This window comes from Homoserinimonas sp. A520 (assembly GCF_054489245.1).
The window spans coordinates 1-55837 of record NZ_JBTMWX010000006.1 but is presented as its reverse complement, the minus strand read 5'-3'; the positions used below and the strand labels follow the sequence as shown (position 1 = coordinate 55837).

Sequence of the window (55837 nt, the reverse complement as noted above, 5' to 3'; positions counted from 1 at the left end):
CAGAGGACTAGTCGACGATCACGATGGCGGAGGCGAAGTTCGTTCCGCGCGTGAACTGCAGCTGCATGTGCAGCCAGGCAATGGCCTCGAGGGTGGCGGCTTGGCCGAGGGCACCGGTGTCGATGACGCGGAAGCCGGCCTTCTCGGCGAAGGCGACGAGCGCTGCCTTGGCTCCAGCATCATCCGCTGCCACCAGCAGGTCGAGCGGCTGGCCGTTCTTGTTGCCGGCGATGACGTTGGTCGCGAAGACGGTGTTGAACGCCTTGACGACGTTCGCATTCGGCGCGAGGGCGGCGATGGTCTCGGCGCCCGAAGTGTCGGGGGCGGTGGCCAGGCCGGTGAACTCCTCGTTCAGCGGGTTGGTGGCGTCGACGAGGGTCTTGCCGGCCAGGTCGCCCAGGGCCGGGACGACTTCGGAGGCGACCAGGTAGGGGATGGCGAGGAAGACAAGGTCTCCGGAGACGGAGGATCCGATGGCCGAGACGGTGACGGAACCGCCGAGTTCTGCGGCGAGGGCCTCGCCCTTGGTCTGATCGCGGACGATGAGCTGGACGTCGTCGCCTGCTGCGATGGCGCGAGTGGCGATTCCGCGGGCGACGTTTCCTGCTCCGACGATGCTGATGGTGCTCATGTTCTCCTCCAGGGTGTTTAGTTGAATGTTCAACTAATCCGACCCTAGCCTGATCTAGTTGAATGTTCAAGTAAATGACTAGAATGGTCACATGACCGAAGAGACGAAGCCTTTTCGCTGGCTGGACGACCGCGAGCAGCGGGCCTGGCGCGCCTACCTGGTGGCCAGCAGCCGCCTGCAGGAAGTACTTGATCGCGACCTCCAGGCACAGAGCGGCATGCCGCACACGTACTACATGATCCTCGCCATGCTGTCGGAGGCCCCGGGGCACGGGATCAGGATGACCGAACTCGCCCAGGTGCTGAAATCATCCGTCTCCCGACTTTCGCACGCTGTGCGGAAGCTGGAAGAAGCCGGGTGGATCCGCCGGGATGCCGACCCCGCCGACGGCCGGGTGACTTACGCCTGCCTGACGGAGGAGGGCCTGCGGGTGCTCACGGATGCTGCCCCCGCCCACGTCACAACCGTCGTTGACAACGTCTTCGACCGGCTGAGTGAAGAACAGGTCGAACAGCTCTACGAGATCTCAGCAGCGATCCTCGGCGCAGTCTCGCCCGGGACGGACCCGGGCGAGATCCTGCGGCCCCGTCACTAGTCGATCGTCAAGGCGCGGTTGATCAGGTCAACCTGCTCCTGCGCGCTGCGCTTCGTCGAACCGGTCGCCGGTGAGGCGGATGCCGGGCGTGACGCCACCTTCAGCTCCAGGTTCTTCAGGTTGCGCAACAGCTCCATGCAGATGAACGGCCAGGCGCCCTGGTTCTCCGGCTCTTCCTGTGCCCACAGCAGCTCGGCGTTCGGGTACTGCTGAACGACCGAGACCAGCTCGCGCAGCGGGAGCGGGTAGTACTGCTCCACGCGTACCAGCGCCACATCCGTCTGGCCGCGCTTGTCGCGCTCCGCCAGGAGGTCATAGTGCAGCTTGCCGGCGTGCAGCACGATCCGCTTCACTGCCGCCTTGTCGGTGATGGACGCGTCGTCGATCACCGGCTCGAACTTGCCTGAGGTGAACGCCGCAATGTCGCTGGTGGCACCGCGAAGGCGAAGCATCGCCTTCGGGGTGAACACCACGAGGGGGCGGCGCGGACGGGCGTAAGCCTGCCTGCGCAGGAGGTGGAAGTACGACGCCGGGGTCGACGGACGCGCAACCGTCATGTTGTTCTCGGCGCACAGCTGCAGGAAACGCTCGATGCGGGCGGACGAGTGGTCCGGGCCCTGGCCCTCGTAACCGTGCGGGAGCAACAGCACGACGCTGGAACGCTGGCCCCACTTCTGCTCGGCACTGGCGATGAACTCGTCAATGACGATCTGCGCACCGTTGGAGAAGTCCCCGAACTGGGCCTCCCAGAGCACCAGCGCATCCGCTCGCTCCACCGAGTAGCCGTACTCGAAGCCCATCGCCGCATACTCGCTGAGCAGCGAGTCGTAGATCCAGAAGCGGGCCTGGTTGTCGCTCAGGTTGAGCAGCGGCAGCCACTCCTGGCCGTTCTCGCGGTCGTGGAGAACAGCGTGCCGCTGCACGAACGTTCCACGACGGCTGTCCTGGCCAGCCATCCGCACCGGGGTGCCCTCCAGCAGCAGGGATCCGAGTGCCAGCAGCTCGCCGAAGCCCCAGTCGACCCCGCCGTTGCGGCTCATGTCGACCCGCTTCTTGAGCAACTGCTGCAGCTTCGAATGAACGGTGAAGCCTGCGGGCGGGTTGTCGTGGGCGTCACCGATGGTGGTGATGACGCCTTCGGCAACGCCGGTAGTCTCCGGCTCGCCTGCACTGTCATCCCTCTGGGAGTCCGGCCGTTCGAGGTCGGACATCGCGGAATCATCCTGGATGACGATTGGCGTCGAATTCGTCTGTGCCGCGTGGGTCTCCGCGAAAGCGCGCTCCAGACGATCCTGGAAGTCGGCCTGCGCCCCGGCGTACTCCGCTTCGGTGATGTCGCCGCGACCGACCAGCGCCTCACCGTACAGCGTTCGCACTGAGCGCTTCGCCTCGATCAGGTTGTACATCAGCGGCTGCGTCATCGAGGGGTCGTCACCCTCGTTGTGGCCTCGGCGGCGGTAGCAGAGCAGGTCGACCACGACATCCTTGTGGAACTCCTGGCGGAACTCGAGCGCGAGCTCGGCCACGCGCAGGACAGCTTCAGGGTCGTCGCCGTTCACATGGAAGATCGGCGACTGGATGGTCTTGGCGACATCGGTGGAGTAGACCGAGCTTCGGCCCTCCTCCGGCGGGGTGGTGAATCCGACCTGGTTGTTGACCACCAGGTGAATGGTTCCGCCGGTGCGGTAGCCGCGCAGCTGCGACATCTGCAGGATCTCGAGCACGATTCCCTGGCCGGCCATGGCGGCGTCACCATGAATCATGATCGGTACGACCTGGAAGGTGCCGATCGGCTTACGGTCCTGCTTTGCCCGCACAATGCCTTCGAGCACACCGTCGACAGCCTCGAGGTGGGACGGGTTGGCGGCAAGGTACACCGGAATCTGGTCGCCGGTCGCGCCGGTGAAGGTGCCTTCGGTGCCCAGGTGATACTTGACGTCGCCGGACCCCTGCACGGTCCTCGGGTCTTGCGTACCCTCGAACTCTCGGAAGATCTGGCCGTAGGTCTTACCGGCGATGTTCGTCAGCACGTTGAGGCGCCCGCGATGGGCCATGCCGATGGCGACCTCTTCGAGGTTGGCTTCTGCAGCGCCCTGAAGGATGCGGTCGAGCATCGCGATGATCGACTCACTACCCTCGAGGCTGAACCGCTTTTGGCCGACGTACTTGGTCTGTAGGAAGGTTTCGAACGCTTCAGCCTCGTTGAGCTTGGCCAGGATGCGCATCTGCTCGTCGTGGGTCGGCTTGGTGTACGGCCGTTCCAGGCGGTCCTGAAGCCACTTGCGTTCATCCGGATTCTGGATGTGCATGTACTCGACGCCGACGGTACGGCAGTAGGCGTCGCGCAGCATTCCGAGGATGTCGCGCAGCAGCGCAGTGCGCTTGCCGCCGAAACCACCGGTGATGAACTCCCGGTCAAGGTCCCAGAAGCTGAGCCCGTGGGTGGCGATGTCGAGGTCGGGGTGCGAGCGCTGCACATACTCGAGCGGGTCGATGTCGGCCATCAGGTGACCGCGCACCCGGAAGGAGTTGATGAGCTCCTGCACGCGCGCCGTCTTGTCGACGGCCGACGCGAGGTCGACGTGGATGTCCGCGGCCCAGCGAATCGGCTCGTACGGGATGCGCAGGGAGGCGAAGATCTCCTCGTAGAAGCCGTGCTGGCCGATCAGGCGCTCGTGCACCATCTTCAGGAACTCGCCCGAGCCCGCCCCCTGGATGACCCGGTGGTCGTAGGTGGAGGTCAGGGTGACCGTCTTGCCGATGCCCAGGTTCGCCAGCGTCCTCGGCGACGTGCCCTGGAACTCTGCCGGGTACTCGAGGGCTCCGGCGCCGATGATGCAGCCTGCCCCCTTCATCAGACGAGGCACCGAGTGCTCGGTGCCGATGCCGCCGGGGTTGGTCAGCGAGATGGTGTTGCCCTGGTAGTCCGCCATGGTGAGCTTGTTCTCACGCGCGCGCTTGACGACATCCTCGTAGGCTCCGAGGAACTCGCCGAAGCCCATGGACTCCGTGCGCTTGATGCCCGGAACCACGAGGCTGCGGGTGCCATCCGGCTTCGGCAGGTCGATTGCGATGCCGAGGTTGATGTGCGCAGGCGAGACCACCGACGGCTTGCCGTCGATCTCGTCGTAGTAGACGTTCTGGCTCGGGAACTCTTTCAGCGTCTGGATCATGGCCCAGGCGATCAGGTGCGTGAACGAGATCTTCCCACCGCGGGCCCGCTTCATGTGGTTGTTGATCACGATGCGGTTGTCGACCATCAACTTGGCCGGCATGGTGCGCACGCTGGTCGCGGTCGGCACGGTGAGGCTGACATCCATGTTGCTGGCGATGGACTTGGCGGCGCCGCGAAGCGGGGTTACCTTGTCTTGCGGCTCTTCAGGCTCGTCCGCCGCCTGCGGTGCGCTGGCGGGCGCCTCAGCCGGGATCGGCTGCGGCCTGGCCTGGATGGATGTGGTCTTCGCAACCGGCTGCGACCCGTTCGTGGAAGCCGTTTCAGCTGCGGTGCTGGTCTCGCTGGTGCCGTTCTCACCGGTGACGGCGCGAGGTGCCTGTGGCTCCTGTGCCGGGGCGTCCTTCACGGCCTCAGCGGCGGGTTCCGGTGACTCGGAGATGGGCTCCTCTGCGGTGACCTCCGCCGTCTGCGCAGCGGTCGGCTCGGCACCGGCGGTGCCGGCAGGTGCTTGCTGCTCGGCCGGTTCGCGCGGAGTCGCTGCCTCCTGCTGGGTGCCCGCCGGGGCATCCGTCGACACTTTCGACTGGTGATAGTTCTCGAGGATCGGCCACCACGACTTGTCCACAGAATTCCTGTCGACCTTGAAGCGTTCGTACATCTCGTCAACGAGCCACTCGTTGGCTCCGAACTCCGAGGTCTCGCCCTCTGGAGTCTCTAGGCTAGGCACAGCCGACCGCCCACTCTCCGTTGTCAGTGTCTATGTCATGCATGCGGCGAAAAGCTGCCAACACGCCTGTTCAAGCGTAATCGTTTTACTGTGGGCCCGCCGACCCGCCGCCGCGGGGGCTACCCTTAAAAACATGAAGTTTTACGAGGCGGCGCCGACCCACGACCTGACCTACTCCGACGTGTTCCTGGTACCCAGCCGATCGGATGTCACCAGTCGCCTCGACGTCTCACTCGCCACCGGCGACGGCACCGGCGCCACCATCCCCATCGTGTCGGCCAACATGAACTCGGTCACCGGGCCACGACTGGCGGCATCGCTGGCCCGTCGCGGCGGACTATCCGTGCTGCCCCAGGACATGCCGCTGCAGGAACTGGATGCCGCCATCCGCTGGGTGAAGGAACAGCCGGCCGCCTTCGACACACCGGTGCACCTGGCAGCCGACCAGACGGTGGCCGACGCGCTCGATCTTCTCCCCGCCGTTGCCGGGCACGGCATCGTGGTGAGCGACGGCGACGGGGAGTACCTCGGCTGCATTCCGGCCTCCAGGCTGGGTACCGCCCTCGAGGATGCCCGGCTCGGTGACCTGATCCACGGGCAGCTCGCCGCCATCGACGCCGACGACGTGACGGATGATCGCGCCGCTTTCGACCTGATGGTGGCCGCCGAACTCGAGTTCGCGCCCGTGCTCCACCACGGCAAGGTGATCGGAACCCTCAGTCGCCGCAGTGCCCTCCGCGGCACCCTGTACCAGCCGAACGTCGACGGCTCAGGGCGGCTTCGGGTCGCGGCGGCGGTCGGCATCAATGGCGACGTGGGGGTGAAGGCGAAGGCCCTCGCATCGGCCGGCGTGGACGTTCTCGTTCTCGACACCGCCCACGGCCACCAGGAGGCCATGGTCCGTGCCGTGCGGGAGGTTGCCGCGTTGGAGCTCGGGCTGCCCATTGTGGCGGGCAATGTGGTCTCGGCGGATGCGGTGGACGACCTGGTGGCCGCAGGCGCCACCATCGTCAAGGTGGGAGTCGGACCGGGTGCCATGTGCACGACGCGCATGATGACCGCCGTCGGTCGGCCACAATTCTCCGCCGTGCTGGAGACCGCTGAGGCGGCCCGCGCCACCGGAGCCCACGTCTGGGCCGACGGCGGTGTGCGGTACCCCCGCGATGTGGCGCTCGCGCTGGCAGCCGGGGCGGCATCCGTCATGATCGGGTCGTGGTTCGCCGGCACCATCGAGGCTCCGGGGAGGCTGCAGACGGATGCGCAGGGGCGCCTCTACAAGGAAAGCTGGGGCATGGCATCCACCAAGGCGGTGCAGCAGCGGTTCGAGCGGCTCGACCCGTACGAGCTCGCCCGCAAGGAACTGTTCGCCGAAGGCATCTCGAGCTCGAAAATCTACCTCGACCCGCTGCGACCGTCGGTGGAGGATCTGCTCGACATGATCACCTCCGGCCTGCGCAGCTCGTTCACCTACGCGGGCGCCCGCTCGGTGGCGGAGTTCCACGAGAACGCGCTGGTCGGCATCCAGTCTGCTGCCGGCTACGAGGAGGGCAAGGCGCTCCCCGTCTCCTGGTAGGACCGCTGGGGCGGTCCCGCGCGGCGCATCCGGATATACTCAGTCGAATAATGGACGACCCCCCCTCTAGTTACTGTGCCGGTGGCCGCGATGTATGAGTTGCTCATGCTGGGCGCGGGTCTGATCCTCACCATCGGCACCGGACTTTTCGTCGCCTCCGAGTTCGCGCTGGTCAACCTCGACCGCCACGACCTCGAAGCGCGACAGGCTCGCGGGGAGACCAGGCTGGCGATGACGATCGCCGCCCTGAAGATCACCTCGACCCACCTCTCCAGCGCGCAGCTGGGCATCACGCTCACCACGCTGCTCACCGGCTACACGCTGGAGCCCGCCTTCAGCAGCATGCTGCGGGGGCCGTTGTCCGGCCTGGGCCTGCAAGCCGGAGCGGTCTCGGTGGTGGCGTCCATCATCGCGATCGTCATCGCCACATTGCTGTCGATGATCATCGGTGAGTTGGTCCCCAAGAATTTCGCCCTCGCGCTGCCGCTGGGCACGGCAAAGCTGGTCATCCCGTTCCAGGTGGCGTTCACCTGGGTGTTCCGCCCGGCCGTTGTGCTGCTCAACGACACGGCCAACGTCATCCTGCGGTCGATCGGAATCGAGCCGAAGGAGGAGCTGTCGTCCGCTCGCACGGCGGAGGAACTCACCTCGCTCCTGAGCCGGTCGGCGAAGGAGGGCACGCTCGAACGCGACACCGCGACACTGCTGGCCAGAACGCTGATCTTCAGCGACCACACCGCGTCGGATGTGATGACCCCACGCCCGCGAGTGGCCAGCGTCGACCGCAGCGATTCGGCGCAGGTGGTCATCGACCTGGCCAAGCGCACCGGACTGTCCCGCTTCCCGGTGATCGACGACAGCATTGACGAGGTTGTCGGCCTGGTGCACGTCAAGCAGGCCGTCGCCGTGCCGAGGGAGAAGCGGGCGGAGGTGCCGGCATCCGCTTTGCAGACGGATGCCCTGCGCGTGCCCGAGACGATGAAGCTCGACACCCTGCTGGCCGAGCTGCGTCAGCGCGGCTACCAGATGTCGATCGTGGTCGACGAGTACGGCGGTACGGCTGGCGTTGCGACCCTCGAGGACCTCGTCGAAGAGCTGGTCGGCGAGGTGTCCGACGAGCACGACCGCACCAGGGCCGGGGTGGTGCGCTCCCGCAACTGGCTGACTTTCCCCGGGATTCTCCGCCCGGATGAGCTGCGCGAGCGCGCCGATGTCGTGGTTCCGGAGGACGGCCCGTATGAGACGGTCGCCGGGTTCATCATGAGTGAGTTGGGCAGGCTTCCGGTGGTCGGGGACACGGTGACAACGGATGCCGGCGAGTTCCGGGTTGAGCGTCTCGAGGGTCGGAGGATCGACCGCGTTCGGTTCACCCCGACGGTCGAACCCGATCCTGAAGCGGGTGAGGGCTGATGTCGGATTGGTGGGGTATCGCCTGGCTGGTCATCCTTCTCGTGGTGAACGCGTTCTTCGTCGGCGCTGAGTTCGCCGTGATCTCGGCCCGGCGGTCGCAGATCGAGCCGAGGGCTGAGGCTGGTAGTCGCGCAGCGAAGACCACCCTGTTCGCGATGGAGCACGCGACCCTCATGCTCGCCACCAGCCAGTTGGGCATCACGATCTGCTCGCTGTTGATCCTCAACGTGTCTGAGCCTGCCATCCACCACATCCTGGAGGCGCCGCTGGCCCTGACCGGCTGGCACGAGGATGTCATCGGTGGCGTCGCCTTCGGAATCGCTCTGGCGATCGTCTCCTTCCTGCACGTGGTGCTCGGCGAGATGGTTCCTAAGAACCTGTCCTTCTCGCTTCCCGACCGGATGGCGCTGATTCTGGCGCCGCCGCTGGTCGCCTTCGCCACCCTGTTCCGGCCGGTAATCTTCAGCCTCAACGCGACGGCGAACGGCGTGCTGAGGTTGTTCGGCGTCGAGCCCAAGAACGAGGCGACCAGCACCTACACCTTCGATGAGGTCGCCAACATCGTTGCCCACTCCACCCGCGAGGGGGTACTGACCGACAACACCGGCGCGCTGTCGGCGGCCTTCGAATTCTCCGAGAAGAAGGCGAAGGACGTCGCTGTCGGCATGGCGAACCTCGTCAGCCTGTCTGAGGCGGCGACTCCGGCCGAGGTGGAGCGGGCTGTGGCGCAGCACGGCTTCTCGCGTTACGTGCTGGTCGGCGACGACGGTGAGCCCAGCGGCTACCTCCACCTGAAGGACGTCATCGACCTGGAGGACGCCGGCGAGTTCCACGAACCGGTGCCACCGAAGCGCATCCGCCAGCTGATCACGATTTTCCGCGAGACCGACCTGGAGGACGCCCTGGCGGCCATGCGACGCTCAGGCGTGCACCTGGCGCGGGTGTTCGATGAGGACGGTGCAACGACCGGCGTGCTCTTCCTCGAGGACATCATCGAAGAGCTGGTCGGCGAGGTCCAGGACGCAACGCGTCGCATTTAGGCAGGACGCTGCGCGTCGGATCTAGCCCCGGTGCGCCCGGTGGTACTGCCGCGGTGCATAGTCGATCTCGGCTCCCAGTTCGTGCGCTGCCAGCAACGGGAAGTGTGGGTCGCGCAGCAGTTCCCGACCCATCATGACCGCGTCGGCCCGGCCTTCGGCGATGATCGCGTCGGCCTGTTTCGCCTCGGTGATCAGGCCGACGGTGCTCACCGGAACGGATGCCTGCTCCCGCACGTATTCGGCGAGTGGCACCTGGTAGCCGGGCCCGAGCGGGATGTTCGCACGGCCCAGGATCCCACCGGAGGACACGTCGAAGAGGTCGGCTCCAGCATCCGCCGCCCAACGCGCGACACGCGCCGTCTGTTCCGGGTCCCAGCCATTCTTGTCCTCTGGCGCCCAGTCGGTCGCCGACAGGCGCACGAACACGGGTACGGTCTCGCCGACTGCGGCGCGAACTGCAGAGACCACGTCGATCAGCAGCCTGGCCCGGTTCTCCAGCGTGCCACCGTAGTCATCGGTGCGGGTGTTCGACAGCGGCGAGAGGAATTGGTGGAGGAGGTAGCCGTGCGCGGCGTGCACCTCGACGACATCGAACCCGGCGGCGACGGCGCGGCGGGCGGCATCCGCGAAAGCTGTGACAATCGCGGGGAGTTCCGCGGCGTCGAGTTCCCGCGGAAGGTCGAGGGTGGCGAACGGTGCGGGGGAGGGTGCGATGGTCTGCCAGCCGCCATCGGCGACCGGCCGGGTCCCCTTGCGCGGGCCCCACTCGCGCCAGACTGACGCCTTTCGCCCGGCGTGCGCCAACTGGATGCCCGCCTGAGCGCCCTGCGAGTGGATGAAGGCGACGATGCGGGTCCAGGCGTCGCGTTGAGCATCCGTGTAGATTCCGGTGTCCTCGGCGGAGATGCGTCCCTCCGCGGTGACCGCGGTGGCCTCGGTCATGACCAGTCCGGCACCCCCGCGCGCGAATGAGCCGAGGTGCACCAGGTGCCAATCGGTGGGAACGCCGTCTTCGCGGTCGACCGAGTACTGGCACATCGGCGACACCCACAGGCGGTTTCGAAAGGTGGTCGAGCGGATGCCGTAGGGCGAGAAGAGGCCGGAAGTCACCCGATCAAACTATCGTGTCACCATGACCGGTTACCGGCAGTGGACGGATGCGGAGTCGGCGGCGCTGATCGCGGTGCCCGGCCCGGACGCAGACAAGTATTCGCGCGGCGTGCTCGGCATTGTCACCGGCTCGGAGCGGTATCCGGGTGCCGCGGTGCTCGGTGTGGAGGCGGCGATTGGCACCGGTGTCGGCATGGTCCGTTACCTGGGCGCCGCCGCCGACCTGGTGCTTCAGCGTCGTCCTGAGGCCGTCATCGTTCCCGGGCGCGTGCAGGCCTGGCTGCTCGGATCGGGGATCGACTCCGGTGACCGGGACCAGGAGACAACCGATCAACTGCTGTCCGCAATCGCGGAGGGCCTGCCGACCGTCATCGATTCCGGGGCCCTCGACCTGATCGGCCGGGTGACCGGCCCGACCGTGATCACCCCGCACTTCCGGGAGCTGGCCGGCGTGCTGGGGGCGGATGCCGGCGAGGTCGCCGCTGATCCCGCACTCTGGTGTTCGCAGGCGTCAGACCGACTCGGCGTCACCGTGCTGCTCAAGGGCACCTACACCCGGGTCGCCGGCCCGGACGGTTCCCGGCTGGTGGCCGGCCCGGCGACCGGCTGGCTGGCCAGCGCGGGGACCGGGGACGTGCTCGGCGGGGTGCTGGGCGCTCTGCTGGCGACGCACTCCGAAGCCGTGTTGGCGCGTCCGGAGCTGCTGCCCAGGCTGGCCGCATCCGCCGCCCACCTTCATGCCGCTGCGGCGGAGTTGGCGAGCGCCGGCGGACCGTTGGCTGCCTTGGACGTCGCCGACGCCCTGCCGGAGGTCGTGGCGCACCTGTTGCGGACGCATCCGCCACAGTGAGTGGCTGCTAGAAGTCCGACCGCGGGAGGTCGCTGCTCAGCAGGATGCCGTCGGTGATGGCCTGCTTGCGCAGCCCCACCTTGGTGCCGACATCGATTCCGGCAATGCGGTACTTCTCGCGGATGCGCTTCAGGTACGACTTCGCGGTCTCTTCCGAGATGCCCAGCTGGTAGGCGACGGCCTTGACCGGCTCACCGCCCCCGTACAGCGCCATGACGCGTCGCTCCTGTGCGCTGAGCTTCGGTGAGCCACCGATGTCACCAGAATTGAGCGCGAGGTCGAGCTCGGCCGAGACGAACGACTCGCCCTTGGCCGCAGCGCGGATCGCCTCGACGATCATCGTCGCATCCTCGCTCTTCACCAGGTAACCCAGTGCACCGGCCGCGAGGGCCTCCCGCACCACGTTCGGGTCTGAGTACGTGCTCATCAGCACGGTCTTGACACCGGTGGTCTTCAGGGTCGAGATCTTCAGCGAGATCGGGATGTTGTCCTTGAGGTCGAGGTCGAGAAGCACGACGTCGACCGGGAACTCCGGATGAGTGAGCAGTTCCGGCCAGCTGGAGACTGCTGCCACCATGGTGAGATCGTCCGTCGCAGTGCGGACCCACTCCGTCAAGGCGCTGAGCAGCATCTTGTGGTCGTCGACTATGGCGAGCCGGATGGGGTTGGATGCTGGGAACAAGGGATTCCTATCTCTTCACTACAGGCATGCTATTGGTCTGCCGGGTTTTCCACGATGCACTGGATGTCGACACGCAGGCTGGACGACTCGACGCCATCGTTAAAGTCGCCAACGCGGCTGAGTGCTTCCCATACTGCGGGTCCCACCCGATTCCGTGCCACCCCGGTGGTGCTGACGACGACGGGAACGCAGATCTTGCCCATCGGGATTCCGGGCACAGCCGCGTTCGCCGGGCCGAGGGTGAGCTTGATGTTCGCTGGGGACTTGCGCTTCTCGCTCACCAGCAACCAGATGGCAGCGAACAATCCGTCACGCTGACCGGGGTTCAGCAGGCCGGCGAGGCTGCCGGGATCGGTAAGCACCACCGACTTGCCGAGCGTCTCGGATTCCGTGACCGCGTGGTACAGCCAGGTCTCCCGTCGCCCCTCGATCAGGTGCAGGCGCAACTCGGTGGCGAGCGACGCCGCGGTCGAGGCGATCTTCGGCGTCAGCGGAAGCTTGGTGCGTCCCGTCGCCACAGAATCGAGCAGCTCCTCTGCTGCGAGGTCGAGCCTGGCCAGCTCTTCGGATGCGAGCATGCCCACCGCGAATCTCGGGGCAGACACGGTGCTCTGAACGAGTACCCGGTCCAGCTCCGTCTGCACCAGGTGGCGGAACATCCGTACCATGTACACCCCGATCAGCGGAGGCACGGCGGCCAGGGCGACGACGGCCAGCTGGGAGGGGAGGGTCTCGACCGATGGGGGCGAGCTGAGCGGGAACGCGACGGCGAACACGGCGACGAGCGCGACCGTCGGGATGAGAATGTCCCTGGTCGACCGCAACGTGACGGCGATCAGGAGCCCGGCCCCGGCGGCAGCGGATGCTGACGACCAGGCGGCGACATTCCCGAGCGGCCAGATGGCGATGAAGTCCAGTGCGATGACGACGGCGATCATGACCAGGATGCCCGCATACATCCAGCCCGGAAGGTTCTCGCCGCGGGCGGCGATGGTGACCGCGACGGTACCGAGTGACGAGATGAGCAACAACCAGGCGATGGAGACGAGGAGGATGTCCGGGTAGTGGTCGTAGGACCAGGCGAACCGGGCGAGGCCGATCAGCACCAGGAGTCCTGCGACGATGCCGGTCCCGATGCCGAGCCGTCCGGTGCCGAGCCTGGCTCCCATCGCCTTGGCCTGGCGCATGGCCCGCGTGGTCGTGGTGCCGCCCTGCCCGTTACGGCCGCGTCGGCGCCCGACGATCACGCCGAGGGTGTTCTCTTCTGTGTAGCTCACGCGCGTGGTACCTCCAGCACGACGGTGGTGCCGGCACCGGCGGCCGAGAACAGCCGGGCGCTGCCGCCGACTTCCTTGAGCCGCCCGACAACAGAGTCCTTCAGGCCGAGTCTCGCCTCGTCGACGTCTTTGATGTCGAACCCCACCCCGGAATCGGTGACCATGGCGCGGATCATGGTGTCGTCGTCGGTGATGGTGACATGGGCATCCGTCACCCCGGAGTGACGCCTGACGTTCTCCAGGCATTCCGCGAGAGCGAGCAGGAAGGCGTCGAGCACGTCACTCGGCAGCAACACCTGCCCGGTGCCGTGCCAGCTCACCTCGAGCCCCATCCGCCCGAAACGCTGCTTCACCGATTCGAGGGTGGTTCCGAGCGCCGTCTCCTCGACCGGTTCGAGGTTGTAGTCGCCGGATGCGGACGGCATCGGCACCGTCCCCAGTCTCAACTGGCGCAGGAGCCGTGCGTCGTCTGCCGCCTGCTGCCGCATGGCCTCCGGGGCGACCCCGACACCGGAGTGCGCGAGGAGGGTGAGCGTTGCCAGCACGGTGTCGTGGAGCAGGCGGGCCGACTGGCGGCGTTGCGCCTCAGTCTCGCTGGCACGGCGCTCGGCCCGGTGGGCGCGGCCGATGCTGTAGATGCGGCGGGCGGCCAGCGGAATACTCGAACTCAGCCAATAGGCGACTATGGCGACCATCGCCCAGCCGACCATGGTGATGAACCAGACGCGGCCCAGCGTCTCCCCGGTTGCCGTCCAGGAGACCACGGCGGCCGTCGCTGCCACCGCGACAAGGAGTGCCAGCATCCGGATCCGGGTGTCGAGAAGGACCATCGCGAACGCTGCCACGCCCCCGCCGGTGAGCGGGATGATCGCGGTCAGGGTTGCGGAGCTTGCCGGTTCGGTGAACGGGTAGAGGGTGGCGGCCACGATGCCGAGCCCGGCGGCGATACCCCCGAGCACCAGCGGCAGCGCCCTGGTCGCGGCCACGAAGTAGAGACTGGCCAGCAGGGCGATGAACAGGGGGACGATTGCGACGAGACGCCCCGGCTCGACAACGCCGGGCACGAGGAAGATCGCCAAGGAGACGATGCTGAAGCTCATGCCAACCATCCGTGAAGACCGCTGCAGGAGCCGATCCCGTTCCTTGGCAAGGGTTTCCACCGTGCAATAGTCACATACTGTGACCTCAACTGGGGGTGCAACGCCGTCCATACGGGCATTGCAAGCGCGTACAGTCAATTCGTACAAGAGGGGCAGGTCGGGTAACCGACCGTCACAGTAGGGCCAAATGGGGTGCGAAACAGCCTGCGGGTTGTTGGCGCACGTTGCGAAGAGGGTCGCGGGAAACCGCGACCCTCTTGCCGTTCCCGCGACCCTCTTGTTCAGCGATCGGTGCAGGCGTCGCCCAGGTACGAGTACAGCTCGCCCTTGCGGTCATCGGAAAGTGCGAAATAGCGGATGCCGGTGGCATCCCCGATTGCCACCCTCAAGGGGAGCAGCGTGCCCCGTTTGTCCTCGGCGACAGCGTGGGCGTCACAACGGGCAGGCACGAGCGGGACGGTGAGCCGCATTGGCGCGTCCGTTCCGTCGACCATCAGGTCGACCGGCAGCGAGTCCCGCGGCGTCGCGCTCGCCGGGTCGAAAAGCCCGAACAGCACCGTGTCGTCGACCGATTCGATGGTGAAGGAGCCTGGTGCGCCTGTCGGGGTCACCGCCAGGTCGACGAAAGCGACCAACCGGCCGTCGACCGACTCGACTCTGAGCTGGTCCGGTTCGGCCAGGGTGGCGACCTCGTCCATCGAGTGCTGGAGGCAGTCGCGCTCGGTCACGCCATCCAATTGGTCCAGCGGGTCGTCGGGCACCACCGTGATGCTTCCGGCGCGGCCAGACTCGAGTTCGAAGTCGAGGCGCACTTCAGTTGCTCCCTCGCTGCTGTCGCACACCGGCGCGGTCAGGGAGACCGGCAGGTCCAGCGTGCCGCCGGCCCTGACCGTGCTTGGTGCCTTGGCGTAGCGCGCTGGCTCGGCGAAACGGGGGGAGGAGAACGCCATCGCGGTCACGGTGAGCGGGGCATCCGTCCCGTTGACGATCCGCACCTGTAGGCGACGGTCTTCAGTATCCGGTCGGTTCTGGTGCACGCTGACCTGCACGCCGGAAGGCAGGCTCGCCTGGGCACTCGGCGAGCATCCGAACAGCGGGCACAGGGTGACGGCGAGCAGCGGCACAACGGCGGTCCGCAGCATCCGAACAGGCATGCACACATGGTAGAGCCGCGGCTTGGCCCGCAGCAGCTATTCGGGGCTCAGCCAGCCCTCAACGGTTGCCTGGCGCCGGAGGAGAATCCGGGTGCCGATATCGATTCCGGCAGCCCGGTACTTGCGGCGGCCGCGCTTGATGTACGACTTGACGGTGTCCTCAGTGGTGCCCATCGCGACGGCGACCTCCTTCACCGGCCGGCCGGCCGCGTAGAGCATGAGCGCGCGCCGCTCCTGGTTTCCGAGCCGAGGCGTCGACGCGTCGCCGACAGTGGCGAGCGCCTCCGCCATCGGCCGGTTCCCGTACTGGCGACCGGCCGCCGCGCACTCGATCGCCTTCACCAACTCGTCGGTCGACTCGCTCTTCGGGATGAAGCCCTTGGCGCCGTAGCTGATCGCGGTGGAGATCGTCGCCGCGTCGGCGTGACGGCTCATCACCACGGCGTGTGAACCCGCAGCCGTCAGCGTCTTCAGCTTGGTGCCGATCGAGAGCTGGTCGCGCAGGTGCAGGTCGAGCACGACCACGTCCACCGGGAACTCCGCATGGCACAGGAGGCCGACCCAGGTGGCCTCACTGGCGACGACGCGGATGCCGGCCTGGTTCGCCAGCCGGGCGGTGATGCCCTCAAGGACCAGCGCGTGATCGTCCACCACGGCGACGCGGATGGCGGACTCCCGGGCCGGTTCGCTACCCACGACGGTGCCCCCTCACGAGCTGGCGACCCGCTGGCAGGGTCACGACCTACTCACTGAGGGTCACTCTAATATCAACTGGCGAGAAGCCGCAGCAATTCGGTGCCGACAATGTCTTCTTCGATCAGGAACCCGTCGTGGCCGAAATCCGAGTGGATCACCACGGCATTGCCGCCGTCGATGTTGTTGCCGAGGTGCCGGGCGATCTCGGTCTGTCCTTCGACGGGGAACAGTCGGTCGCTGTCGATGCCGAGCACCAGGCTCTTCGCTGTCACGGCTGCGAGTGCGGCGGCCACCCCGCCGCGGTCCCTGCCGATATCGTGCGAGTTCATCGCATTCACCAGCACGATGTAGCTGTTGGCGTCGAACCGCCGGCTGAACTTGTTGCCGTGGAAGTCGAGGTAGCTCTCCACGGCGAATTTGCCGCCTCCGCCGAGCGGGTCGATGCCGCTCTGCCAGCTGCGCTGGAAACGGTTGTTCAGTTCGGCGGGGGAGCGGTAGTTGAGCAGGGCCATGCGCCTGGCCAGTGCGAGGCCGCGGTGCGGGCCGTCGCCGTCTGCGGCTTCGTAGTATTCGCCGCCGTGGAAGGCGGGGTCCATCTGGATCGCCTCGAGTTGCACCGAGTTGAGGGCGAGCTGGTCGGCGGATGCCAGCGGCGGTGCGGAGAGGACGGCAACCCGTTCGACTCGCTCCGGATGTCCGACGGCCCACTCGAGGACGTGCATGCCGCCCATCGAACCGCCGACCACGGCGGCCCAGCGGTCGATGCCGATGTTCGTCGAGAATCGCGCCTGCGCCTCGACCTGGTCGCGAATGGTGACGTACGGGAACCGCGAGCCCCACTCGAAGCCGTCGACGGTGTGCGATGCGGGCCCGGTGCTGCCCTGGCACCCTCCGAGGATGTTCGGTGCCACGACGAACCACTTGTCGGTGTCGAGGTACTTGCCCGGACCGATAATGCCAGACCACCAGCCGGCAGTCGGGTGCCCGGTGCCGGCTGGCCCGATCAGGTGGCTGTCGCCGGTGAGGGCGTGCAGCACGAGGACGGCGTTGGTGCCATCCTCATTGAGGTCGCCCCAGGACTCCCAGGCGATGCGCACGAACGGGAGGTGACCGCCGCGCTCCAGGTCGAGGGCGCCGATTCCGACGAACTTGCGGTCTCCGGGTGGGTCGCCGTCGCGCCAGGCTCCGGTCGCCGAGGGCTTCCCGAGCAGCGCTCGGCTGTTCGCCTCGGTGACGAAGCTGAGCGGAACGCTGTCTTCTGGGGTCTGCCAATCCATGTCTTAGCCAGTATCGCCGGTGTGCGCCGCTCGCAGGAATTTGTTACATCGCTTCCGCCGCGAGAACGCAAAAAGTCACCCAAACACAGAGTTGTGGGTGACTTTTCGCGTTCTCGTGATGTTACGCGTTGCGTGCCAGCTCCACGACGCCACGTGCTGCGGCCAGGCCGGCCTCGAGGTCGGCCTTGATGTCCGCGATGTTCTCGAGTCCCACCGACAGGCGCACCAGCCCAGGCGTGACACCGGCGGTGAGTTGCTGCTCCGGCGTGAGCTGCGAGTGGGTGGTCGATGCCGGGTGGATGATGAGGCTGCGAACATCCCCGATGTTGGCGACGTGGCTGAACAGGCTGACGCCATCGACGAGCGCGCGCCCGGCATCCACACCGCCCTTCAGCTCGAACGACAGCACGGCCCCAACGCCCTTCGGCGCGTACTCGTTCGCCTGCTTGTACCAGGGGCTCGACGGCAGGCCGGCGTAGTACACGGTGTCGACGTCATCACGAGCATCCAGCCACTCGGCAATCTCCTGGGCGTTCTGCACGTGACGCTCGACCCGCAGGCTCAGGGTCTCCAAACCCTGGATGAGCTGCCAGGCGCTTGCCGGTGCGATCGACGGCCCCAGGTCGCGGAGCAGCTGCACGCGAGCCTTGATGATGTAGGCGATCGCGTCGCCGAGCACGGTGGTGTAGCTGGCGCCGTGGTACGACGGGTCCGGTTCGGTCAGGCCGGGGAACTTCTCGACATTCTTCGACCACTCGAACTTTCCGCCATCGACGATCACGCCGCCCATGACGGTTCCGTGGCCGCCGAGGAACTTGGTGGCGGAGTGCACGACGATGTCCGCCCCGTGCTCCAGCGGGCGGATCAGGAACGGTGTCGCAATCGTGTTGTCGGCGATCAGCGGGACCCCGCTGGCGTGGGCGACATCCGCAACCGCACGGATGTCGAGCACGTTGATCCGCGGGTTGCCGATCGTCTCGGCGAAGAACAGCTTGGTGTTCGGGCGAACGGCACGGCGCCACTCTTCCGGGTCGTCCTGGTTCTCCACGAACGTGGTCTCGATGCCGAGCTTGGCCAGCGTGTACTTGAACAGGTTGTAAGTGCCGCCGTAGATGGAGGACGACGAGACGATGTGGTCGCCGGCCTGGGCGATATTGAGCACGGCGAGGGTCGTCGCCGATTGGCCGGAGGCGAGCAGGAGTGCCGCGGTGCCTCCCTCGAGCGCCGCGACGCGCTGCTCGACGACGTCCTGCGTCGGATTCTGGATGCGCGTGTAGATGTTGCCGAACTCGGCCAGTGCGAACAGGTTCTTCGCGTGCTCGGCGTTGTTGAAGACGTAGGCGGTGGTCTGGTAGATCGGTGTCGCCCGCGAGTTGGTCGTCGGGTCCGGCTGCGCACCGGAATGGATTTGCTTGGTCTCGAACTGCCAGTTCGCTGAGGTGTCGCTCATCGGGTGCTCCTTAGATTGTCTGCAAGTCTCGTGCAGCGAGCCTAAGAACCGCCGAGTGCCGGGTCAACGCCGGGCGAAACATGACGTAACCATTGCCTTAGCGGTCGCGGCGGGATCCGGTGGGGTCGACCCGGGACGCGGCGGGCTGGCGGTCGTCGGGCGCCAGGAAGAGCCAATGCGGCTTCGGTTCGATCAGCGGACGGAACAGCCTGCGTACCGGCCTGGAGGCGAGCGCGAAACTGATCAGGATGCAGACGACGATCATGCCGCCGAGCCAGGGGAAGGTGGGGTGGTCGCCGCGCAGCACGCCGGTCTCCCTCAGCGGGTAGAGCACGAAGCTGTGCAGCAGGTAGATGTACATGGTCGCCTGGCCGAACTGGGTCAGCCAGGTCTTGTTGCGGGGAACCAGCACGAAGAATGCGGCGCTGAGGAGCGTGGCGAGCACGATCAGGCCAAGGCGGATGAGGCCGGCATACCAACTGTCCTCGCCGAGTCCGACATAGGAGTCGTCGTAGAAGAACCAGAACCGGAGGTCGATGGTGCGCCACGTGTCGATGAAGACCCAGACGACGACGAGCCAGGCGGCGAACACCACCAGGGCGCCCGTCCGCACCCACCACGTTGGCCGTTCGGCGAACCGCCACTTGTCGACCAGCCCCCACTCCTTGAGCTTCCAGCCGAGCACGAAGAACGGAAGGATCCCGATCGCGCGGGAGAGGGAGAAGGTGCTGTCGACGTTGGTCAGGTAGCCGACCCCGACTGAGAACACCAGGGCCCAGACCAGTGGCAGGCGGAGCAGGGCGAGGTAGGGCAGGATGAGCCGGAAAATTCCGAGCGCGAGCAGGAACCACAGCGTCCACGACGGTTGCGACGGGTTGAACTCGCGCTTGCCTTCGACCAGGAACTGCACGAGCGTCCAGATCGTCTCCATGATGAAGTAGGGCAGCAGGATGTCGGTGAGCACCTTCTTCATCTGGCGCGCGCTGGGCGGTCCCGGCCGGGAGAAGTAGCCGCTGATCATCGCAAACGCCGGCATGTGGAACGCGTAGATGAACAGGTACAGAATGAGGGCATAGTCATCGTCGTAGGTGATCCGCTGGATGCCGTGGCCGACGACGACGAGGGTCACGCAGAGGAACCGGGCGTTATCCCACACCGGGACACGCTTCTTTCTCGCCGCTACCTGACCGGTCCCCGTATCCGTCACCTGCCCACCGTAACCCGCTTCGTTGTGGAAGGCTGGGAGTCCGGACTCTGAGGGGATGCGATGAGCAACAGGCGTGTGGTGGTGACCGGAGCGAGTTCCGGAATTGGTGCGGCGACGGTCCGCCTGTTCCGTGAGCGCGGCTGGCAGGTCGTCGGGGTCGCCCGCCGAACCGAGCGGCTGAAGGAGCTTGCCGCCCAGACCGGTGCAGACGTTTTCACCGCAGATCTGACCGATCAGTCCCAGGTGGATGCCCTGCGGGGTTACCTGGAATCACTGGGCCCGGTTCACGCGCTCGTCAACAACGCGGGCGGCGCCCTCGGTGTCGCATCCGTCGAACACAGCGATCCGGAGGACTGGACTCGCATGTTCGACGTCAACGTGGTCGCGGTCAAGCGGGTGACGAGTGCCCTGCTTCCGCTTCTGAGGCGCGCCGCGGCTGAACCGGATGCTGACGGCGTCGCTCACGCCGACATCGTAACCGTCACCTCGATCGCCGGGCACGTGGCCTACGAGGGTGGCGGCGGGTACAACGCCGCCAAGTTCGCCTCCCACTCGCTGATGGGCGTGCTGCGTCTCGAGCTGGCGGGCGAGCCGATCCGAGTGATCGAGATCGCTCCGGGAATGGTGAAGACGGAGGAGTTCTCCCTGGTGCGACTCGGCGGTGATCGTGCCAAGGCCGACGCCGTCTACGACAACGTGCCGAATCCCCTCTATGCCGAGGACGTCGCATCCGCCATCGTGCACGCGGTCGAACTGCCAGGGCATGTCAACCTCGATGTGGTGACCATCAAGCCGGTGGCGCAGGCGGCCCCCCACAAGGTCATCCGTGGTGAGTTGTCCCCCCGCCTCTGACCGCTAGACCGCGGCCGGCTCATCCTCCAGCTCGTCAGCCACATCGGCGAACGCCAGTTTCGGCACCACGAAGAGCAGCAGCGCTGCGACGAGGGCCCCGCTGCCGCAGATGATCCAGACGAGCATGTACCCGAACAGGCTGGATGCTGTGCTTCCGGCGACCTGGACGGCCCCGATCACCAGCACAATGGCGAACACGGATGAGGCGAACGAGCCTCCGATGGTCTTGGTCGTGTTGGTGAGCGCAGCCGAGATGCCGGTCTGGCCGCGCGGTGCCGCAGCGGCCGCGGCGGCGGGCATGGCGCCGACCAGCACCCCGGAGCCGAGGCCGGCGATGAACATGTTGGTGAAGACCTGCCAGGTTTCGAGGTGGAACGGGATGAAGAGGAAGTATCCGGCTGCAACGAGGAACGCCGCGATGATCAACGCCACCCGTGGCGAGGTCTTCCTGGACAGCCAGGGGAAGAGCAGCGCGCCGATGATCATCGAGATCAGGTAGACACCGATCAGGATGGAGCGCTGGCTGGTGCTGAGCCCGAGGCCGTAGCCGTTGAACTCCGGGTCGGTCCCGGCGTAGGCGGCGAGCGGGGCCTGGGCTCCGAGCAGGCTGATGCCGATGAGTCCGGCGGTCAGCTGCACCGGCCACATGGTGGGCTGCGCGAGGACGCGCAGGTCGATGGCCGGGTCTTTCTGCCGCAGTTCGTAGCGGGTGAACGGGATGAACGCGAGTACGCCGGCGATGATCAACACCCACACCCACCAGGTGTCGATCGGGTTGATCTTCAGCAGGCTGAGGCCTGAGGTGATCATCAGCAGTCCGACGGTGAGGATGCTGAATCCGACCCAGTCGAGGCTGCGGTCCGGCAGCGGGGTGGACTCCGGTACCCCGAACAGGATGACGAAGAACACCAGGGTGACGGCGATGGCCGGGACGACCATGGTGGGCACGATGGCCGTGGACAGGGCATCCGCACCACCGAAGAGGTCGAAAACCATGCCGCCGCCGAGGGCGCCCAGAATGGCACCGGTTTCCAGGCCCACGACGAGGAGTCCTGCCGCCTTTCTGGTCTGGGATGCGCCGGTTCCGGTGGTGCGCCCGCGGTCGAAGATGAGCGCCACTTCGAGGGGGAGCCAGACGGTGTAGAACCCCTGGAGGGTCCACGCGATGAGGAAGCTGGTGAAGTCGCCGGAGAATGCGAGCCACCAGGTCGCTCCCGCGGTGAGGGCGGTGGAGACCAGCAGGATGCGCTTGTGCCCGTACATGTCGCCGAGCTTTGCGAGCACCGGCACGACGATCGCCGAGAGCAGCAGTTGTGTGCCTTCGAAGATGTTGAAGTCGGCGTCGTTGTCGAGGTCCAGGTGGTTCACCAGGTCCGGGATGAGGGGCACGTAGTACCCCTGCAGCATTCCGCTGACGATCTCAACGAAGAAGAGGTAGCCGATGAGCGCTGCAGTGACTGCTCCGGCTTTTCCACGGAACGCCCTGGCGACGAGTGACTCGCCCTTCACCTGTGAAGTCATGTACGGATGCTAGTGGTTCTGCACCGTACAACCGGTTAGGCGGCGTTGTCTTGCGGTTGCTCGGGCTCGTCGCGCTTGGGTGGGTCGGGCTCTGACTGCGCTTGTTGTTCGCATTCACTCTTCACGCGCTGTTGTTGTTCTCGTTTGCTGTCGCGCTCTCGTTGTTCTTGTTTGAGTCGTTCGACGTGCCGGGTGGGTGATCGGCTGGCGGGGTGCCAGAGTCCGTCGCCGCGCAGCCAGGCGGGTGCTTTCAGGTGGGGTGTCTTGTTGATCATCTTGATGTGCCAGCCGGAGGTGGTGATGGTGCGGTGGTGGTACCAGCAGAGCAGGACACCATTATCGGTGTGGGTGGGTCCGTTTTCGCTGTCGGGGGTGACGTGGTGAATTTCGGTGGCGGCGGCGGGGATGGTGCAGCCGGGGATGATGCAGCCGCCATCGCGCAGGGTTATGGCGCGGCGTTGGTTCGGGGTGAAGCAGCGTTGTTCGGAGCCGAGGTCGATGATGGCGCCGTTCCGGTCGAGGGTGACCTGTTGGCTGCCGCCGGTGCAGATCATCTGGTGGACGGCCCGCAGGGAGAGGGGCACGGTTTGACCGCCGAGTCCGCCGAGGGAGACGAAGCCGGCGCCGTGCCCGGAGTGCAGGGTCGTCGGCGGTGACCTGGACCAGGACGGTGGGTGAGGCTCCGCCGATGGTGGGCGCCTGGCCGGAGCGGGCGAATCCGTCGATCATCGCAGCGAACACGTCGTGGCGTTGCTGATCCGGGGTGCGGGTATCCACCGGCCCGGGCGCCGGCTCGGTGGAGACATCTCCGGTGGTGATGCCCCCAGTCGAGGCACCCTCTTCCACAGGCTGGTGCCCTTCGGGCAGGAAGGCGGGTGCGGTTTTGGGGGTGAGGCAGGCGTCGAAGACTTTCCCGAGCCGGCCGTGCACTTCCGGCATCAGCGCGTACCGGCCGTGGACCAGGCCATCGGCGCTGTTATAGCTGCCCGGGCTGAACGCTCGCCTGCCCATGGCCTTCTCTTCGGTGGGGAGGGTGCCGTCCTGGTCGAGGAACACCCGCCACACGCTTGCCTGGCCGCGGATCTCTTCGGCCGTGCACGGCACCGGGGAGTCCGGGCCGGTGCCGGTGGCCGCGGCGACCAGTTCGGCTTCGGCCCGCTGCACCTCGGCAACATCGGCCCGGACCAGGGTCGGGGATAGTTCGGTGACGATCGCGCTGGCCGCGTCGACCCCGAGGGTGCCGTCGTGGAGGGCGGTGGCGATGTGCGGGAACCGGGGCGGGAAGAGGTCTCCGGATAGGGCCACCTGCACCCGGGTTTCGGCGCCGAGTTTCACCCGGCGCCGCACCGTGCCGGTGGAGGTGAGGGTGACCCGGCGGAGCAACTCGACCGCATCTCGGCAGCCTTTGCGCACGGCGAGGGAAGCGGAACCGAGGGTGGGGCGGGACCGGTGCTGGAGTTCCCCGGCGGCTTCCACCCGGCGGGCATCCACCACCCGGCCGAGGCGTTCCAAATGCCCGGTGGTGACCAGCAACGTGTCATCCGAGACCGGGCGCAGCGCCCCGGTCGGCAGCACCGTCTCCAACGAGGTGACGAGAGTGTCGATCAGCTGATCGACCTCGTCTTCGAAGATAGCAACGGAACTGGACATGCATCAATTCTCCTACATTCGTACCTGTATCTGAAGGAGATTCAGCAATCTGTGGAGAACAAATCCACCGACAACTGGGGAGGAGAAGACGGTGAGTCGCGTCTCAATGCAGCATCGACCGTGCGTCGCGCAGGGCGGCCTCCACGCGCTCACGGTCATCAGTAGCCAGCAAATCCAGCAATAGGCCCCGCACGATAGCAATCGCGAGAGTCGCTCGTGATCTAGCCATGCCCTCTGGCAGGTTCGCACGCCGGTAAGCGTCTTCGAGGGGTGGAAGCCAATCAGACACCACTGAATCAAGGAACAATGTGTAGTCCTGCGGCCTTCGGAGGGCTGTCCCATACACCTCGAAGAACAAGACGTAGAGAGCCCGGTGCGCAGGGTCCGTAGCCCATCGCCACACTCGATCCAGCATCTCGCCCGGTGTCGCGGGGGTCGCTGGCACACCGCCCTCGTCCGCGATACTCCTCAATCGGTCGCGGACGCGGTTCATCACCAGGGAGAGCAACTGCTGCTTCCCACCGAAATGATGGGTCAGCAGCGATGGGTCGACCCCGACTGCCCGAGCGATTGCTCGCAGACTGAGATCGCCCAGACCCACTGACACGGCGTGGTCCACCGCGCCATTAAGCAACTCGTCGCGCCGCTGCCAGTCGACAGAGCGAGCCATGGTGCCCTCCTTGACCGATTCATTGAACGCGTGTTGAATGAATGATCCCACATCAACACCTCAGCTGCGACAAAGGAAATGCAATGATCGAACGAGAGAGCGTGCGCATTTCGCGCCCGGATGGCTCAAGATTTTCTTTCCAGTGGTGGCCGCCACCAACACCGCGAGCACCGGTCTACCTCGTGGTACCGGCCATGGGAGTCGGAGCGCGTTTCTATCGACCGTTCGCAACTGCGCTTGCTGGCAGCGGTTGCGGTGTTGCCGTCACGGAGCAGCGGGGGCACGAAGAGGTTCACCCGTCGATCCCGGGACGTCGGCGTGACTTCGGCTATGCGGATCTGGCGGATGACCTCGACGCCGCGATAGATGAGGTGCGTGTACGCGCACCCGATTCTCCTATCGTGGTCACGGGTCATAGCCTGGGTGCCCATGTGGCGTGCGTGAGCGTGGCACGCGGGCATAGTGCGGTTGACGCACTGGCATTCGTCGCTGCTGGGTCGGTGTACTGGCGACTGTGGCCGCGCCGCTATCTCCTCATCACTCAGCTGTTCGTTGTCCTCTCCACGATCGTCGGATATTTCCCTGGGCAGCTTCTTGGCTTCGCTGGTCGGGAGGCGGGCGGTGTGATGCGAGACTGGGCTCGCTTGGCGCGTTCCGGCCGCCTCAGCTATGGCAGCCCTCCCGCTGACGCCGGTCATGCGCTAGCCGGCCTGGAGCTCCCGGTGCTGCTTCTCTCCCTTGAGGACGACACCCTTGCCCCCCAGCGGGCCGCCGACGGACTGGCGGCGCTCCTGCCGAGCGCTCAGGTTACCCGCCGCCACGTGGCGGTGCACACGGAGAAGTCGCCCCACTTCGGCTGGGCGCGTCAGCCCGACGTCGTGGTCTCCGAGTTACGTGACTGGACATCCCAGTGGGTGCGGTCGGCATGATCACTCCCTCGACATTAGGCTCGACGCATGGTGCCAGCTAGCCCATTGCGGGAGCTTGTCGACCCGCAGTGGGCCGAGGCGCTTGAACCCGTTGCCGACGATGTGGCGCGGCTGGGCGACTTCCTCCGCGCCGAGGTTGCGGAAGGTCGCGGCTACCTTCCCGCCGGGCCCAACGTGCTGCGCGCGTTCACCTATCCGATGGCGGATGCCCGGCTCCTGATCGTCGGACAGGATCCGTACCCGACCCCCGGCCACGCCGTGGGGCTCGCGTTCTCCGTCGACCGGGCAGTGCGACCCGTTCCGCGGAGCCTGCAGAACATCTACCGCGAGTTGTACGACGATCTGGGCATCGAGGTTCCGCAGCACGGTGACCTCAGCCGCTGGGCCGAGAACGGCGTGGTGCTGCTCAACCGGGTGCTGACGGTGCAGCCCGGTGCTTCGGGCTCGCACCGGGGCATGGGCTGGGAGGCTGTCACGGAGGCAGCCATCCGCGCCCTCGTCGAACGAGACGCCCCGCTGGTCGCCATCCTGTGGGGCAACGACGCGGCACGCATGCAGCCCCTGCTCGGCAGCACGCCTGTCGTCGCGTCCGCCCATCCCAGCCCGCTGTCAGCCTCCCGGGGATTCTTCGGTTCCCGTCCGTTCAGCCGGGCCAATAGGCTTTTGGTGGAACAGGGTGCCAACCCGATCGACTGGAGACTCGAGTGAGCGCGACGCTCGCAGAATGGTTATAGTTGTTATATGCCAACTAGAACAACAATAGAGATCAACCGACTGTCGAAACGGTTCGGTGCTGTGGAGGCCGTCTCCGACCTCACCTTCAGGGTGGAACCCGGCACCGTCACCGGCTTCCTCGGCCCCAACGGTGCAGGCAAGACGACCACGCTGCGGATGCTGCTCGGGCTGGTGCGACCCACCGAGGGAACCGCCACGATCGGCGGCACCAGTTACCGCGACCTGGATCGGCCCATCGCCACGGTGGGCACCGCCCTGGAGGCGGCAAGCTTCCACCCCGGCCGCACAGCGCGCAACCACCTCGCGGTGTACGCGGCTGCCGCAGGCATCCCGCGTGCCCGGGTCGGAACCGTGCTCGAGACGGTCGGCCTCGGCGCCTACGGCGACCGTCGCGTCGGCGGATACTCGCTGGGGATGAGGCAGCGCCTCGGCCTGGCGATGGCACTGCTCGGCGACCCGCAGGTGCTGGTGCTCGACGAGCCGGTCAACGGACTCGACCCTGAGGGCATCCGCTGGATCCGGACCTTCCTGCGCGAACTGGCGGCAGAAGGGCGCACCGTGCTGGTCTCGTCCCACCTGCTCAGCGAAGTACAGCAAAGCGTCGACCGCCTGGTCGTCATCTCGAAGGGCAAGCTCGTCTACGAGGGCGGCCTGGCCGGCCTCGACACCGAGACCCGCGTGATCGCAGACTCGCCAGACCGCGGCATGCTCGACGCCGCGCTGCTGGCAGCCGGCGCCGAGATCGAATCATCAGCGAGCGGAGTCATGGTTTCTGCCCTCACTGCACTCGAGGTCGGGGCCATCGCGCACCGTGCCGGCGTGCAACTGAGCCTGCTTCACACCCAGCAGGGCGGGCTTGAGAAGGCCTTCCTCGATCTCGTCGGAGAAGGGAGCCAGCCATGAACGCCATCCGCGCAGAATTCGTGAAACTGGTGACCACCAAGATGTGGTGGATACTGCTCGTCGTGCTGCTGGCCTACGTCGCGTTCACCGCCACCATCCTGGCCTTCGCCTTCAGCTCCGGCACGACCTCCGCAGACGCCGGTGGAATGCCCAGCCAGGGCGCACCGCAACTGCCGGCGGATGCCCTCCCACCGATCATCTACAGCATCGCCCATTCGATCGGCTACGTCTTCCCGCTGCTGCTGGGGACGCTCGCCGTGACCGGTGAATTCCGGCACCAGACCCTCACGCCGACCTTCCTGGCCACGCCAAGGCGGGGGAGGGTGCTAGCCGCGAAACTCGTGGTGATGGCGCTCTTCGGCGCGCTGTACGGGGTGGTCGCCGTAATCGCGGCAGTCGGTCCCGGCGCCGCAATCCTCTCGATCGATGATGGGGTCACCGGGCTCGATGATGGTGACCTCTGGTCGATGTTCGCAAGGATCGTGCTCGCCATGGCGCTGTGGGCGATCATCGGTGTCGGTGTCGGCGCGTTGATCCCCAACCAGGTCGCCGCCATCGTGGTGGTGCTCGCGTTCACACAGTTCATCGAGCCGATTCTCCGCACGGTGGCAGCCGTCGTCGACTGGGCGGCAACCATCGGCAACTACCTTCCGGGAGCGGCCGGCGACACGCTGGCCGGCGCGAGCATCTTCACGGCGCTCGGGATGAGTACCGGAGAGACACCGGCGCTGGAGTGGTGGCATGGCGGACTGCTCCTGTTGGCGTACGCCCTCGTCACCACCGTCGTCGGCTACCTGGTCGCCTGGCGCCGGGACGTCACCTGATGCCGTACGCCCGGCGATGACTGGCGAATCGCCCCGCCTGCGGGAGCTCCGTGATGAGGATCTCCCGCAGGTGCTCGCGATCTACAACCACTACGTGGCCACGTCGACGGTGACCTTCGACGAGCATCCGCTGTCACCCACCGCCTTCCAGGCCAAGGTGGACCAGGTGCTGGAGCGTCGCCTTCCCTTCATCGTGGCGACGGATGCCCGTGGCGACGTTCTCGGGTACGCCTACGCGTCCGGGTGGAGGCCCAAGGCGGCGTACCGGCACACGGCGGAATGCTCGATCTACCTGGCGGCCGACTCCACCGGTCGTGGCCTCGGACGTGCGCTGCTCACGGAGCTGATCGAGCGGAGCCGGACGGCGGGCATCCGGGAGCTCATCGCCGTGATTGCCGACGAAGGCGCTGAGGCGTCGGTCGCCCTCCACCGGAAGCTCGGGTTCCGCGAGATCGGGCATCTCACGACGGTCGGCTACAAGTTCGAGCGCTGGCTGGGAACCATCCTCATGCAGAAATCGCTGCACGCCGACTGACCCGAGTCGGGCGGCGCGGGACGTGGCTACCATCGGTGTATGCCCGAAGCACCCCGGGAGCGCCCCGAGAATTACACCCTGCTCCACTCGTTCAGCGGCCACGTGAAAGCGCGGCCGCGCGACGTGTTCGACGCGATCGCCCGGCGGCTCGACCCCGGAAGTGGTTCGGGCAGCTACTTCACCGCCGATCCGCGGGCCTACCTGGTAATCGCGCAGGGCGGCTGGTGGTATCGCGGCGAGTACCGGGTGGTGCCGGATGACCATGGCTCCCACGTCGAGCACGTCATCCTCAACGTCGCCCAGAGGGGTCACAAACTGGGCGCCTGGACCGGACGGAAGGTCATCGCGGACGCACCGGTCGAGTTCGCCAAGCTGTTGCGGCAACTGCGTCTCGAGCTGGAATGAGCGCAGAGGCGCAGTTCAGTTCTTCGGCGTCGCCTTCCGCAACAACCTGAATCCGGTGAGCGCCGCGAGCGCGGTCGGGATCAGGCTCCACAGGGCGACCCCCATGGCGCCGTTGGCAAGGAACCACTCACCGACCAGCGGCCAGCTCTCGGTGAACGTGGTCAGCGCGACCAGCCCGACCAGGATGATGGTCAGCGCCGCGAAGAAAACGTACATCCCATTGGCCCGCCATCTCACGTAGACGGATGCTGTTGCGGCCCCCACGAAGAAGAAGAAGAGGAACACCAGTAGGAACAACACGAACTGCTGCAGTGGATTCTCGGCGCTGAAGTAGATCACGTCGAACATGGCTCCGCCGAAGCCCCAGCCGTCCGTCGCCCGCTCGATGGTCGCCATGATGGTCATGATGGCGGCGTAGTACACGCTCAGCAGCACGAACATCAGGGACGAGCCGAGATAGAAGTCCCGCCTGGTGACGCTGTAGCCGAGCGCGAACGGGAACGTGAGGTTCACCGCCTGCACAGCCACCACCATCATGTACACGAAGATGAAGGTGGATGCCCCGCTGAACTGCATTCCCTGCGATGCGTCGGCGGCATCGTCGGTGCCGACCGCCGAGAAGATCAGCCACCAGATCGTCAGGTTCACCAGGAAGATGAACCCCAGGATCAGCAGGGGGAGCACCATCATCGGGAACTTATTGGTCAGGTGGAGGCGGGTGACGTTCAGGATTCGCTGAAGCTCTCCGCCGGAGCGTTGTGCCTCGGTTCCTGGTGTGGTTGTCGTTGTCATGCGCTCTGCTCGAATTCTGTGTTCGACGTGTTCGTCTTGCGGACAATGAGTTGCTGGAGGGACACCGGCGACAGTTCCAGCCCTGCGGCTGAAGCATCCTGTCGCTCGGCGGGGCTCAGTGAGCCGATGGTGACGGATGCCAGGCCGCCGATGCCTTCGCGGTGCAGCACTTCGCGGCGCCCGACGAAGGCATCGACGGCAGTACGCGTGCCGACCACCGTGGTGGCTGACCCGCGAACATCCTCGGCATCTTCATCGATGATGATGCGGCCATCGTCGATGACCAGCACGTGCTCCAGCAGGTTGCTGACCTCGTCGATCAGGTGGGTGGACAGCACGACGGTGCGCGGATGCTCGGCGTAGTCCTCGAGGAGGCGGTCGTAGAAGATCTGGCGTGCAACCGCATCCAGCCCCAGGTACGGCTCGTCGAAGAAGGTGAGTGGCGCGCGCGAGGCCAGACCGACGATGACACCGACCGCCGACAACTGTCCGCGGGAAAGCTTCTTGATCCGGTGCTTCACTGGCAGGCGGAAGTCTGCCACCAGGCGGTCGGCGTAGTCGGCGTCCCAATTGCGGAAGAACCAGGGGGCGCTCTTCAGCACGTGCTTCACCTGGAAGTCGTCCGGGTACTTCTGGCTCTCCTTGATGAATGAGACGTTCTGCAGCACTCTGGCTGTCTCAACCGGATTCTCGCCGAAGACCTTGATGCTGCCGCTGGTCGGGAAGTCCTGCCCGGTGAGCAACTGCATGAGCGTGGTCTTCCCGGCGCCGTTGCGGCCGAGGAGCCCGTAGATCTTGTTCTCCTCGATCGAAAAGCTGACATTGTCGACAGCGTTCAGCGTGCCGAAGGTTTTGGTGAGGCCGGTGACCTCGACTATTGCGGTCATTGCGTTCCTTCTGTCTTGATCATGTCGGCGAGCTGCGTGTGGGTGATGCCGAGCTTGGCGGCCTCCGCGACGAGTGGTTGCACGTACTCGCGCTGAAACTGGTCGCGGCGCGTGGCAATGATGGTGGATCGTGCGCCTTCAGCGACGAACATGCCGATTCCTCTTTTCTTGTACAGGATTCCCGCGTCGACGAGCAGGTTCACGCCCTTCCCGGCCGTGGCGGGGTTGATGCGGTAGAACGCGGCGAACTCGTTGGTCGACGGCACCTGGGTTTCCTCCGGAAGGGCACCGCCGATGATGTCGTTCTCGATCTGCTCAGCGATTTGAAGGAAGATCGGCCTGGTTTCATCCACTGCGCCTTCCTCCTTCCTTTGTTTATTGGTTAGCTACTGAACTAACTAACCACCTAACCGGCCGCAGGTCAAGTGGTGGGCTGGCATAGGCTCGGAGGGTGTTCGAACTTCACCACCTCACGGCCCAGGAGCAATGGGATTGGCTGCAGCGCGGCGAGATTACGCCCGCCGAGCTGACCGACCACTACCTCGCCAGGATTGAGCGGCTGGACTCGGAGTTGGGGGCGTTCGTCACGGTGACGGCGGATGCTGCCAGGGACCGTGCCCGCAGTCTGGCGGATGGTGACGACCGGACTGCCATGCTCTGGGGACTCCCGTTCGCCGACAAGGACCTGTATCAGCGCGCCGGAGTGCCCACCCGGTACGGGTCACGACTCATGGCGGACTTCGTTCCGGACGTGACGGATGAACTGCCAGCCGCCCTCGACGCCGCCGGGGGAATCAGCCTCGGCAAGACGAACACGCCGGAGTTCGGGCTTCCGTCGTACACCGAGACGATGGTCGGCCCGCCGGCCCGCACCCCATGGGACACCAGCCGCGGAGCTGGAGGCTCCAGCGGTGGCGCTGCGGTCGCCGTGGCGGCCGGGCTGCTGCCGTTCGCACCTGGCTCAGACGGTGGAGGTTCCATCCGCATACCGGCAGCAGCCACCGGGCTCGTTGGGCTGAAGCCGTCCCGCGGCCTGGTGCCCGGTGGATCGGGGAACGCCGGCCTGGGCGGCCTGTCGGTTGCCGGTCCGATCGCCCGCACGGTGGCAGACGCCGCAATGCTGCTCGATGCAATGATCGGCGATGACGATTTCCCGTACACCCTGCGGGCGCCCCGGTGGGATGGCGGACGGTTGCTGAACGCAGCAATCCGCGGCGAGGGACGCTTCCAGGTGGGAGTCATGACGACCTCGCCCTGGGACGACGCGTATGACATCCGTATCGCTCCTGAAGCCACCGCGGCGCTGGAGATTGCATTGCGTGAACTGGATGGCCTGGGTCACGGCATCGAGCAATTCGCCCTGGAGCCGGACGAGAACTACGCACCCAACTTCCGTACCATCTGGCAGGCCGGGGCGGCCGGTATCGCCGCCGAGGGTGACCAGGTGGAGCTGCTCGAACCGCTCACACAGTGGCTGGTGGCGAGGGGCCGCGAGCTGAGTGCCAGGACGCTGGCCGAGGCGCTGGGCGGCCTCACGCTGTTCGAGCGTTCGGTCATCCGCCAATTCTCCCGAATGGATGTCGTGCTCACCCCGGCGCTCGCGATGACCCCCCGGCCGCTCGGCTGGTACGACGCAGCGGATGGTGAACGCAACTTCGCCCAGCAGGTCCAGTACACGCCGTTCACCTCGTTCGTGAACGTGAGCGGGCTTCCGGCAATCACGCTCCCGGTTCACCAAACCGAGGAGGGATTGCCGATGGGCGTGCAGTTGATCGGCCGGCCGGGCGGCGAGGCGACGCTGTTGTCGCTCGGTGCGCAGCTGGAGCGGAAGCTCGCCTGGCAGCACCGCCATCCGCCGCAGTGGTGAAAGCGAGCAGTTAGCGCGCGACCTCTTCGATGTTCAGGCGGATCTGGTCGACCGCCTCACGCGTTGTCGAGTGAAACCACTCGCTGGCGGTGAAGAGGAAGACATCCCCGACTCCCATCGGTCCCGTTTCCGGGTCGACGCTGAGGATGACGTCAGCGCCCTCTTCGGTGCGGAGATAACCGTCTGCGGCCAGTCTGTCCTGCGCGATAGCGGCGTCAGCTGGTGAGATCTCGGAGTATCCGAACGCGACCAGGCTGTCTCCACCACCGGCGATACCCCACAGGCAGTCGACGCCTCCATTGTCGAAGAACATGGTCTCGACCCGCTGTTCCACCGCGAGCTTGTGCTCGTGCTCCTCGATCAGCACGAATCCCTCGGCCTGCAGCGTTGCCAGGGTGTCCTCACTGATGATGGTCAGGCAGTCGGGAACGAAGGGCGTCGGCGTTGGCGTGGGTGTCGGGGTTTCGGAGGACGGCGCCTTGGTGGCCTCTGGTGCTTCCGCTTCCAGTTCTGGCGAGGCCGCGCAGCCGGTGATGACCATGGACACCAATGCCAGGGCGGTCACGGCCCCGGCGAACCTCTTGCTCATCCTTCTCCTTGGTGTCATCGCTGATCGGCAGCGAAGGCAGACCATCGCGAACGATCGGTCTACCGTGAGGGTATTACACGCGCTCGCGCCGTCAGCGTTTGCCGTCAGACCCGTTACGAGATTGTGGTCTCGTGTAGCCCGCCCTGGCCAGGCCGGCCTCGATTTCGAAGCGGTTGCCGAAGGGGTCCTGCCCTGCCGCAACGTAGAGCAGGATGAACGCCAGCCCGTAGCGACGCCACTGCGCTCGATGCACCTCTTCGTGCTCCAGCACACCCGGCGTGAGGCGATCGTGCGTCAGGTAGACCGCGCCGATCGTCGTGCCGCCCCGGCCGAAGGCCCACCGCGGGCACTTTCGCGCAACGATGAGCCCGTCATGCCTGCTGAGCCGCCCCAGGCTCAGGATGCTTCCCCACACCACGGCGGCACAAGTCGCGAACCAGTACCCTGGCCGGACAACGACCGGATGCAGCAGCACGGCTCGCAGCCACCGGACGCGGGCGACAGCGACCGTCACCCGGCGAACGCCGGATTCGAGCCGGGAGAACGCTGGAGCCATAACACGTTTGTAGCACGCGAAATCGGCGATCAGCGTTGCACCTGGATCACCGCGCGGCAGCATACAGTTGGCTGCATGGCCGGGAGCGTGAAGCGAGTTGCCCTCGTCTCAATGCACACGTCACCAGCGGAACAGGCTGGCACGGGGGACTCCGGCGGCCTGAACGTGTCGCTGATGTCGACCGCGACGGAACTTGCCGCCCGAGGGGTCGAAGTCGACCTGCTCACCAGGGCAACCTCCGTTCCGCAAACCACGCAACTCAGCGATGGGGTGGTTCTCCGGGAACTGGCGGCCGGGCCGCCGACCGTGCTCGACAAGTCCGAACTACCGGGGGTGGCTGATGAGTTCGGTGAGGCCGTGGCCAGGGTGGCAGGTCGCCCCGGATCCCGGTACGACCTCATACACGCGCACTATTGGCTCAGCGGCCTGGCAACACTGCCGGTGGCCATCGAGCTCGGCACCCCGCTGGTGCAGAGCTTCCACACCCTGGGCGCCATGAAGAACAGCCACCTGGCTCCCGGGCAGGAGCCGGAGCCGGCCGGCCGTTTGCTGGCCGAACGCTATCTGGCCAACCAGGCGAACGCGGTCGTGGCATCCTCGGCGTCTGAAGTGACGAGCCTGATCGATCAGGTCGGGGCGCCGGCCGATCGAATCTGGGTGATCCCACCCGGGGTGGACGTCGACCTGTTCCGGCCGAACCGCGGCGGAGCTGCCGAACGGATTCGCGAGCGGTTCAGCATCGAACCGGGCCGCCCGATCGTTGCGGTCGTCGGCCGCGTACAGCCGCTGAAGGACCAGGAGCTGGGCGTGCGGGCGCTGGGGGCACTCAACGCGTTACGTGGCTGGGCGCCCGTTCTGGTCATCGCGGGGGAGTCGACCCCGGGGGACGAGGGTTATCTCGCATCGCTGCACACCCTTGCGGCGCAGCTGGGAGTGGGCGACGAGGTGCGGTTCGCCGGCGCCCTGGGACGTGACGAACTGGCTGACCTGCTCGCCGTCGCCTCCATCACCCTGGTGCCCTCCCACTCTGAGACGTTCGGGCTGGTGGCGCTCGAGTCCGCGGCGAGCGGCACCGCTGTCATCGGTTACCGCGGCACCGGGCTGGTCGAGTCGATCGCGGAAGGCCGGAGCGGGGTGCTCATCGACTCGCGGGAACCGGACGCCTGGGCGCGCGCCATGGTCGCACTGCTCGACGACCCGACAGCGCGCTCGCGCCTGGCCGAGACGGCACGCGAACACGCGCTCGGCTACACCTGGGCCGCGACGGCCACCGCACTGCTCGGGGTCTACACCAGCCTCGTCGGCTGACAACCCTCCTCACAGTGCCCGTTCCGGACGGATGTGCCCCGCGGAACGGTCACAATCCGCCGGAACGGGCACTATTGCGCAGCGGTTTGTCGCGGGTTGCTAGCGTCCGACGAACTCTGCAGGCGTGCGGGTCGCGAAGGACTCCATTCCGATGCGCGCGTCTTCGCTCCGAGCGAGGCGCACGAGCTCCGGCTGTAGCGCAGCAGCGGCAGCGGCCTGATCCGAGATCGCCGTCCTGGCGTTCGCCAGAGTCGCCTGCACGGCGAGCGGTGCCTGCGCTGCAACGCGGCGGGCCAGTTCCAGGCCGCGAGCGTATTGCTCGCCATCCGCCACAACCTCCTGCACCAGCCCGATGCGGTGCGCCTCCTGTGCGTCGAAGGTGTCACCGGTGAGGATCCAGCGCATGGCGTTACCCCAGCCGACCGCCCGGGGGAACCGCAGCGTCGCGCCACCGAACGGCAGGATTCCCCGGGCCACCTCGATCTGCCCGAACGTCGTCCCGGCCGCGGCGACTGCGATGTCGCTGGCCAGTATGAGCTCGATCCCGAGGGTCAGGCAGGTGCCTTGCACCGCGATGACGACGGGCTTGGTTCGCGGTGAGCCCGACACCTGCCACGGGTCGATTCCGCCATCCGGCACGATGTTCAGGCCGTCAGCACCGATGCGCGGTGCGACATCGGCCAGGTCCAGTCCGCCGGTGAAGTGGTCGCCGTGCGCGAACACCAGCCCGGCACGCAGCTCCGGGTTCCGCTCGAGTTCGCCGTACGCGAGGGAGAGCTCCTGGAGCAGCTGGAAGTCTGCGGCATTGCGTTTCTCGGGGCGGTTGAAACCGATCAGCAGCAGGTGGCCGTCACGCTCGACGGTGATTCGTGGTGTCATGCCCCGATGCTAGACGGTGTTGTTGGACCGACCGTTGTTGGACGAGCCCGCCGAGGCAGAGGTCAGCGCCCCGATGATGCGGAGGATCGTCGGCAGCTCGTCATCCGCCTGCGCAGGTGATCGCGGTGAGAACTCGGTGAGTCCGGCCCCGGCGAGCGGGAGGGTCGCCTTCGCTGTGCGGATGAGTTCGATGAGTTCGGTGACCGAGACGCCGAACGGTTCTGGGAAATCGAGCGCCCCGAACTCGCCGGGGTCGAGCACGTCAAGGTCGATGTGCAGGTACACCGCGTCGGCGCCGGATTCGCGCAGGGCTTCGGCCAGGGCTGCCGGGGTCAGCTCGCCCGGTGGCAATGAGCGGATGCCGCTGTCGGCTATGAAGTCCAGCTCTCCGCTATCGAGCGCGCGGGTCCCGGCGAGGACGACCCGCGCCGGATCCAGCGCGGTCTCCGGCACCAGGGTGGCCGGGCCATCTCCCAGGAGGGTGCGCAACACCATGCCGTGGAACGCGCCGGACGGCGAGGTCTGCGGGTTGTTCAGATCGGCGTGGGCGTCGAACCACACGACCGCGAGCTTGTGCGTACCCGCCGCATGGGCGATGGCTGCGAGCTCGACCCCGCAGTCGCCGCCGATGACGATCGGGGTGCCGTTCGCCTTAGCCAACGCCGTGCGAAGTTCGTCGCGCACGGTCTCGACGGAGGACAGGCGCCTCACGCCACTGCCCTGGTCGCTGCCCGCTCCGGGAGGAATGGGAACAACGACCGTGCGCGACAACGGAAGGTCGCCGCCGATCGCTGTTGCGCCTTCGACGAGCTGCATCGCCCGGGAGGAGCTGGAACCCTGCCATTGGGGGACGACAAAGAAGCTGGAGGCCATCCGACCAGTATGACGCGTCGATCAGGGCCGCCGGATGTTCGTCCTCGGCCCTCTGCGCTCTGGGACCCGGTCGAACCCGGCCAGGCGGCGAAGCATCCGCTCGAGCGGTCCTGCCCCCAGGAACCGGCGCCACACCAGGCTGAAGACGATGGAGGCGATGATCAGGCCGAACATCAGCGGCAGGCTCGGGTACTCGGGGATCCAGGCGGCGCTGTCGGCGAAGGCGACCAGGCCGGCCAGCAGCAGGATCTGCAGGGTATAGATGGTGAGCGGCATCGACCCTGTCGCCGCGATCGGCTGAAGTACGAGACGGCTCGCCCGAAAGCGGTCGAGCCAGAGCAGCACGCCGATGAGGGCGATCGCGAAGCCTCGGGAACCGACGATCTCGGCGGTGCTGCCGGAGTGGGCCTCGGCGGAGACGGCAGGCAGCGCCAGAGCGCTGCCGTACCCGACCACCATGGCAGTGACACCGCCCAGCACCATCCAGCGCTGTGTCACCGGACTGGTCAGGCCGGAGCGGGTGCACAACAACCCGATGAGCAGGAAGGGCAACCACACCAGCGCCGGGTAGTTGCCGACCAGGAAGTACTCCGCCCCGACACCCGCCCAGCCGGTCTGCTGGCCGGCATCCGTCACCGCGGCCGCCGCGAGCGGCGCGGCCACGGCCAGGAGCGCCGCAAGTACTGCGAGGGCGATCCGCGGCAGGAAGAGGGCCGGGATCATCAGCGCGAACATGACGCCGTAGTAGTCCAGGATGATCGCGATGTGGCTGGGGAGCATCGTGAGTGCTATCCCCAGCAGGAAGAGGAAGAGTGCCCGGATGGTGACGCCGCGGCGGGCGGCCCTGCGCCAGGAGCGGTCGGGGTTCTCCCCGCCGGTCAGTAGCCCGAGCGACACCCCGGCCAGCGTGGCGAACAGGATGGCCGAGCGGCCATCGACGATCAGCTCCTGGTCGGTCTCCTGCGGGAAGGTGTGAGCCACGAACATGCCGAGAACGGCAAGGCCCCGCGCAACGTCGATGCCGACAATGCGCGGGGCCCGAACTCTCATCCGATTACTGGCCAGAGGGGAGCGCCCTGGGCCCGCCGGAGCCGGCCTTCAACGCGGCCAGCCGCGCCTCCAGCTCGACCGACTCATCCGAGGCATCCAGCTGCTCGAACTGTGCGTCAAGGCTCGATGCCGCCAGCTCCTGGGCCCCCACCACCCTGGCTTCCTCGCGGCGCACCTTCTCCTCGAACCGGCTGATCTCGCTGGTCGGGTCGAGCAGGTCGATGCTCTTCATGGCATCCATCACCTGCGCCTGCGTCTCGGCCGTCTTCGCGCGCGCGATGAGCTGGTCGCGCTTGGCAGACAGCTCCCCGAGCTTGCCGCGCATGGCGTCGAGGCCGCGCTTGAGCTGGTCGACGACGGCGGTCTGCGACGAGATGGTCGGCTCAGCGTCCTTGGCCTCCTTTTCGGCTGCCAGCTGGCGTCCGAGCGCAACCTTGGCGAGGTTGTCGAACTTGTCGGCGTCTGCCGAGTTGCCTGCCGCGCGGAGTTCGTCACCCTTGCGGCTGGCTGCGATGGCCTTGCGGCCCCAGTCCTCGGCGTTGGCCACGTCTTCGGCGTGGTCCTGCTCGAGCAGGCGCAGGTTGCCGATGGTCTGCGCGATCGCGCTCTCGGCCTCGGCGATGCTGTTCGAGTAGTCGCGAACCATCTGGTCGAGCATCTTGGCAGGATCCTCCGCGGAATCCAGGAGCGCGTTGATGTTGGCTTTCGCCAATTGGGCGATACGTCCAAAGATCGATTGCTTAGCCATGCGTCGTCCTTTCGGTGAGTTCTGTTGCCGGAACCGACTGTACTGGACTGGCCTGTGGCTGCGAAGGGAGTCGGCTAGCGCAAGGTGATGGCGGATGCCGGTCCGCTGACCAATCTGGACGGTCCGGCATCCGGACGCAACTCGACCTCAGCCGACAGCGTGTAGGCGCCCGCTTCGAGCGCCGCACCGGTCGCGCCGCCCTGCGCATCGCACTGGAAGGCGTCGAACGAGAAGGAGAGGGAGATCGACTCCCCAGGAGCCAGGTCGACACGGGTTTCAGTTGCCCCACGGTCGCTGTACAGGATGCGCTCGCCGTGCCGCACCAGCGTCACTGTCGGGTTGGCGGCAACGCCCACAATCCGCAGAGAACCGGTGTTTGTCAGGTTGAGGGTGCCGACAACCGCCTCCCCGGTTGGCGCGACCGTCGAAAACACCGGCGTGATCTCGAGGGCCTCATCGACCCGACCGTCGGCGACCGGTACGTCGCACGAGGTCTGGCGGAGTGACGTCCCGCTGTCCATCCATGGAACCGCACCGTCTGCCCCCTGCCCGGATTCTTCCGAGGACTCACTCGCCGGGGCATCCGCCATCGTCTGGGAGGCGCCCATCGGTGCCAGCCCCTGCAGGCCATTGATGCTCGCCACCCCGATACCCGCGACGGCCAGCGTCAGCACGCTGCCAGCACCCACCTGCTGGGGGAGCCGGCGGCGCTTGCTGCGGCGGATGATCGCGGCAGCATCGAGGGACGCGACCGGTGCCGCAGCGTTATGGAAGGCTGCGTCGTGGAACAGGCTGCGCAGTGCGGCGTCAGTGGGCATGGTGTGCTCCTTCGGAAAGCTCGGGAACGGCATCCTTCTGGTCGGCCATCGAGTTCGACAGCTTGGCGAGACCATCACTGAGGTAACGCTTCACGGCACCGTCGCTGATGTCGAGCGTCTGGGCGATGTCGGCCACCTTGAGGTCTTCGTAGTAGCGGAGCACCAGGCAGGCACGTTCGCGTGGGGCCAGCTTCATCAGCTCGCCGCTGAGGTCGATGCGGCTCTCCGTGGCCGGCGCGGTCGACTCGACCGTTTCGGGAACCGCCGTGAGGTGCGAGATCTTGCGCCACCGGCTGGTGCGCCGGCCGCCGTCCAGGTACGTGTTGAGGATCGCCCGGCGCACGTACGCCTCGGCACTGCGCACCGTGAAGCCGTTGCGGAGGCGTCCGAACGTCTTCACCAGGGCATCCTGAACCAGGTCGGCCGCATCGTCTCGGCTCCCGCTGATCAGGTAGGCGTAACGGGTCAGCGCGTCACCACGCTCAGCCACCAGCGTGGTGACGACGTTCTCCCAGTCGGCCCCTGCCAAGAATCAGTCCTCTTCGTTTCACGCGTGCAGGTCATCGGTATGTGACCAGAGTCGCACGTCTACTGGGTTAGACGAACGACATGCCGAAAACGTTGTGAAATGGACCCGGCGAGGGCTACGCGCCAGCTTCCTTCGCCTTCTCCAGGCGCTGGCGGATGTCCGCGAGCTGCCTGGTCAGGGTCTCCGGGAGGCGGTCGCCGAACTTGGCGTAGAAGCCTTCCGTGTCATCGAGCTCCGCGAGCCAGGCATCCGGGTCGACAGCGAACAGTTGGTCCCAATCGCCCTCGTCCAGGTCCAGGCCGTCGACGTTGATGCCGCCGGCGATCGGGGAGAGACCAAGGGGGGTCTCCGCTGCCGGGGTCTGGCCGTCAACGCGGTTCAGGATCCACTCCAGAACGCGGGCGTTCTCGGCGAAGCCGGGCCAGAGGAACTTGCCGTCCTCGCCCTTGCGGAACCAGTTCACCTGGAAGATCCGCGGCATGCTGCCCGACTTGCGCAGGTTCTCGCCCACGCTCAGCCAGTGCGACCAGTGGTCGGCCATGTTGTAACCGCAGAACGGCATCATCGCGAACGGGTCCCGGCGCAGCTCGCCGACCTTTCCTTCCGCAGCAGCGGTGCGCTCAGACGACACGGTCGAACCGAGGAAGACGCCGTGCTCCCAGTCGCGCGCCTCAACCACGAGCGGCACGTTGTGGGCGCGACGGCCACCGAAGATGATGGCATCGAGCACGACGCCTTCCGGGTCGTCCCAACTGTCGGCGATTGACGGGGCCTGGTGGGCGGCCACTGTGAAGCGGGAGTTCGGGTGGGCGGCCGGCTCACCGGAGTTCGGGTCCCAGAGGTTGCCCTTCCAGTCGGTGAGGTTGTCCGGAGCGCGGTCGGTCAGGCCCTCCCACCACACGTCGCCGTCCTCGCGCAGGGCGACGTTGGTGAAGATGGTGTTGCCCCACAGCGTTTCGACAGCGGTGGCGTTGGTCTTGGGGCTGGTGCCGGGCGCGACGCCGAAGAAGCCGGCCTCCGGGTTGATGGCGCGCAGGCGGCCATCCGCACCGGGACGCAGCCAGGCGATGTCGTCGCCGATTGTCTCCACCTTCCATCCGGGAAGGGTCGGGCGGAGCATGGCGAGGTTGGTCTTGCCGCAGGCGGAGGGGAACGCCGCGGCCAGGTGGAAGACCCGTCCGGCCTCGTTGGTCATTTTCAGGATGAGCATGTGCTCGGCGAGCCAGCCCTCCTCCCTGGCGATGACGGATGCGATCCGCAGGGCGAAGGACTTCTTCGCCAGCAGGGCGTTGCCACCGTAGGCGGAGCCGAACGACCAGATCTCGCGGGTCTCCGGGAAGTGGGTGATGTATTTGTGCTTCGAGTTGCACGGCCAGGAGACGTCATTCTCGTCCAGGTGATTGCCTTCAGCGTCGAACAAGGGGGCGCCAACGCTGTGGACGGCCGGAACCCAGTCTTCACCGGCGTTGATCAGGGATAGGGCGGCACTGCCCATGCGGGTCATAATGCCCATGCTGGCGACCACGTAAGGCGAATCGGTCACCTGGATGCCCAGCTTCGCCAGTGGGCTGCCGAGCGGACCCATCGAGAACGGGATGACGTACATGGTGCGCCCGCGCATGCTGCCCTCGAAAAGCCCGTTCAACGTGGTGCGCATCTCGGCGGGGTCGGCCCAGTTGTTGGTGGGGCCGGCATCCGCCTCGTTCTCGGAGCAGATGAAGGTACGCGATTCGACCCGTGCGACGTCTTCCGGGTTGCTGCGCGCCAGGAAGCTGTACGGGCGGAACTCCGGGTTCAGCCTGGTGAGGGTTCCGGCGGCGACCATCTCGCGGGTGACACGATCCCACTCCTGGGGGGAGCCGTCACACCAGACGACCTGCTCCGGCTTGGTGAGGGCCGCGATCGAATCAACCCAATCGGCGACCTTCTTCGTTGTGCCGGCCGGCCGGACGCCGTACGGTTCGGCTTGCGAAATCTGGTCGTCTGCTGTCGCTGGCCTCGTGGGGGTGAGTGTCATGAGCTTGTCCGTCCGTTCGATTCCGCCGCCACCGTAAGAAATGGCGTCTCATTCCATTCTGCGCCCCGAATTGACCATTCCCACCCCTAATGAGGCATAAAGAAGTGCGCTTCTTTCGCTACGATAAAGATCATGACCGACCTTGCCACCCTGGGCCAGCGCATCCGCCACTACCGCACCGGTGCCGGAATGACACTGGACCAACTCGGCGCGCAGGTCGGAATCGCCGGTAGCCAACTCTCCCTGATGGAGAACGGCCGCAGGGAACCCCGACTGTCGCTGCTGCAGACCATCGCCGGCAACCTCAATGTTCAGGTGTCCGACCTCCTGAGCGCAGAGCCGCCCACGCAGCGGGCGGCGCTCGAAATCGAACTCGACCGGATGCAGCGCAGCCCCGTGTATGCCGGCCTCGGCCTTCCCACCGTGAGGGCGCTGCGGTCGACACCGGACGAAACACTGGAGGCCCTCGTCGGGCTCCACAAGGAACTGGCCAGGCGCGCCAGGCAGGCGATCGCAACGCCGGAGGAGGCGAGGCGGGCGAACACCGAACTGCGTCAGTACATGCGCACCCAGGACAACTACCTGCCGGAGATCGAGGAGCTTGCCGAGGAGTCCCTCCGCGGGGTCGGCCACACGACGGGCGCACTCACCCACCGCGAGGTCAACCTGATGGCGAAACGACTCGGTTTCGACCTCATCCACGTCGACGACCTGCCGCACTCCACCCGGTCGGTCACCGACCTGGAGAACGGGCGCATCTACCTGCCGCCGGCATCCATTCCCGGCGGGCACGGCCTGCGCTCGATGGCGTTGCAGGCGATGGCGCACCGGTTGCTGGACCACCACGAGCCGGAGAGTTACGCGGAGTTCCTTCGTCAGCGACTCGAGATCAACTACTACGCCGCCGCCTGCCTGATGCCGCTCCAGCAGTCCGTCGAATTCCTCGCGGGGGCGAAAGAAGACCGAAACCTTGCCGTCGAGGATTTCCGCGATGCGTTCGGCGTCACGCACGAAGCTGCCGCCCTGCGGTTCACCAACCTGGCCACCAGCCACCTGGGGATGACGGTGCACTTCCTTCGCGTCGGCGACGACGGTGCCCTGTACAAGGGGTACGAGAACGACGGCCTGCGCCTACCCACCGACATCACTGGTTCGACGGAGGGGCAGCCGGTGTGTCGCCATTGGAGCGCCCGTACGGCGTTCCTGCGCACCAACCGCACCACCGAGTTCTACCAGTACACCGACACCCCGACCGGAACCTACTGGTGTTCCACCCAGACCGGTACCGCGTCTGCCGAAGAGTTCTCGATCACTTTTGGCGTTCCGTTCGCCGACGCGAAGTGGTTCCGCGGACGCGACACCAAGAACCGGCAGGCCTCCAAGTGCCCGGATGCCAGTTGTTGCCGACGCCCGGGCACGGAGCTGACCGAGCGGTGGCGACACCGGGCCTGGGCCAGCGCCAAGCTGCACGCCCACATCCTGTCGCCGCTGCCCCAGGGAACGTTTCCCGGCGTCGACGACTCCGAGCTGTACGCCTTTCTCGACGCCCATTCCGGCGAGGCCGACTAACCCATTCATGGGTCGGAGTGGCCGAAGTGGAGCGCGGCGCTGCGGCCGGCCGCCCTCAGCCAGTGCTCCGGCTCGGCCATCGCGGCCTCCGCTGAGCCGGCCAGTTCGGTGAGGCTCACCGTCCACGCGTCGTGCTCGATCGCGACCGAGCCGGCCGCAACGCCCACACGGGCAGCGCCCGCCAACCGGATGACGTTGCCGACGACCTTGCCGGTGAGTGAGGTGGAGTCGAACCGTCCCTCGCCGGTGATCACGACATCCGCTGCCCCGATCGCTCGGGTGAGTGCGGTCGCCTCCGCGATCCAGTCGGCGCCGGGCTTGACCGTCGCACCCCAGGCCGCGATAAAACCGTAGGCGGTGCCCCCGGCAGCACCGGCACCCGGCACACCCGGATCGCCGCCGAGCAGTTCGGCGTACCTGGTGAGAGCGGTTTCCAAGTGCCGCACGTCGTCGGGGGTCGCGCCTTTCTGCGGACCGAACACGGCGGCAGCGCCGGTCATGCCGAGCAGGGGAGCGGTGACATCGGTCAGCACTGTGACGCCACCAGGCGGGGGTCGGAGCAGGGTGCCGGTGTCGATGCTGTGCACGCGGGAGAGCCCGCCGCCGCCATCGGCGACCTCCGAACCGTCCTCGTGAAGCACGCGCAGGCCGAGTGCCTGCAACGCGCCCGCCCCACCGTCGGTGCTGGCCGAGCCGCCGAGGGCGATCACCAGGGAGTCGGCGCCGGCCTCAAGCGCCAGCCGGATGACCTGGCCGAGGCCGCGGGTCGTGGCGCCGAGGGCATCCGGTGCCGCCATCAGTGGAAGACCGCTCGACTCGGCAAGCTCCACGACGGCGATACCGCCGGGCAACTCCAGCCAGGCCGCGTCGACGGGCCGGCCATCCGGCCCGGTGACCTGGCGCGCCAGGTGTCTCCTGGCATCCGGAACGGCAGCCGCTATGGCGCCCAGGGTGCCCTCGCCGCCATCAGCCTGCGGCAGCAGGAGCACGTCGTCCAATGACCGGACCTCGCGCCACCCCGCTGCAATGGCGGATGCTGCCGCGTCGGCCGGCAGTGACCCCTTGAACGAGTCCGGTGCGATGACTACTGAAAGGCCCATGCCGACACTGTAGGTCCCGCCCAGCGGGCCGGACGGTGCGAATGGCGGGTCGCGGAGCCGGGACACCCGCAATTCGCACCGTTCCATCGGAGGGATCTCGGGATACCGTCATGTCATGCCCATGATCGACAACGGCGTGTATGTGGCTGGCCACCGCACCGAAGACCCGAAAAGCCTCGAGGAGACCTTCGAGGTCATGCGCGAGCGGAACGGCATGGCTTGGATCGGGCTCTACCGTCCGAACGAACAGGAAATCCGGTCGATCGCTGACGAGTTCGGCCTGCACAGCCTGGCGGTGGAGGATGCGCTGGCCGGCCATCAGCGCTCGAAGCTGGAACGCTACGGGGACACCCTCTTCATCGTCCTTCGTCCCGCTCGCTATCTCGATGCCGACGAGCGCGTGGAATTCGGCGAACTGCACATCTTTGCCGGTCCCGATTTCGTCGTCACCATTCGCCATGCGGAGTCGCCGGATCTTGCCCGGGTTCGTCACAGAATGGAGGGCAGTCCAGGATTGCTGGCGATGGGGCCGGATGCGGTGCTCTACGCGATCCTCGACGAGGTGGTCGACGAGTACGGTCCGGTCATCGCCGGGCTTGAGAACGACATCGACGAGATCGAGGATGAGCTGTTCGGCGGGGATCCGGATGTCTCCAGACGCATTTATGAGCTCTCCCGCGAGGTCATCAGGTTTCAACGCGCGGCACATCCGTTGGCGACGATGCTGGAGGCACTGCTGGGCGGAGCTGAAAAATACCAGCTCGAACTCGAGCTTCAGCGGTTGCTGCGCGACGTCCATGACCACGTGCTTCGGGTGGGCGAGCGGGCGGACGGCTTCCGCGCCCTGCTCGACAACGCCCTGATCGTGCATTCCACTCTGGTCGCCCAGCGCCAGAACGACGAGGTGCAGCGGATGACGGAATTCAACCTGACCCAGAACGAGGAGATCAAGAAGATCTCATCCTGGGCCGCGATACTGTTCGCGCCGACCCTGATCGGCACGGTCTACGGGATGAACTTCGACGTCATGCCGGAACTCCACTGGCCGTGGGGTTATCCGTTCGCCATGGCGTTGATGGTGGCGATGGGCGTGTCGCTTTACCTGGTGTTCAAATCCCGGAAGTGGCTCTGAACCCAGTCGCACGGTGCGTCATTGGGTGCCACTAGCATGATGCTGTGCGCGCCCCTGACGATCGTTCACTTGTGAACGACACCGTTCCCGAGGAGTTCCTGGAGTTGTCCGGGCTGATCGAGCGGGCCGAAGAAAGCGCCGAACGGCAGCGTGAGAACGAGCTGATGCCCGAGGTTGTCGCGGCGCGCACCAGACGTCGCCGGCGCAGGTTCATCATCACCGGGTCCATCGTGCTGGTCATCGCGGCTATGGTCGGCACCTACATCCCGCTCACCCTCCTGGCCCCCGTCACCGTTTCGTCGGCGATCAGGGAGGCGGTGAGCGTCGACCTTCCGGACCCAGCGACCGTGGTTCTCCCGGAGGTGGGTGCCAGCGCGATCAGCATCGCTGGAGCCGACGATTTCCCGGGGGTCGCAGGCGTTGACGGCATCCTGGCGGCCACTGGCGGCAACGATCCCCGACCGATCGCGAGCATCACCAAGATCGTCACCGCGCTCGTCATCCTCGACGCCAAGCCGATCGGGCCAACCGAGTCGGGGCCGATGATCACCTTCAGCAAGGCCGACGCCGCCCTCTACGACCAGTATTACGTGAAGCAGGCCAGCATCTGGCCGATGAAGTCCGGGTCGAGCATGCCGCTGCGCGATGCGCTGCAGGTGATGCTGGTGATTTCGGCCACGAATTATGCGGATGCCGTCAGCAGCTGGGCGTTCGGGTCGCCGGCCAACTTCCGCAGTGCAGCACGCACCTGGCTCGATGCGAACGGCTTCACCGGCACCACCATCGTCGAACCGACCGGACTCGACCCGAGGAACCTCAGCACGCCGACCGACCTGATCGCGATCGGGAAACTGGCGATGGCCAACCCGGTGCTGGCTGAGATCGTCGGCACGCGATCCGTTGCCGGCGCCGACGGCAGGGCGGGGGCGAACACCAACGACCTGCTCGGTGTCGACGGCGTGAACGGGATCAAGACCGGAACACTCGACGAGTCCGGGGCGTGCCTGCTGTTCTCCGCCGTGATCGACGTCGGGCATGGCGTGCAGCTCACGGTCGTCGGGGTGGTGCTCGGCGGGGACAACCACTATCAGGTCGACAACGCGGTGCGCGCCATGCTGGGCAGCGTGCGGGGCGGATTCCACGAGGTGCCGGTCTTGACGAAGGGGCAGAAGCTGGGCTCGTACTCGACGCCGTGGGGTGAGGAGGCGTCCGTCGTCGCTGCGGAGGACGCATCCGTGTTCACCTGGTCCGACATGCCGGTCAGTTCCGCCGTCACCGTCGATGACGTGTCGACGGCCCGCTCCGGAAGCGTGGTCGGCTCGGCCCGTTTCGTCTCGGGGGAGTACTTCGTGAAGGTCCCGCTCGAACTGGACGGCGATATCGTCGGGCCGGACGACTGGTGGCGCCTGACCCACCCGGCCGAGCTGCTCGGCGGCTAGGCCTGCTGCGGGTCGCCCGAGGCGGCGCGCGCCCGGTGCTCGACCATGTTCATCCGATTTCCGCAGCGGATGCTGCAGAACCGTTTGGACCCGTTGCGCGAGAGGTCGACGAACAGCCCGGTGCAATCACCGGCGGCGCAGTAGCGAAGGCGCTCCCATTCGCGCGCGCGGATAACGTCGATGAGGGCGAAGGCCACCTCGACGCGGATGCGTTCGGCCAGCGGCGCGGCGTCCTCCGTGGCGTGCAGGTGCCAGTCGAGTCCGTCGTGCTTCACCAGGTGCGGGAGCGCATTCGCCTCCTGCAGCATCCGGTTCACGACGGGGACCGCCTCGTCCCGGCTGTGTGTCCAGATGTGCCGCAACAACTCCCGGGTCTCGGTCACTTCGGCGAGCTCTGTGAGGTCACGATCGAAACGGCCACTGTAGGAATGCTCGGTCAGCAGGGCGGTCAACTGGGGCGGGGTGGCGAGTTCGTCCTCGCCGCTCCGGGACGCTCCAGGAACCGTATTCGCGAGCGCGACGGTGAACGCCAGAGTGTCGACCGTGTCAGGGGCAAAATGCAAATTGACTCCTTACTGATCTGCACACTAACGTGGTGATCCTGAACAGTCAAACCACGTCCTGAAGGCCGCACCATGTCACGCTCCTCAACTTTCACCGGCCTCAGTATCGCCGTGGCCGCAGCCCTCGCCTTCGGAATGTCCGGCCCGTTCGTCAAGCCGCTCCTCGAGGCGGGCTGGAGTCCGGGTGCCGCTGTGACCGTTCGTGCGCTCGTCGGCGGCCTGGTGCTCGCCCCATTCGCCCTCATCGCGTTGCGCGGACGCTGGATTGCACTGTGGCGGGCACGCTCCCGCATCCTGGCGATCGGCCTGATCGGCGTCGCGGCAACGCAACTGGCCTATTTCGCCGCGATCGAGAGGATCTCGGTCGGCACCGGCATCCTCATCGAGTTCATGGCGCCGCTGCTGCTGGTCGCGTTCGTGTGGGCCCGCACGCGGAAGGCGCCGAAGCTCGTCGTTCTCTTCGGCTCGGTATTCGCGTTGTTCGGGCTCGGAATGGTGGTGTCGCCGGGAGGCGACGGCAGCATCGACATGCTCGGCCTCGCATTCGCTGCGGCTGCGACGGTCGGATGCGCCGTCTACTTCGTCGCTGCGGCGAGGGTCGACGACGACCTGCATCCGGTCGCCGTGGCATCCGTCAGCCTGGTTCTCGGAGGCATCGCGATCGGGCTCGTCGGACTGACCGGCCTGATGCCGTTCACGGCGACGTTCGGCACCGTCCAGCTCTTCGGCGGCTCGACGGCCTGGTGGATTCCCATGCTGATCGTCGCGGTTCTGGCCACCGGAATCGCCTATGCCACCAGCATCAAGGCGAGCCAGTTGCTCGGGTCTCGACTAGCGTCCTTCGCCGGCTTACTCGAGGTTGTCGCTGCCACCTTCTACGCGTGGCTCCTCCTGGGCGAACAGATGACCGTGCTGCAGCTCATCGGCGGGCTGCTCATTCTCATTGGCATCGGTTTTGTGCGCTCAGAGAAGGCGGATGCCGACCTGCTCACCCCTACCGGGCCGATCACGCTGGAGCGCGCCGCCTGACGAAGCTCAGGAAGCGTCGGGGCGGATGACCTCGTCGTGAAGGATGGCGTAGATTTCCACGTCGTGGTGCCGTCCGCCGTTGTACCAGGCGCCGCGCGAGGTGCCCTCGTGCCGGAAGCCGCAGGTGACGGCGAGTTTTCGGGAGGGTGCGTTGTCCGGGTGAATAACCAGACGGATGCGATTGACCCGTTTGGTCTCGAATAGGTAGCGCGTCAGCAGCTTCACCGCCTGGGTGGCTATGCCCTTGCCGCGTTGTTCAGGGTCGTAGACCTGGTAGGACAACTCGAACTCATCCAGGTAGTTGACCGTCTTGAAGAACTCGATATGGCCGAGGACCTTGTCGTCCGGGGAAGCGATGACCAGCATGCCTTCGTCCCGGCTCCAGCAGCCGTCCTCGTCGAACTGCTTACGGAACGCTGCGTGCGACGTGATGTTGCGGGGAAAGAATTCGCCGCGGTTGTCGATGTCGACGTGGAACGCGTAGAGCTCGTCGAGGTCGGTTTCCCTGACCGGACGCAGCACGATCGACGTGCCCTTCAGAATCCGCCCTCCTTCGCAAGCCAGTGTGGGCCCCACCTGGTGGAGGGGCCCACAATGGCCCTGTTACTACTTGGCGTTCCCGGTGTTCTTCACGGTGAGCGTGTACTCCGCGTCGAGGAACATCAGGTCACCGGTGGGAAGGTTCGACACCAGGGTTGCGAAGTCCCGGTTCGGGCCGTTCGCACACATCGTGTTGAAAGGCTGGCTGATGGCATCGCCCTCGAGCCGGTAGACGTAGTTGCCCGCGCCATCCGTGATCTCGAAGTCGGAGTCGGTGCCGGGAGTCAGGTCGCAGCTCGCCACGACCTGCAGCGTCCAGTTGTTGTCCTGGAGCCCCGTCGTTTCGAACCACTCGCCCTCGGCCGAACTCACCGCTGCAGCTGCTCCGTTGACAAGCACGTCATCGATGAACCAGCCGGTGTCCAGGTAGGCCGCGTCCGTGGAGTAGCGGAAGCGAACATCCGTTGCCCCCTCGGGAAGCTGCGCCGTGTAGTGCACGTAGACCGGCTCGTCGACGAAGTAGGCGCCGCCGGAGGTTCCGGTGAGGCCATTGCCCTCGGTGTTGTTGCCGTGCGGGTCGTCGTTGCTGGTGACGACGGTTCCCGCGTCGTTCACCAGGGGAACGGTGACCCACTCGCCACCGACGAGGGCTTCAGCGAAACCGTAATCCCAGCCCTCCTCGATGAAGTGCCAGGTCCAGAAGTCGAGGGTCGTCGCTTCCCCGGTCACCTCGACGTCGAGCACGTTGTCGGACTGGCTCTCATAACCCGCATACCAGTGGGTGTCCCCGGAGTGGGGCGCGACCTGCGTGGTGTCCTCACCGTCAAGCGAGACCGTCACATTCGGACCCGGGTTGCGGAACCGCTCGACCTGCAGCCCGTACGGCAGTGCCGTCGGCGACTGGGCGTTGGTGCGCTTGTCCCACTTCGGCGAAGGCTGGGCGCCCTGGCTGTTCCCACGGTCACCCCAGAACTGGTCGTCGGCGATGTCGATCGTCCACGTCGTGAACGCCGGGTCGCCGAAGTCGACAGCCTTGATGTCGAAGAGCTCCGACTCCTCATCGTCGAGGTAGACGGTGACTGCCCAGTCCTGGAACAGCTCCTCGGCAGAGCGCAGGTCGGCGCCGGTCTCCGCGTTGAACGCGTCGATCGCCGCCTGGACACCGTCCATACCGTCGGCCTGGTTCTCGAAGATCCGCTGGATCAGCAGGTCACCAGCGGCTCCGTCGTTCTGGAGGTCTGGGGTGAACGTGCCGTCACCGTTGCCGCCTGCCTGCTCCCAGACGTACTGGAAGAAGGTGTACGCGGCGCCGTAGTTCTCGAGGCCGCCACCCCAGCGGGTGAGCGATGTCTCGGCGTAGAACACCTGGTGATAGGTCAGATGCGAGCCGCCAACGTCGTAGCCGTTGAGGAACACTGCGAAGTCGGCGAGCCCCTCATCCACCCATGACAGTTCGCCCGGGTCGCTGTAGTTGTGCAGCAGGTGCTCGAGCTCATGGGCGATGACACCCTCGTACAGCGTCGCCTGGTCGTTGTCCGGGTTGTCGTCCCGCCACTCGGAGTCATCCGGCCCCACGCGGTTCGCCCAGTCGAAGGCATCGATGACGATCACGTTCATGCCGGCCGATTCGATGAAGTCCGGGGCGAAGTATCCCGCCGTGTAGGTGGTCTCCGCGCAGTCGTAGTAGTTCGCATCCTGCACGTTGTAGACGACCATCACCAGCGAATCGCTGGCCGGCACGTCCGCATCCGCCGCATCCATCGGGCCGAAGTGTTCCTCATCGACGGCCACGATCTGGCTGGAAAGCTGGTTGCCCATATAGTCGATCTGCGCCTGCGTGAGCACGTATTCGGATGCCGCGTGGTCAGCACACGGAGCGAACTCGTCTGCCGGGTTGTGGTCGAACGCCGGATCGAGGCTGGCGACGCCGGTCGGCTCTGACCCGTCGAGTGGCGTGCCTTCCGGAACGTAGATGTAGACCGGGGTGCCGTCAGGAGTCGTGCCGGCGTAGGCGCGGTCGAAGTCCTGATCGTAGGTGCCGCCGGCCTCACTGTCGTTGATCGGCAGGGTGATGCTCGGCTCGCCTGGCAGGTTCTCGTGGTCGTCGGCGACCGCCGGAACCGTCGCCGTGGCGACGAGGGTGAAAGCTAACGCGCAACCCAGTGAAACACCGAGTGCGCGTGCGCGGGGCTTATGCACAGTTGTACCTCCTGATGAAGGTCCCAACCGTCGGCAACTCGTGATCTCCGCAGGGTGGGACCGATGAGGGGCAGACGAATGCCTGCCGATGGTTGCCAGTACACACCCAAAGTGCCTTCGCCGGAAGGCCGGATCGAAATTGGTGGCAGATGCCGCCTCCGGCATTGCGCCGTGTTTTCGGTGCTGCGCGCCAGCATCCGTTGCCGCGTGTCACTCAACGGGCAGCGTGCCAGTTTCCGTCGCTCGACTGGGAGGTGTCCCGTTCCCACAGCACCGGGTCCCCGTTCTGTTCCAGAACATCACTCAACCAGTACGTCTCATCTGCATTCCAACCGGCCAGCATGGTTCGGGACTCGCCAACCGGCAGCGCCCTTCCTGCTGTGGTCAGGTAGCCGGTCACGCTCAGGTGAACGGCATCGAAATCGGATGCGACAGCAGACCAGTCGGGAAGCAGCCAGGAGCCGTCGTGACCGCCCGACCGCCACCAGTCCTGGCGGCGTGAGAATGTCACGTCCATCGGATACTGGGCAACCAGCTCGACCCAGGCGCGAGGCCCGGTGATCTCGTAAACCCGGCAGTCGTCAGCAGGTTTCATCGGCCAGACGTCTGCCGTGGTCCAGCCGAAGCCATCTTCCACGAGCATCAGCTTCACCGCAGCCAGCCCCGGCAGGCTCCGCGTGGTCATGACCAGGCCGACAATCGCCGGCGTCGACCACCACTCGCCGCTGAGGTTGGCCGTGACCGGCTTCGGGCGCATCGCTGCTAATCGCTCGTTCTCGAGAGCACCCGCTTTCCACCGGTCAAGGCGAACGGCCGCACCGGTCAGCTCGGGTGGTGAGTCAAGCGGCGACTGATCGGTCCATTGCACGAAGTGTTGGTTAGCTGCTGCCATCGGCGACGACCACCACTGTGTCGCGGGCTGGCTACTGACCTGGAGCGAAACGGGTTCGAGCGCAGCGCGGAGCTGTGGATCCTGCAGCAGCACGTCCTCTTCGTCGGGTTCCTGCCAGTACCGCGCGGCACCAGTACTGGCAACGAGAGCATCCATGAGCGCGGCATCAGTCCATACTTCCGGCGGTGCGAACTTTGCGATGTGATCGGCGAGATCGGTCACCAATTCTGTGTTCGCTGGAGTTCTCGCCGCGTGGAACGTAAGCGTCCACAATGACGGTTCAGCCGACGTCAGCAGGCTCAGGCAGAAACGGCGCCCCCGCGGACCGCTCAGGAGGCCGTCGCCGAATTCATCGTCGCTCACGGCACGAGACTATCGGCCGAGAAACTCTCAGGAAAAATGGTGTCCCGTGACGCCCGGAGTTTGCTCTGTGCTGGCCGCCGTACTTTGTGTTCCAATGCTGTAGTAGTCGAAGCACGCACGTTCCATCTCGATTTTTCTAGAGAGGCAGCGCCTGTGATCGAGTCCGCAACTTTCGTGATTGGTGCATGGCACCATGTCGTGGACTTCGTCATAGCGCCCTTTCCGCGGGCAGACCCCGTAGCTGCCCTGCAGGCGGCGATGCGCGGCGAGATGAAGGAGTCTGCGCTGATAGTGCCGTTGGTTTTCACAGGCGTATATTCCGGTCCCATTGATTTGACTGTCGAGGTCCTCGACGCGAGGCCGGACGCACCCGCGCCAGAGTGGGAAGACATCCACGAGCTGTCCCTGATGCTCCCGGAAGGACAGGTCTATTTCAACCGGCCGGAAAGCTTCGAAAGGAAGGATGTCGGGACCATCACGGGTCATGAAAAGGGCAGCTATCGTGCGCGGCTCCACGCCAGCGGCCGGGACGCAGCATATGACGGGGTTGTGGAGTCGCCCGTCGAGCGGCACCTCGTCCAGTTCTGGAAGGAACCGCCAACACCCTTGTCTGTTCTCTCCTCGCGCTCACAGAGCGGCAAGAGCCGGCCCCGTTTCATCGAGATGTGGCAGGAGCTCCCACCGGCATGAACCACACCGAACCACGCCCCGTAGCATGCGAGCCTCGGCTTGTCGCGTGACAGGCCAGTTCGGACATATTGCCAAGTCCGGACACGCCAACTGCGCGGGAATCGGGACGGGAGTTTTCACGCGAGGAGGTCGGGCAAGCTGTTCCCTCTGATCTTGGCGCGCAGCTGACCGGTACCCGTTCACCCGTTCCTTGTCAGGAGAACCCCTGCGTGCCTCGACCGCCCGCGGAAACACGGGTGCCCCAGCCGGTGAGCGGCAAGGTGGTGGGAGTGCCGAATCGTTGAGTGAGACTGCCAAGATTGTCGATCGCGATGGTGTACTCTTCGCCCGGTTCTAGCCATTCGTCGCGGTCCAGTCCGCAGCAGCCTGGGATGGCCCCCATGCCAATGAGCGTGCCTGCCGGGAGCGAGCGACGGCGCAGGATGTGGGCGAGTAGCTGAGCGGGGTGGAGTAGGTAGTCGTTGGTGGTCCCGGTCCAGTCGGGGCGATCGTTGAACGTCACTGTCACGGCAAGATCGAGCGGGTCGGGTATCTCATCGGGGGTGACAAGGTAGGGGCCGATGCCGTTACCGGTATCGAAGTCTTTGCTGGTGGAGGGTCCGGTGAATAGCATCTCGCCTAGTTGCACGTCTCGGGCACTGGCATCGTTGTAGATGACGTAACCGGCAGGCTCAACCCAGTCAGAGTGTTGTTGTTGCTCAGAAGCGGTGACGATGGCCAGCTCGGGTTCGATGTCGAGGTAGGCGGTGTAGTCGGGCCAGGTGATCGTGTCGCCGGGACCGCTGATGGAGTGGTGATTCCCTTTGTAGAATCGCACCGTGCGGGATCGTGACGCCACGCGTCCGAGAATCGCGCCGAGTGGTCGCCCGAGCCCGGAGGGCAGACTGCGGCGCAGCAGCGTCCGGGTTGATGCGCGCAGATGCTTCGGGCTGAGGCCGCAGTCCAGTAGCCCCGCCGGGTTCGGCACCGGTGCAAGAAGTTGGACCTCGGTGAGCGGCAGTGCGGGCAGGGACGGGTCGCCAACGATGGCCGCGGCGCGGTCGAAAGTACCTGGGAGACCGGCGAGATAAGCCTCTACAGATTCCAGGCCACGAATATCATGATCGAGAGCGGACGTGAACCGGACGACCTCGGTACCGCGCACGGCACCGAAGGCGATCTCAGAAGGTCGACCGGTGCGGGCAAGTCGATAGGTTACGAGCTTCATGAACGTCTCCGTCGCCCCTGCGCAGCTTGGGCACTAATCCAGATTGCGCTGCCTAAAGCGAGTACCCACTTCGTACGTGTGGCGGCACCGGATAAGGCCGCGGCACGCGGTGTGATCTCCTGTGGGCTGGCACAAAACCGCGCGTGGAAGGCATTCTCGATCAAGTCGCAGAGAGCCGAGATCGCCGGCGCCACGATCAAAGTCGTCTTCACCCATCGCGACTGAGCGGAGTGCTGAACTGTACGCCCCGCCGCGATCAACGCTGCGGCATACAGCAGTGGGTGCACAGTATCGGGACCCAGATGGCGTCGATATTGCTCACGTTGCGCGGGCGTCCAGCCACCCATAATCTCGCGGAAAACCGCGGCGTCGGCGGTGCTTTGCAATCGAGCGACATCACGACCCAGCGGCAAGAGCAACCTTGCGATGTTCACCTGGGACACCGTATACACCGCGAAAAGAGCGGCGGTCGTTTGCCTGTACCTTTTTCTCTCGGACATGCTGACCTCCACTATTAGATGCCGTGTTCAATAAGACTGAGCGTACACTATTGAACTGATGTCTAATAAAATTGAGCGACCAGCACCTTCCGCAATGCGTCGACGGTTGACGACCGCGCGGCGGCGCGAGGAATTGATCACTGCCGCCGCCCATCTATTGGGCACCCGACCCGACGATGAGGTCTCGATTGATGAGATCGCCAAGCATGCCGGTGCTTCACGGGCCCTGCTTTACCACTATTTCTCGTCCAAACAAGAACTTGTGCGAGCGGTTGTCGCGCATGAGGCGACTGCCCTGCGCGAAGCGATCGAAGGACAAGAGCTATCTGCTGCGCTGGCTGCCTATCTCGATTACGTCGAGTCCCATCCCCATGGCTACCGCTTACTGCACGAAGGCGCACTTCGTCTCGATAGCGAAGTCCGAGACTTGATCGCGGAGAGTCGAACCCACATCGAACGGACCGTGCTAAGCCTTCTTCGCACCCCGCACTCAGATCCCGTGACCCGATTGGCCATACGCGGCTGGACAGGTTTCGTCATCACTATCTGCTTGGAATGGGTCAACGATGAGAGCCTCGACCGGCAGACTGTGGAAGCCCTCCTGAAACGGTCGCTAAACAAGATCGCGGCCATGGTTGACGACCCGTCCGACGTGTCAACCGGTCAATGACAGCGAAACCAGGGTGCACCCGAGCCGCGTGGTCCTCGGTTACCGTGCGTGGG

General features: G+C 66.1%; 54 protein-coding genes. 21 read left to right on the top strand and 33 right to left on the bottom strand.

Features of this window, described 5'->3' with window-relative positions; all coding sequences use genetic code 11:
- Nucleotides 1–7 precede the first annotated feature (7 nt).
- Nucleotides 8–631 (bottom strand): NADPH-dependent F420 reductase, encoded by a 624-nt coding sequence (locus tag ACX3PH_RS13680; protein WP_459093240.1) that lies wholly within the window; start codon nt 629–631, stop codon nt 8–10.
- Nucleotides 632–722: 91 nt separating this feature from the next.
- Between ACX3PH_RS13680 and ACX3PH_RS13675 the strand changes: the two genes are divergently transcribed.
- A complete protein-coding gene (locus ACX3PH_RS13675) occupies nt 723–1226 on the top strand; it encodes a MarR family winged helix-turn-helix transcriptional regulator (protein ID WP_459093239.1) in 504 nt (167 codons plus the stop codon).
- Here the strand turns inward: ACX3PH_RS13675 and ACX3PH_RS13670 are convergent.
- A complete protein-coding gene (locus ACX3PH_RS13670; protein WP_459093334.1) occupies nt 1223–5059 on the bottom strand; it encodes a multifunctional oxoglutarate decarboxylase/oxoglutarate dehydrogenase thiamine pyrophosphate-binding subunit/dihydrolipoyllysine-residue succinyltransferase subunit in 3837 nt (1278 codons plus the stop codon). The genes ACX3PH_RS13675 and ACX3PH_RS13670 overlap by 4 nt on opposite strands.
- 202 nt (nt 5060–5261) lie before the next feature.
- Between ACX3PH_RS13670 and guaB1 the strand changes: the two genes are divergently transcribed.
- From guaB1 to ACX3PH_RS13655, 3 genes are all read left to right on the top strand, one after another.
- A complete protein-coding gene (guaB1, locus tag ACX3PH_RS13665; RefSeq protein ID WP_459093238.1) occupies nt 5262–6701 on the top strand; it encodes a GMP reductase in 1440 nt (479 codons plus the stop codon).
- A gap of 90 nt (nt 6702–6791) precedes the next feature.
- Nucleotides 6792–8111 carry a hemolysin family protein gene (locus ACX3PH_RS13660; RefSeq protein ID WP_459093333.1) on the top strand — a complete coding sequence of 440 codons (1320 nt, stop codon included), beginning with the start codon at nt 6792–6794 and terminating at the stop codon, nt 8109–8111.
- Nucleotides 8111–9151: a hemolysin family protein gene (locus ACX3PH_RS13655; protein WP_459093237.1), complete on the top strand. Its 1041-nt coding sequence runs from the start codon at nt 8111–8113 to the stop codon at nt 9149–9151. Before ACX3PH_RS13660 ends, ACX3PH_RS13655 begins: the two co-directional genes overlap by 1 nt.
- A 21-nt stretch (nt 9152–9172) precedes the next feature.
- Here the strand turns inward: ACX3PH_RS13655 and ACX3PH_RS13650 are convergent, their stop codons facing one another.
- Nucleotides 9173–10261, bottom strand: coding sequence for an NADH:flavin oxidoreductase/NADH oxidase (locus ACX3PH_RS13650; RefSeq protein ID WP_459093236.1), 1089 nt, complete (start codon nt 10259–10261; stop codon nt 9173–9175).
- Nucleotides 10262–10283: 22 nt separating this feature from the next.
- Between ACX3PH_RS13650 and ACX3PH_RS13645 the strand changes: the two genes are divergently transcribed.
- Nucleotides 10284–11111 (top strand): ADP-dependent NAD(P)H-hydrate dehydratase, encoded by an 828-nt coding sequence (locus ACX3PH_RS13645; protein ID WP_459093235.1) that lies wholly within the window; start codon nt 10284–10286, stop codon nt 11109–11111.
- A gap of 7 nt (nt 11112–11118) precedes the next feature.
- Here the strand turns inward: ACX3PH_RS13645 and ACX3PH_RS13640 are convergent, their stop codons facing one another.
- From ACX3PH_RS13640 to ACX3PH_RS13605, 8 genes are all read right to left on the bottom strand, one after another.
- Nucleotides 11119–11793 carry a response regulator gene (locus ACX3PH_RS13640; protein WP_459093234.1) on the bottom strand — a complete coding sequence of 225 codons (675 nt, stop codon included), beginning with the start codon at nt 11791–11793 and terminating at the stop codon, nt 11119–11121.
- Nucleotides 11794–11822: 29 nt separating this feature from the next.
- Nucleotides 11823–13070: a hypothetical protein gene (locus ACX3PH_RS13635; protein WP_459093233.1), complete on the bottom strand. Its 1248-nt coding sequence runs from the start codon at nt 13068–13070 to the stop codon at nt 11823–11825.
- Complete coding sequence (locus tag ACX3PH_RS13630) at nt 13067–14230, bottom strand: sensor histidine kinase (RefSeq protein ID WP_459093232.1); 1164 nt, start codon at nt 14228–14230, stop codon at nt 13067–13069. Before ACX3PH_RS13630 ends, ACX3PH_RS13635 begins: the two co-directional genes overlap by 4 nt.
- Before the next feature lie 221 nt (nt 14231–14451).
- On the bottom strand, nt 14452–15324 hold the full coding sequence (locus tag ACX3PH_RS13625; protein WP_459093231.1) for a hypothetical protein: 873 nt from the start codon (nt 15322–15324) through the stop codon (nt 14452–14454).
- A 36-nt stretch (nt 15325–15360) separates the two neighbouring features.
- Complete coding sequence (locus tag ACX3PH_RS13620; protein ID WP_459093230.1) at nt 15361–16020, bottom strand: response regulator transcription factor; 660 nt, start codon at nt 16018–16020, stop codon at nt 15361–15363.
- Nucleotides 16021–16091: 71 nt separating this feature from the next.
- Nucleotides 16092–17297, bottom strand: a complete 1206-nt coding sequence (gene metX, locus ACX3PH_RS13615) for a homoserine O-acetyltransferase MetX (protein WP_459093229.1) — start codon at nt 17295–17297, stop codon at nt 16092–16094.
- A 121-nt stretch (nt 17298–17418) separates the two neighbouring features.
- Nucleotides 17419–18747: a bifunctional o-acetylhomoserine/o-acetylserine sulfhydrylase gene (locus ACX3PH_RS13610; protein WP_459093228.1), complete on the bottom strand. Its 1329-nt coding sequence runs from the start codon at nt 18745–18747 to the stop codon at nt 17419–17421.
- A 97-nt stretch (nt 18748–18844) separates the two neighbouring features.
- Nucleotides 18845–19954, bottom strand: a complete 1110-nt coding sequence (locus ACX3PH_RS13605; RefSeq protein ID WP_459093227.1) for an acyltransferase family protein — start codon at nt 19952–19954, stop codon at nt 18845–18847.
- Nucleotides 19955–20014: 60 nt separating this feature from the next.
- Between ACX3PH_RS13605 and ACX3PH_RS13600 the strand changes: the two genes are divergently transcribed.
- Nucleotides 20015–20806 carry an SDR family oxidoreductase gene (locus tag ACX3PH_RS13600; RefSeq protein ID WP_459093226.1) on the top strand — a complete coding sequence of 264 codons (792 nt, stop codon included), beginning with the start codon at nt 20015–20017 and terminating at the stop codon, nt 20804–20806.
- A gap of 3 nt (nt 20807–20809) precedes the next feature.
- Here the strand turns inward: ACX3PH_RS13600 and ACX3PH_RS13595 are convergent, their stop codons facing one another.
- The 4 genes from ACX3PH_RS13595 to ACX3PH_RS13580 form a co-directional block, all read right to left on the bottom strand.
- Nucleotides 20810–22327 (bottom strand): MFS transporter, encoded by a 1518-nt coding sequence (locus ACX3PH_RS13595; protein ID WP_459093225.1) that lies wholly within the window; start codon nt 22325–22327, stop codon nt 20810–20812.
- A gap of 35 nt (nt 22328–22362) precedes the next feature.
- Nucleotides 22363–22713, bottom strand: a complete 351-nt coding sequence (locus ACX3PH_RS13590) for an HNH endonuclease signature motif containing protein (protein WP_459093332.1) — start codon at nt 22711–22713, stop codon at nt 22363–22365.
- Nucleotides 22664–23977: a DUF222 domain-containing protein gene (locus tag ACX3PH_RS13585; protein ID WP_459093224.1), complete on the bottom strand. Its 1314-nt coding sequence runs from the start codon at nt 23975–23977 to the stop codon at nt 22664–22666. The genes ACX3PH_RS13590 and ACX3PH_RS13585 overlap by 50 nt, the downstream gene beginning before the upstream one ends.
- Before the next feature lie 103 nt (nt 23978–24080).
- Nucleotides 24081–24647: a TetR family transcriptional regulator gene (locus tag ACX3PH_RS13580; protein ID WP_459093223.1), complete on the bottom strand. Its 567-nt coding sequence runs from the start codon at nt 24645–24647 to the stop codon at nt 24081–24083.
- A gap of 83 nt (nt 24648–24730) precedes the next feature.
- Here ACX3PH_RS13580 and ACX3PH_RS13575 point away from each other — a divergent pair, with 83 nt between their 5' ends.
- From ACX3PH_RS13575 to ACX3PH_RS13550, 6 genes are read left to right on the top strand one after another with little or no spacing between them, the layout of a single operon-like run.
- On the top strand, nt 24731–25576 hold the full coding sequence (locus ACX3PH_RS13575; RefSeq protein ID WP_459093222.1) for an alpha/beta hydrolase family protein: 846 nt from the start codon (nt 24731–24733) through the stop codon (nt 25574–25576).
- A 27-nt stretch (nt 25577–25603) separates the two neighbouring features.
- Nucleotides 25604–26284: a uracil-DNA glycosylase gene (locus ACX3PH_RS13570; RefSeq protein WP_459093221.1), complete on the top strand. Its 681-nt coding sequence runs from the start codon at nt 25604–25606 to the stop codon at nt 26282–26284.
- Between the two features lie 33 nt (nt 26285–26317).
- Nucleotides 26318–27214 (top strand): ABC transporter ATP-binding protein, encoded by an 897-nt coding sequence (locus tag ACX3PH_RS13565; protein ID WP_459093220.1) that lies wholly within the window; start codon nt 26318–26320, stop codon nt 27212–27214.
- A complete protein-coding gene (locus tag ACX3PH_RS13560; RefSeq protein ID WP_459093219.1) occupies nt 27211–28038 on the top strand; it encodes an ABC transporter permease subunit in 828 nt (275 codons plus the stop codon). Before ACX3PH_RS13565 ends, ACX3PH_RS13560 begins: the two co-directional genes overlap by 4 nt.
- A gap of 16 nt (nt 28039–28054) precedes the next feature.
- Nucleotides 28055–28573 (top strand): GNAT family N-acetyltransferase, encoded by a 519-nt coding sequence (locus ACX3PH_RS13555; RefSeq protein WP_459093218.1) that lies wholly within the window; start codon nt 28055–28057, stop codon nt 28571–28573.
- 39 nt (nt 28574–28612) lie between these two features.
- Nucleotides 28613–28978, top strand: a complete 366-nt coding sequence (locus tag ACX3PH_RS13550; protein ID WP_459093217.1) for a hypothetical protein — start codon at nt 28613–28615, stop codon at nt 28976–28978.
- A gap of 15 nt (nt 28979–28993) precedes the next feature.
- Here the strand turns inward: ACX3PH_RS13550 and ACX3PH_RS13545 are convergent, their stop codons facing one another.
- The 3 genes from ACX3PH_RS13545 to ACX3PH_RS13535 are packed head-to-tail and all read right to left on the bottom strand — an operon-like array spanning nt 28994 to nt 31010.
- Nucleotides 28994–29770: an ABC transporter permease gene (locus tag ACX3PH_RS13545; protein WP_459093216.1), complete on the bottom strand. Its 777-nt coding sequence runs from the start codon at nt 29768–29770 to the stop codon at nt 28994–28996.
- Nucleotides 29767–30657, bottom strand: a complete 891-nt coding sequence (locus ACX3PH_RS13540) for an ABC transporter ATP-binding protein (RefSeq protein WP_459093215.1) — start codon at nt 30655–30657, stop codon at nt 29767–29769. Before ACX3PH_RS13540 ends, ACX3PH_RS13545 begins: the two co-directional genes overlap by 4 nt.
- Nucleotides 30654–31010 (bottom strand): GntR family transcriptional regulator, encoded by a 357-nt coding sequence (locus ACX3PH_RS13535; RefSeq protein WP_459093214.1) that lies wholly within the window; start codon nt 31008–31010, stop codon nt 30654–30656. The genes ACX3PH_RS13540 and ACX3PH_RS13535 overlap by 4 nt, the downstream gene beginning before the upstream one ends.
- A 98-nt stretch (nt 31011–31108) precedes the next feature.
- Between ACX3PH_RS13535 and ACX3PH_RS13530 the strand changes: the two genes are divergently transcribed.
- Nucleotides 31109–32524 carry an amidase gene (locus ACX3PH_RS13530; protein WP_459093213.1) on the top strand — a complete coding sequence of 472 codons (1416 nt, stop codon included), beginning with the start codon at nt 31109–31111 and terminating at the stop codon, nt 32522–32524.
- Nucleotides 32525–32534: 10 nt separating this feature from the next.
- On the opposite strand, the gene ACX3PH_RS13525 is transcribed toward ACX3PH_RS13530, so the two are convergent.
- Nucleotides 32535–33113, bottom strand: a complete 579-nt coding sequence (locus tag ACX3PH_RS13525; protein WP_459093212.1) for a hypothetical protein — start codon at nt 33111–33113, stop codon at nt 32535–32537.
- Between the two features lie 91 nt (nt 33114–33204).
- On the bottom strand, nt 33205–33669 hold the full coding sequence (locus ACX3PH_RS13520) for a hypothetical protein (protein WP_459093211.1): 465 nt from the start codon (nt 33667–33669) through the stop codon (nt 33205–33207).
- Between the two features lie 75 nt (nt 33670–33744).
- Between ACX3PH_RS13520 and ACX3PH_RS13515 the strand changes: the two genes are divergently transcribed.
- On the top strand, nt 33745–34977 hold the full coding sequence (locus tag ACX3PH_RS13515; protein ID WP_459093210.1) for a glycosyltransferase: 1233 nt from the start codon (nt 33745–33747) through the stop codon (nt 34975–34977).
- A 99-nt stretch (nt 34978–35076) separates the two neighbouring features.
- On the opposite strand, the gene ACX3PH_RS13510 is transcribed toward ACX3PH_RS13515, so the two are convergent.
- The 7 genes from ACX3PH_RS13510 to ACX3PH_RS13480 form a co-directional block, all read right to left on the bottom strand.
- Nucleotides 35077–35856: a crotonase/enoyl-CoA hydratase family protein gene (locus ACX3PH_RS13510; protein ID WP_459093209.1), complete on the bottom strand. Its 780-nt coding sequence runs from the start codon at nt 35854–35856 to the stop codon at nt 35077–35079.
- 9 nt (nt 35857–35865) lie between these two features.
- On the bottom strand, nt 35866–36729 hold the full coding sequence (locus ACX3PH_RS13505; RefSeq protein WP_459093208.1) for an arginase family protein: 864 nt from the start codon (nt 36727–36729) through the stop codon (nt 35866–35868).
- 21 nt (nt 36730–36750) lie between these two features.
- Complete coding sequence (locus ACX3PH_RS13500; RefSeq protein ID WP_459093207.1) at nt 36751–37779, bottom strand: DUF418 domain-containing protein; 1029 nt, start codon at nt 37777–37779, stop codon at nt 36751–36753.
- Nucleotides 37780–37783: 4 nt separating this feature from the next.
- Nucleotides 37784–38527: a PspA/IM30 family protein gene (locus ACX3PH_RS13495; RefSeq protein ID WP_459093206.1), complete on the bottom strand. Its 744-nt coding sequence runs from the start codon at nt 38525–38527 to the stop codon at nt 37784–37786.
- Nucleotides 38528–38601: 74 nt separating this feature from the next.
- Complete coding sequence (locus ACX3PH_RS13490; RefSeq protein ID WP_459093205.1) at nt 38602–39345, bottom strand: hypothetical protein; 744 nt, start codon at nt 39343–39345, stop codon at nt 38602–38604.
- Nucleotides 39335–39874, bottom strand: a complete 540-nt coding sequence (locus ACX3PH_RS13485; RefSeq protein ID WP_459093204.1) for a SigE family RNA polymerase sigma factor — start codon at nt 39872–39874, stop codon at nt 39335–39337. The genes ACX3PH_RS13490 and ACX3PH_RS13485 overlap by 11 nt, the downstream gene beginning before the upstream one ends.
- Before the next feature lie 115 nt (nt 39875–39989).
- Complete coding sequence (locus tag ACX3PH_RS13480; protein ID WP_459093203.1) at nt 39990–41891, bottom strand: phosphoenolpyruvate carboxykinase (GTP); 1902 nt, start codon at nt 41889–41891, stop codon at nt 39990–39992.
- 132 nt (nt 41892–42023) lie between these two features.
- Between ACX3PH_RS13480 and ACX3PH_RS13475 the strand changes: the two genes are divergently transcribed.
- The gene (locus ACX3PH_RS13475) at nt 42024–43460 is read left to right on the top strand and encodes a helix-turn-helix domain-containing protein (protein WP_459093202.1); all 1437 of its coding nucleotides are present in this window, start codon (nt 42024–42026) and stop codon (nt 43458–43460) included.
- Nucleotides 43461–43465: 5 nt separating this feature from the next.
- Here the strand turns inward: ACX3PH_RS13475 and ACX3PH_RS13470 are convergent, their stop codons facing one another.
- Nucleotides 43466–44560 carry a glycerate kinase gene (locus tag ACX3PH_RS13470; protein WP_459093201.1) on the bottom strand — a complete coding sequence of 365 codons (1095 nt, stop codon included), beginning with the start codon at nt 44558–44560 and terminating at the stop codon, nt 43466–43468.
- Between the two features lie 115 nt (nt 44561–44675).
- Between ACX3PH_RS13470 and ACX3PH_RS13465 the strand changes: the two genes are divergently transcribed.
- Both ACX3PH_RS13465 and ACX3PH_RS13460 read left to right on the top strand, forming a co-directional pair.
- On the top strand, nt 44676–45692 hold the full coding sequence (locus ACX3PH_RS13465; RefSeq protein WP_459093200.1) for a magnesium and cobalt transport protein CorA: 1017 nt from the start codon (nt 44676–44678) through the stop codon (nt 45690–45692).
- A gap of 44 nt (nt 45693–45736) precedes the next feature.
- Nucleotides 45737–47131, top strand: coding sequence for a D-alanyl-D-alanine carboxypeptidase family protein (locus ACX3PH_RS13460; protein WP_459093199.1), 1395 nt, complete (start codon nt 45737–45739; stop codon nt 47129–47131).
- Here ACX3PH_RS13460 and ACX3PH_RS13455 read toward each other — a convergent pair.
- On the bottom strand, nt 47128–47694 hold the full coding sequence (locus ACX3PH_RS13455) for a CGNR zinc finger domain-containing protein (protein ID WP_459093198.1): 567 nt from the start codon (nt 47692–47694) through the stop codon (nt 47128–47130). The genes ACX3PH_RS13460 and ACX3PH_RS13455 overlap by 4 nt on opposite strands.
- 72 nt (nt 47695–47766) lie before the next feature.
- Between ACX3PH_RS13455 and ACX3PH_RS13450 the strand changes: the two genes are divergently transcribed.
- A complete protein-coding gene (locus ACX3PH_RS13450) occupies nt 47767–48723 on the top strand; it encodes an EamA family transporter (RefSeq protein WP_459093197.1) in 957 nt (318 codons plus the stop codon).
- A 6-nt stretch (nt 48724–48729) separates the two neighbouring features.
- Here ACX3PH_RS13450 and ACX3PH_RS13445 read toward each other — a convergent pair whose 3' ends face one another.
- The 3 genes from ACX3PH_RS13445 to ACX3PH_RS13435 all read right to left on the bottom strand — a co-directional run bounded on the left by ACX3PH_RS13445 (nt 48730) and on the right by ACX3PH_RS13435 (nt 52717).
- Complete coding sequence (locus ACX3PH_RS13445) at nt 48730–49299, bottom strand: GNAT family N-acetyltransferase (protein ID WP_459093196.1); 570 nt, start codon at nt 49297–49299, stop codon at nt 48730–48732.
- A gap of 30 nt (nt 49300–49329) precedes the next feature.
- Nucleotides 49330–51462, bottom strand: a complete 2133-nt coding sequence (locus ACX3PH_RS13440) for a hypothetical protein (RefSeq protein WP_459093195.1) — start codon at nt 51460–51462, stop codon at nt 49330–49332.
- A 214-nt stretch (nt 51463–51676) separates the two neighbouring features.
- Nucleotides 51677–52717 carry a hypothetical protein gene (locus ACX3PH_RS13435; protein WP_459093194.1) on the bottom strand — a complete coding sequence of 347 codons (1041 nt, stop codon included), beginning with the start codon at nt 52715–52717 and terminating at the stop codon, nt 51677–51679.
- Nucleotides 52718–52870: 153 nt separating this feature from the next.
- Here ACX3PH_RS13435 and ACX3PH_RS13430 point away from each other — a divergent pair, with 153 nt between their 5' ends.
- Entirely contained in the window at nt 52871–53407 is a 537-nt protein-coding gene (locus tag ACX3PH_RS13430; protein ID WP_459093193.1) for a hypothetical protein, read from the top strand.
- 193 nt (nt 53408–53600) lie between these two features.
- Here ACX3PH_RS13430 and ACX3PH_RS13425 read toward each other — a convergent pair whose 3' ends face one another.
- Nucleotides 53601–54614, bottom strand: coding sequence for a fumarylacetoacetate hydrolase family protein (locus tag ACX3PH_RS13425; protein WP_459093192.1), 1014 nt, complete (start codon nt 54612–54614; stop codon nt 53601–53603).
- Between the two features lie 78 nt (nt 54615–54692).
- Here ACX3PH_RS13425 and ACX3PH_RS13420 point away from each other — a divergent pair, with 78 nt between their 5' ends.
- The gene (locus ACX3PH_RS13420) at nt 54693–54839 is read left to right on the top strand and encodes a hypothetical protein (protein WP_459093191.1); all 147 of its coding nucleotides are present in this window, start codon (nt 54693–54695) and stop codon (nt 54837–54839) included.
- A gap of 333 nt (nt 54840–55172) precedes the next feature.
- Complete coding sequence (locus tag ACX3PH_RS13415; RefSeq protein ID WP_459093190.1) at nt 55173–55784, top strand: TetR/AcrR family transcriptional regulator; 612 nt, start codon at nt 55173–55175, stop codon at nt 55782–55784.
- Nucleotides 55785–55837 lie beyond the last annotated feature (53 nt).

What these genes read in the sequence shown, in the direction of transcription:
- ACX3PH_RS13570 (WP_459093221.1), top strand. Translation starts at nt 25,604, where the DNA reads ATGGTGCCAGCTAGCCCATTGCGGGAGCTTGTCGACCCGCAGTGGGCC.
- ACX3PH_RS13555 (WP_459093218.1), top strand. Translation starts at nt 28,055, where the DNA reads ATGACTGGCGAATCGCCCCGCCTGCGGGAGCTCCGTGATGAGGATCTC.
- metX (WP_459093229.1), bottom strand. Translation starts at nt 17,297, where the DNA reads ATGGATTGGCAGACCCCAGAAGACAGCGTTCCGCTCAGCTTCGTCACC.
- ACX3PH_RS13415 (WP_459093190.1), top strand. Translation starts at nt 55,173, where the DNA reads ATGTCTAATAAAATTGAGCGACCAGCACCTTCCGCAATGCGTCGACGG.
- ACX3PH_RS13450 (WP_459093197.1), top strand. Translation starts at nt 47,767, where the DNA reads ATGTCACGCTCCTCAACTTTCACCGGCCTCAGTATCGCCGTGGCCGCA.
- ACX3PH_RS13565 (WP_459093220.1), top strand. Translation starts at nt 26,318, where the DNA reads ATGCCAACTAGAACAACAATAGAGATCAACCGACTGTCGAAACGGTTC.
- ACX3PH_RS13655 (WP_459093237.1), top strand. Translation starts at nt 8,111, where the DNA reads ATGTCGGATTGGTGGGGTATCGCCTGGCTGGTCATCCTTCTCGTGGTG.
- ACX3PH_RS13545 (WP_459093216.1), bottom strand. Translation starts at nt 29,770, where the DNA reads ATGACAACGACAACCACACCAGGAACCGAGGCACAACGCTCCGGCGGA.
- ACX3PH_RS13585 (WP_459093224.1), bottom strand. Translation starts at nt 23,977, where the DNA reads ATGTCCAGTTCCGTTGCTATCTTCGAAGACGAGGTCGATCAGCTGATC.
- ACX3PH_RS13610 (WP_459093228.1), bottom strand. Translation starts at nt 18,747, where the DNA reads ATGAGCGACACCTCAGCGAACTGGCAGTTCGAGACCAAGCAAATCCAT.
- ACX3PH_RS13575 (WP_459093222.1), top strand. Translation starts at nt 24,731, where the DNA reads ATGATCGAACGAGAGAGCGTGCGCATTTCGCGCCCGGATGGCTCAAGA.
- ACX3PH_RS13495 (WP_459093206.1), bottom strand. Translation starts at nt 38,527, where the DNA reads ATGGCTAAGCAATCGATCTTTGGACGTATCGCCCAATTGGCGAAAGCC.
- ACX3PH_RS13490 (WP_459093205.1), bottom strand. Translation starts at nt 39,345, where the DNA reads ATGCCCACTGACGCCGCACTGCGCAGCCTGTTCCACGACGCAGCCTTC.
- ACX3PH_RS13515 (WP_459093210.1), top strand. Translation starts at nt 33,745, where the DNA reads ATGGCCGGGAGCGTGAAGCGAGTTGCCCTCGTCTCAATGCACACGTCA.
- ACX3PH_RS13480 (WP_459093203.1), bottom strand. Translation starts at nt 41,891, where the DNA reads ATGACACTCACCCCCACGAGGCCAGCGACAGCAGACGACCAGATTTCG.
- ACX3PH_RS13645 (WP_459093235.1), top strand. Translation starts at nt 10,284, where the DNA reads ATGACCGGTTACCGGCAGTGGACGGATGCGGAGTCGGCGGCGCTGATC.
- guaB1 (WP_459093238.1), top strand. Translation starts at nt 5,262, where the DNA reads ATGAAGTTTTACGAGGCGGCGCCGACCCACGACCTGACCTACTCCGAC.
- ACX3PH_RS13465 (WP_459093200.1), top strand. Translation starts at nt 44,676, where the DNA reads ATGCCCATGATCGACAACGGCGTGTATGTGGCTGGCCACCGCACCGAA.
- ACX3PH_RS13550 (WP_459093217.1), top strand. Translation starts at nt 28,613, where the DNA reads ATGCCCGAAGCACCCCGGGAGCGCCCCGAGAATTACACCCTGCTCCAC.
- ACX3PH_RS13425 (WP_459093192.1), bottom strand. Translation starts at nt 54,614, where the DNA reads ATGAAGCTCGTAACCTATCGACTTGCCCGCACCGGTCGACCTTCTGAG.
- ACX3PH_RS13595 (WP_459093225.1), bottom strand. Translation starts at nt 22,327, where the DNA reads ATGACTTCACAGGTGAAGGGCGAGTCACTCGTCGCCAGGGCGTTCCGT.
- ACX3PH_RS13525 (WP_459093212.1), bottom strand. Translation starts at nt 33,113, where the DNA reads ATGAGCAAGAGGTTCGCCGGGGCCGTGACCGCCCTGGCATTGGTGTCC.
- ACX3PH_RS13560 (WP_459093219.1), top strand. Translation starts at nt 27,211, where the DNA reads ATGAACGCCATCCGCGCAGAATTCGTGAAACTGGTGACCACCAAGATG.
- ACX3PH_RS13625 (WP_459093231.1), bottom strand. Translation starts at nt 15,324, where the DNA reads ATGCCTGTTCGGATGCTGCGGACCGCCGTTGTGCCGCTGCTCGCCGTC.
- ACX3PH_RS13470 (WP_459093201.1), bottom strand. Translation starts at nt 44,560, where the DNA reads ATGGGCCTTTCAGTAGTCATCGCACCGGACTCGTTCAAGGGGTCACTG.
- ACX3PH_RS13500 (WP_459093207.1), bottom strand. Translation starts at nt 37,779, where the DNA reads ATGAGAGTTCGGGCCCCGCGCATTGTCGGCATCGACGTTGCGCGGGGC.
- ACX3PH_RS13675 (WP_459093239.1), top strand. Translation starts at nt 723, where the DNA reads ATGACCGAAGAGACGAAGCCTTTTCGCTGGCTGGACGACCGCGAGCAG.
- ACX3PH_RS13670 (WP_459093334.1), bottom strand. Translation starts at nt 5,059, where the DNA reads ATGTACGAACGCTTCAAGGTCGACAGGAATTCTGTGGACAAGTCGTGG.
- ACX3PH_RS13520 (WP_459093211.1), bottom strand. Translation starts at nt 33,669, where the DNA reads ATGGCTCCAGCGTTCTCCCGGCTCGAATCCGGCGTTCGCCGGGTGACG.
- ACX3PH_RS13475 (WP_459093202.1), top strand. Translation starts at nt 42,024, where the DNA reads ATGACCGACCTTGCCACCCTGGGCCAGCGCATCCGCCACTACCGCACC.
- ACX3PH_RS13505 (WP_459093208.1), bottom strand. Translation starts at nt 36,729, where the DNA reads ATGGCCTCCAGCTTCTTTGTCGTCCCCCAATGGCAGGGTTCCAGCTCC.
- ACX3PH_RS13510 (WP_459093209.1), bottom strand. Translation starts at nt 35,856, where the DNA reads ATGACACCACGAATCACCGTCGAGCGTGACGGCCACCTGCTGCTGATC.
- ACX3PH_RS13580 (WP_459093223.1), bottom strand. Translation starts at nt 24,647, where the DNA reads ATGGCTCGCTCTGTCGACTGGCAGCGGCGCGACGAGTTGCTTAATGGC.
- ACX3PH_RS13660 (WP_459093333.1), top strand. Translation starts at nt 6,792, where the DNA reads ATGTATGAGTTGCTCATGCTGGGCGCGGGTCTGATCCTCACCATCGGC.
- ACX3PH_RS13600 (WP_459093226.1), top strand. Translation starts at nt 20,015, where the DNA reads ATGAGCAACAGGCGTGTGGTGGTGACCGGAGCGAGTTCCGGAATTGGT.
- ACX3PH_RS13680 (WP_459093240.1), bottom strand. Translation starts at nt 631, where the DNA reads ATGAGCACCATCAGCATCGTCGGAGCAGGAAACGTCGCCCGCGGAATC.
- ACX3PH_RS13540 (WP_459093215.1), bottom strand. Translation starts at nt 30,657, where the DNA reads ATGACCGCAATAGTCGAGGTCACCGGCCTCACCAAAACCTTCGGCACG.